52 protein-coding genes, 1 rRNA gene and 2 pseudogenes (1 of these 55 running past the window's edge) are annotated in these 57,671 nt (G+C 40.7%); 20 read left to right on the top strand and 35 right to left on the bottom strand.

Translation table 11 applies throughout. The features are described from left to right. A protein-coding gene (locus OC23_RS05690) for an ammonium transporter (RefSeq protein ID WP_038343454.1) crosses the window boundary here: on the bottom strand, nucleotides 1-678 show its 5' end (the start). It extends 726 nt beyond the left edge of the window; 678 of the gene's 1,404 nt are visible here — the first part of the coding sequence; it begins with the start codon at nucleotides 676-678; its stop codon lies beyond the left edge, outside the window. 69 nt (nucleotides 679-747) lie between these two features. After that, nucleotides 748-1,086 (bottom strand): P-II family nitrogen regulator, encoded by a 339-nt coding sequence (gene glnK / locus OC23_RS05685; protein ID WP_004656379.1) that lies wholly within the window; start codon nucleotides 1,084-1,086, stop codon nucleotides 748-750. 271 nt (nucleotides 1,087-1,357) lie between these two features. Here glnK and OC23_RS05680 point away from each other — a divergent pair, with 271 nt between their 5' ends. Then, nucleotides 1,358-1,585 (top strand): accessory factor UbiK family protein, encoded by a 228-nt coding sequence (locus OC23_RS05680; protein WP_038343453.1) that lies wholly within the window; start codon nucleotides 1,358-1,360, stop codon nucleotides 1,583-1,585. A gap of 69 nt (nucleotides 1,586-1,654) precedes the next feature. Further along, nucleotides 1,655-2,500 (top strand): annotated as a pseudogene (locus OC23_RS05675) (YifB family Mg chelatase-like AAA ATPase); the annotation flags it as partial. Nucleotides 2,501-2,612: 112 nt separating this feature from the next. Here the strand turns inward: OC23_RS05675 and OC23_RS05670 are convergent. Beyond that, nucleotides 2,613-3,320, bottom strand: a complete 708-nt coding sequence (locus OC23_RS05670; RefSeq protein WP_038343452.1) for a hypothetical protein — start codon at nucleotides 3,318-3,320, stop codon at nucleotides 2,613-2,615. A gap of 429 nt (nucleotides 3,321-3,749) precedes the next feature. Here OC23_RS05670 and OC23_RS05665 point away from each other — a divergent pair, with 429 nt between their 5' ends. The 7 genes from OC23_RS05665 to OC23_RS05640 all read left to right on the top strand — a co-directional run bounded on the left by OC23_RS05665 (nucleotide 3,750) and on the right by OC23_RS05640 (nucleotide 11,828). Further along, nucleotides 3,750-4,832, top strand: a complete 1,083-nt coding sequence (locus OC23_RS05665; RefSeq protein ID WP_038343451.1) for a helix-turn-helix domain-containing protein — start codon at nucleotides 3,750-3,752, stop codon at nucleotides 4,830-4,832. A 205-nt stretch (nucleotides 4,833-5,037) separates the two neighbouring features. Beyond that, nucleotides 5,038-5,217, top strand: coding sequence for a hypothetical protein (locus OC23_RS18715; RefSeq protein WP_001141890.1), 180 nt, complete (start codon nucleotides 5,038-5,040; stop codon nucleotides 5,215-5,217). Between the two features lie 114 nt (nucleotides 5,218-5,331). Beyond that, nucleotides 5,332-6,345: an SMODS domain-containing nucleotidyltransferase gene (locus OC23_RS05660; protein ID WP_038343449.1), complete on the top strand. Its 1,014-nt coding sequence runs from the start codon at nucleotides 5,332-5,334 to the stop codon at nucleotides 6,343-6,345. After that, complete coding sequence (locus tag OC23_RS05655; protein ID WP_038343448.1) at nucleotides 6,345-8,057, top strand: ThiF family adenylyltransferase; 1,713 nt, start codon at nucleotides 6,345-6,347, stop codon at nucleotides 8,055-8,057. The genes OC23_RS05660 and OC23_RS05655 overlap by 1 nt, the downstream gene beginning before the upstream one ends. A gap of 5 nt (nucleotides 8,058-8,062) precedes the next feature. Next, nucleotides 8,063-8,524 carry a Mov34/MPN/PAD-1 family protein gene (locus OC23_RS05650; protein WP_038343446.1) on the top strand — a complete coding sequence of 154 codons (462 nt, stop codon included), beginning with the start codon at nucleotides 8,063-8,065 and terminating at the stop codon, nucleotides 8,522-8,524. A 2-nt stretch (nucleotides 8,525-8,526) separates the two neighbouring features. Then, complete coding sequence (locus tag OC23_RS05645) at nucleotides 8,527-9,921, top strand: dsDNA nuclease domain-containing protein (protein WP_038343445.1); 1,395 nt, start codon at nucleotides 8,527-8,529, stop codon at nucleotides 9,919-9,921. A 44-nt stretch (nucleotides 9,922-9,965) separates the two neighbouring features. After that, nucleotides 9,966-11,828, top strand: coding sequence for a hypothetical protein (locus tag OC23_RS05640; protein ID WP_038343442.1), 1,863 nt, complete (start codon nucleotides 9,966-9,968; stop codon nucleotides 11,826-11,828). A gap of 559 nt (nucleotides 11,829-12,387) precedes the next feature. Here the strand turns inward: OC23_RS05640 and OC23_RS05635 are convergent. The 17 genes from OC23_RS05635 to OC23_RS05545 form a co-directional block, all read right to left on the bottom strand. Then, a complete protein-coding gene (locus tag OC23_RS05635; protein WP_038343441.1) occupies nucleotides 12,388-13,542 on the bottom strand; it encodes an MFS transporter in 1,155 nt (384 codons plus the stop codon). Between the two features lie 3 nt (nucleotides 13,543-13,545). Beyond that, nucleotides 13,546-14,271 (bottom strand): hypothetical protein, encoded by a 726-nt coding sequence (locus OC23_RS05630; protein ID WP_038343439.1) that lies wholly within the window; start codon nucleotides 14,269-14,271, stop codon nucleotides 13,546-13,548. Continuing rightward, on the bottom strand, nucleotides 14,271-15,296 hold the full coding sequence (locus tag OC23_RS05625) for an aldo/keto reductase (protein WP_038343437.1): 1,026 nt from the start codon (nucleotides 15,294-15,296) through the stop codon (nucleotides 14,271-14,273). The genes OC23_RS05630 and OC23_RS05625 overlap by 1 nt, the downstream gene beginning before the upstream one ends. Beyond that, on the bottom strand, nucleotides 15,297-15,977 hold the full coding sequence (locus OC23_RS05620; RefSeq protein ID WP_038343435.1) for a thioesterase II family protein: 681 nt from the start codon (nucleotides 15,975-15,977) through the stop codon (nucleotides 15,297-15,299). 10 nt (nucleotides 15,978-15,987) lie between these two features. Further along, nucleotides 15,988-17,349: an AMP-binding protein gene (locus OC23_RS05615; RefSeq protein WP_038343433.1), complete on the bottom strand. Its 1,362-nt coding sequence runs from the start codon at nucleotides 17,347-17,349 to the stop codon at nucleotides 15,988-15,990. Further along, nucleotides 17,339-17,851, bottom strand: a complete 513-nt coding sequence (locus tag OC23_RS05610; RefSeq protein ID WP_052209145.1) for a hypothetical protein — start codon at nucleotides 17,849-17,851, stop codon at nucleotides 17,339-17,341. Before OC23_RS05610 ends, OC23_RS05615 begins: the two co-directional genes overlap by 11 nt. Continuing rightward, nucleotides 17,844-18,959, bottom strand: a complete 1,116-nt coding sequence (locus OC23_RS05605; RefSeq protein WP_052209144.1) for a beta-ketoacyl synthase N-terminal-like domain-containing protein — start codon at nucleotides 18,957-18,959, stop codon at nucleotides 17,844-17,846. The genes OC23_RS05610 and OC23_RS05605 overlap by 8 nt, the downstream gene beginning before the upstream one ends. Nucleotides 18,960-18,961: 2 nt before the next feature. Beyond that, nucleotides 18,962-19,219, bottom strand: coding sequence for an acyl carrier protein (locus OC23_RS05600; protein WP_038343431.1), 258 nt, complete (start codon nucleotides 19,217-19,219; stop codon nucleotides 18,962-18,964). 1,331 nt (nucleotides 19,220-20,550) lie between these two features. Then, nucleotides 20,551-20,823, bottom strand: a complete 273-nt coding sequence (locus OC23_RS05595) for an antitoxin Xre/MbcA/ParS toxin-binding domain-containing protein (protein ID WP_413772399.1) — start codon at nucleotides 20,821-20,823, stop codon at nucleotides 20,551-20,553. A 251-nt stretch (nucleotides 20,824-21,074) separates the two neighbouring features. Next, complete coding sequence (locus OC23_RS19415) at nucleotides 21,075-21,494, bottom strand: hypothetical protein (protein WP_038343430.1); 420 nt, start codon at nucleotides 21,492-21,494, stop codon at nucleotides 21,075-21,077. Between the two features lie 28 nt (nucleotides 21,495-21,522). Continuing rightward, the gene (locus OC23_RS19410) at nucleotides 21,523-22,038 is read right to left on the bottom strand and encodes a tetratricopeptide repeat protein (RefSeq protein ID WP_038343428.1); all 516 of its coding nucleotides are present in this window, start codon (nucleotides 22,036-22,038) and stop codon (nucleotides 21,523-21,525) included. Nucleotides 22,039-22,341: 303 nt separating this feature from the next. Then, entirely contained in the window at nucleotides 22,342-22,950 is a 609-nt protein-coding gene (locus tag OC23_RS05575) for a hypothetical protein (protein WP_038343424.1), read from the bottom strand. A 624-nt stretch (nucleotides 22,951-23,574) separates the two neighbouring features. Then, a complete protein-coding gene (locus OC23_RS05565) occupies nucleotides 23,575-24,993 on the bottom strand; it encodes a hypothetical protein (protein WP_038343422.1) in 1,419 nt (472 codons plus the stop codon). Nucleotides 24,994-25,011: 18 nt separating this feature from the next. Continuing rightward, nucleotides 25,012-26,103: a TniQ family protein gene (locus tag OC23_RS05560; protein ID WP_038343421.1), complete on the bottom strand. Its 1,092-nt coding sequence runs from the start codon at nucleotides 26,101-26,103 to the stop codon at nucleotides 25,012-25,014. 19 nt (nucleotides 26,104-26,122) lie between these two features. Continuing rightward, complete coding sequence (locus OC23_RS05555; protein ID WP_038343419.1) at nucleotides 26,123-26,974, bottom strand: TniB family NTP-binding protein; 852 nt, start codon at nucleotides 26,972-26,974, stop codon at nucleotides 26,123-26,125. Next, the gene (locus tag OC23_RS05550) at nucleotides 26,971-28,860 is read right to left on the bottom strand and encodes a Mu transposase C-terminal domain-containing protein (RefSeq protein ID WP_038343418.1); all 1,890 of its coding nucleotides are present in this window, start codon (nucleotides 28,858-28,860) and stop codon (nucleotides 26,971-26,973) included. Before OC23_RS05550 ends, OC23_RS05555 begins: the two co-directional genes overlap by 4 nt. Next, nucleotides 28,857-29,552, bottom strand: coding sequence for a heteromeric transposase endonuclease subunit TnsA (locus tag OC23_RS05545; protein WP_038343417.1), 696 nt, complete (start codon nucleotides 29,550-29,552; stop codon nucleotides 28,857-28,859). Before OC23_RS05545 ends, OC23_RS05550 begins: the two co-directional genes overlap by 4 nt. Nucleotides 29,553-29,666: 114 nt before the next feature. On the opposite strand from OC23_RS05545, the pseudogene OC23_RS05540 reads away from it, so the two are divergent. Beyond that, nucleotides 29,667-30,317, top strand: a pseudogene (locus OC23_RS05540) (ATP-binding protein); the annotation flags it as partial. Between the two features lie 64 nt (nucleotides 30,318-30,381). Here the strand turns inward: OC23_RS05540 and OC23_RS05535 are convergent. After that, nucleotides 30,382-31,152, bottom strand: a complete 771-nt coding sequence (locus tag OC23_RS05535) for a TorF family putative porin (protein WP_038343416.1) — start codon at nucleotides 31,150-31,152, stop codon at nucleotides 30,382-30,384. Nucleotides 31,153-31,891: 739 nt separating this feature from the next. On the opposite strand from OC23_RS05535, the gene OC23_RS05530 reads away from it, so the two are divergent. Then, nucleotides 31,892-33,166 carry an OprD family outer membrane porin gene (locus OC23_RS05530; RefSeq protein WP_038343415.1) on the top strand — a complete coding sequence of 425 codons (1,275 nt, stop codon included), beginning with the start codon at nucleotides 31,892-31,894 and terminating at the stop codon, nucleotides 33,164-33,166. Between the two features lie 98 nt (nucleotides 33,167-33,264). Here the strand turns inward: OC23_RS05530 and ppa are convergent, their stop codons facing one another. Continuing rightward, on the bottom strand, nucleotides 33,265-33,792 hold the full coding sequence (gene ppa / locus OC23_RS05525; RefSeq protein WP_038343414.1) for an inorganic diphosphatase: 528 nt from the start codon (nucleotides 33,790-33,792) through the stop codon (nucleotides 33,265-33,267). A gap of 115 nt (nucleotides 33,793-33,907) precedes the next feature. Next, a complete protein-coding gene (locus OC23_RS05520) occupies nucleotides 33,908-34,306 on the bottom strand; it encodes an MAPEG family protein (protein WP_038343413.1) in 399 nt (132 codons plus the stop codon). Nucleotides 34,307-34,456: 150 nt separating this feature from the next. On the opposite strand from OC23_RS05520, the gene OC23_RS05515 reads away from it, so the two are divergent. Beyond that, complete coding sequence (locus OC23_RS05515; protein WP_038343412.1) at nucleotides 34,457-34,846, top strand: hypothetical protein; 390 nt, start codon at nucleotides 34,457-34,459, stop codon at nucleotides 34,844-34,846. A gap of 405 nt (nucleotides 34,847-35,251) precedes the next feature. Here OC23_RS05515 and OC23_RS05510 read toward each other — a convergent pair whose 3' ends face one another. The 5 genes from OC23_RS05510 to OC23_RS05490 all read right to left on the bottom strand — a co-directional run bounded on the left by OC23_RS05510 (nucleotide 35,252) and on the right by OC23_RS05490 (nucleotide 42,467). After that, nucleotides 35,252-36,931 carry a long-chain-fatty-acid--CoA ligase gene (locus OC23_RS05510; RefSeq protein ID WP_038343411.1) on the bottom strand — a complete coding sequence of 560 codons (1,680 nt, stop codon included), beginning with the start codon at nucleotides 36,929-36,931 and terminating at the stop codon, nucleotides 35,252-35,254. A 157-nt stretch (nucleotides 36,932-37,088) separates the two neighbouring features. Then, the gene (parC, locus tag OC23_RS05505) at nucleotides 37,089-39,308 is read right to left on the bottom strand and encodes a DNA topoisomerase IV subunit A (protein WP_038343410.1); all 2,220 of its coding nucleotides are present in this window, start codon (nucleotides 39,306-39,308) and stop codon (nucleotides 37,089-37,091) included. A 242-nt stretch (nucleotides 39,309-39,550) separates the two neighbouring features. Continuing rightward, the gene (locus tag OC23_RS05500; RefSeq protein ID WP_038343408.1) at nucleotides 39,551-40,195 is read right to left on the bottom strand and encodes a trimeric intracellular cation channel family protein; all 645 of its coding nucleotides are present in this window, start codon (nucleotides 40,193-40,195) and stop codon (nucleotides 39,551-39,553) included. 52 nt (nucleotides 40,196-40,247) lie between these two features. Next, nucleotides 40,248-40,718 carry a YchJ family protein gene (locus OC23_RS05495; protein ID WP_038343406.1) on the bottom strand — a complete coding sequence of 157 codons (471 nt, stop codon included), beginning with the start codon at nucleotides 40,716-40,718 and terminating at the stop codon, nucleotides 40,248-40,250. A gap of 165 nt (nucleotides 40,719-40,883) precedes the next feature. After that, on the bottom strand, nucleotides 40,884-42,467 hold the full coding sequence (locus tag OC23_RS05490) for a TerC family protein (protein WP_038343404.1): 1,584 nt from the start codon (nucleotides 42,465-42,467) through the stop codon (nucleotides 40,884-40,886). Between the two features lie 324 nt (nucleotides 42,468-42,791). On the opposite strand from OC23_RS05490, the gene OC23_RS05485 reads away from it, so the two are divergent. The 6 genes from OC23_RS05485 (at nucleotide 42,792) to OC23_RS05460 (ending at nucleotide 47,743) form a co-directional block, all read left to right on the top strand. After that, nucleotides 42,792-43,418, top strand: coding sequence for a TIGR00730 family Rossman fold protein (locus tag OC23_RS05485; protein WP_038343402.1), 627 nt, complete (start codon nucleotides 42,792-42,794; stop codon nucleotides 43,416-43,418). A 188-nt stretch (nucleotides 43,419-43,606) separates the two neighbouring features. Then, complete coding sequence (mdtD, locus tag OC23_RS05480) at nucleotides 43,607-44,995, top strand: multidrug transporter subunit MdtD (protein WP_038343401.1); 1,389 nt, start codon at nucleotides 43,607-43,609, stop codon at nucleotides 44,993-44,995. Between the two features lie 204 nt (nucleotides 44,996-45,199). Further along, entirely contained in the window at nucleotides 45,200-45,961 is a 762-nt protein-coding gene (locus OC23_RS05475; RefSeq protein ID WP_038343400.1) for a GH25 family lysozyme, read from the top strand. After that, nucleotides 45,951-47,021 (top strand): DNA polymerase IV, encoded by a 1,071-nt coding sequence (gene dinB / locus OC23_RS05470; protein ID WP_038343398.1) that lies wholly within the window; start codon nucleotides 45,951-45,953, stop codon nucleotides 47,019-47,021. Before OC23_RS05475 ends, dinB begins: the two co-directional genes overlap by 11 nt. Beyond that, nucleotides 47,012-47,317, top strand: coding sequence for a hypothetical protein (locus tag OC23_RS05465; protein ID WP_038343397.1), 306 nt, complete (start codon nucleotides 47,012-47,014; stop codon nucleotides 47,315-47,317). Before dinB ends, OC23_RS05465 begins: the two co-directional genes overlap by 10 nt. Before the next feature lie 69 nt (nucleotides 47,318-47,386). Beyond that, complete coding sequence (locus OC23_RS05460; protein ID WP_038343394.1) at nucleotides 47,387-47,743, top strand: RidA family protein; 357 nt, start codon at nucleotides 47,387-47,389, stop codon at nucleotides 47,741-47,743. Here the strand turns inward: OC23_RS05460 and OC23_RS05455 are convergent. The 4 genes from OC23_RS05455 to OC23_RS05440 all read right to left on the bottom strand — a co-directional run bounded on the left by OC23_RS05455 (nucleotide 47,740) and on the right by OC23_RS05440 (nucleotide 53,656). Continuing rightward, nucleotides 47,740-48,276: a DUF2726 domain-containing protein gene (locus OC23_RS05455; RefSeq protein ID WP_038343392.1), complete on the bottom strand. Its 537-nt coding sequence runs from the start codon at nucleotides 48,274-48,276 to the stop codon at nucleotides 47,740-47,742. The genes OC23_RS05460 and OC23_RS05455 overlap by 4 nt on opposite strands. Before the next feature lie 300 nt (nucleotides 48,277-48,576). Then, nucleotides 48,577-50,958 (bottom strand): YgiQ family radical SAM protein, encoded by a 2,382-nt coding sequence (locus OC23_RS05450; RefSeq protein WP_038343390.1) that lies wholly within the window; start codon nucleotides 50,956-50,958, stop codon nucleotides 48,577-48,579. A gap of 157 nt (nucleotides 50,959-51,115) precedes the next feature. Beyond that, nucleotides 51,116-52,324 carry an MFS transporter gene (locus tag OC23_RS05445; RefSeq protein WP_038343389.1) on the bottom strand — a complete coding sequence of 403 codons (1,209 nt, stop codon included), beginning with the start codon at nucleotides 52,322-52,324 and terminating at the stop codon, nucleotides 51,116-51,118. A gap of 78 nt (nucleotides 52,325-52,402) precedes the next feature. Continuing rightward, entirely contained in the window at nucleotides 52,403-53,656 is a 1,254-nt protein-coding gene (locus OC23_RS05440) for an esterase-like activity of phytase family protein (protein WP_038343387.1), read from the bottom strand. Between the two features lie 446 nt (nucleotides 53,657-54,102). On the opposite strand from OC23_RS05440, the gene OC23_RS05435 reads away from it, so the two are divergent. Together OC23_RS05435 and OC23_RS05430 are read left to right on the top strand one after the other, a co-directional pair. Beyond that, nucleotides 54,103-54,666: a lytic transglycosylase domain-containing protein gene (locus tag OC23_RS05435; protein WP_038343385.1), complete on the top strand. Its 564-nt coding sequence runs from the start codon at nucleotides 54,103-54,105 to the stop codon at nucleotides 54,664-54,666. Between the two features lie 337 nt (nucleotides 54,667-55,003). After that, a complete protein-coding gene (locus OC23_RS05430) occupies nucleotides 55,004-55,489 on the top strand; it encodes a transglycosylase SLT domain-containing protein (RefSeq protein WP_081407298.1) in 486 nt (161 codons plus the stop codon). A 66-nt stretch (nucleotides 55,490-55,555) separates the two neighbouring features. Here the strand turns inward: OC23_RS05430 and cysK are convergent, their stop codons facing one another. The 3 genes from cysK to rrf form a co-directional block, all read right to left on the bottom strand. Further along, nucleotides 55,556-56,557 (bottom strand): cysteine synthase A, encoded by a 1,002-nt coding sequence (gene cysK / locus OC23_RS05425; RefSeq protein WP_038343382.1) that lies wholly within the window; start codon nucleotides 56,555-56,557, stop codon nucleotides 55,556-55,558. 124 nt (nucleotides 56,558-56,681) lie between these two features. Continuing rightward, nucleotides 56,682-57,407, bottom strand: coding sequence for an AAA family ATPase (locus OC23_RS05420; protein WP_038343380.1), 726 nt, complete (start codon nucleotides 57,405-57,407; stop codon nucleotides 56,682-56,684). A 161-nt stretch (nucleotides 57,408-57,568) separates the two neighbouring features. Next, nucleotides 57,569-57,671, bottom strand: a 5S ribosomal RNA gene (gene rrf / locus OC23_RS05415); the annotation flags it as partial.

Here is a 57,671-nt window from a genome sequence, read left to right as displayed (position 1 = left end):
ACCACCGGCAAAATCCAGAGCACCAGCCTTGAATAACCAGCCATCTGCTGCCCAGACCCAGTGCGTAATCGGTGCGTAGACCAGTACCACCCACACTGCAATAAAGGCCATGAATGCAGAATACTTCATCCGGTCTGCGATTGAACCACTGATAATGGCAACCGTAATGATGGCAAAGGTCATTTGGAAAATAACAAACAGGCTTTCAGGAATGGTGCCCGTCAAGGCATCAAAGGCAACACCATTCAGCATGGCTTTAGCGAGATCACCGACATAAGCCCCCGAACCAGAGAATGCCAGTGAATAACCGACCGTAACCCAGATCAGACTGACAAGAATGGCTGCAGAAAGGCTAAACATCATGGTACTGAGTACGTTTTTCTTACGTACCATACCGCCATAGAATAGCGCCAGCCCGGGAATGGTCATCAACAGTACCAACGCCGTTGAAACCAGCACCCATGCCGTATCTCCGGTATCAACTTTTGCCTCGGCAGCAGGTGCCGGAGCGGCCTCCACAGGAGCAGGTGCGGCCGTAATTTCGGTCGATGCAGTTGCTGTATCGACTGCGATAGCATGTTCAGTAACAGGTGTTGAAGCAGCATCTTCTGCCCAAACCACCGCTGAGCCACCCAAGAGTGCGCCAGATAGACTGAGCGCCATAAGCATTTTTTTCATTCGTGTCCCCCAACCTGATTTTGCGAGCTATTGCTATACCTTTAATAGCTCAGCAAAGTTTGTGCCAACTTAGACCGCATCTGGCCCAGTCTCGCCCGTACGGATACGGATCACCTGCTCTAAATTGGTTACAAAGATTTTGCCATCACCAATTTTGCCTGTGCTGGCCACACGCGTAATCGACTCGATCACGGCATCAACCATTTCATCGCTAATTGCAATTTCAATCTTTACTTTCGGTAAGAAATCAACCACATACTCTGCACCACGATACAGTTCTGTATGACCTTTTTGACGTCCGAAACCTTTGACTTCAGTTACGGTAATCCCTTGAACACCAATCTCAGAAAGTGCTTCGCGCACATCATCCAGTTTGAATGGTTTTACAATTGCAGTTACAAGCTTCATGTTTGTTTTCCTTCGGCTTATTTTCACCAGTAAGGTTTTATGTTCAATTTTCATGCCAATATTTAACGGTTGGGGGGTGTTAAATACCGGGCACAAGCTTTCTTTATAACCTATTTAGCCATGAAGATGTAGATAGTCCATCGAAAATAAGTATCATTTGCCCCTGTTCCGGTTGATCAACCGGGCCTGCTTCTGGCCTGAACTGTGCTAGAGGATTCAGGCCAGCAGTGATACACTGAACAGCAAATATACATAACCTATTGAGTACCTTATGATTGAAACCCTTCTACAGGCCATTTTGCAGCAAGTTGACCAACCCAGAAAAGACCTGGAAAAAAATCTGCGTGCCTTGCTAAACGAAAGCATTGAAAAACTGGATTTAGTTTCAAAACAGGAACTTGATCGTCAAAGAACTGCGCTTGACCTTGCCAACCAGCGGCTGACCGAACTCCAGCAACAAATGAAAGCACTGGAAGAGGTGATCCAGAACAAAAAATAAGCACACAATCGGTGCATGTCGCACCTCGGAATAATGAAAAATAATGCACCATAATGGAACAATAATAAGATGTCTTTTGCCAAGATCTATACACGAGGGCTTTTGGGGCTACATGCCCCGCAAATTGAAGTAGAAGTACATATTAGCTCGGGCCTTCCTTCTTTAACGATTGTGGGTTTACCTGAAGCCGCTGTACGTGAAAGTAAAGATCGGGTTCGTTCTGCCATCATCAATAGCGGTTTTCAGTTTCCCACCAAGCGCCTGACCATCAATCTGGCCCCCGCCGATTTGCCCAAGGATGGCTCCCGGCTGGACTTGCCGATTGCTTTGGGTATCCTGATCGCTTCCGGACAATTACCGGAGCATAGTACCGAAGGCTTTGAATTTATAGGGGAACTGGCGCTTGACGGGCATTTACGCGGAATATCAGGGGCATTAACAATCGCTATGGCATGCCAGCAGGCCCGGCATCGGCTGTTACTCCCGCAGGCAAATCTGGATGAGGCAAGCCAGCTCCCCGATTTTGAAGTCTATGCCGCACAACACTTACAGCAAGTCTGTGCACATTTTTTGGGTAACCCCAAGCTTGAGGCAACACCGCAACGCCCCAGTTCAGCATCATCGGCCTATCAACTTGATCTTGCCGATGTAAAAGGCCAGTTACGCCCCCGCCGTGCACTGGAAATTGCTGCTGCAGGTGGACATTCTTTATTGTTTAAAGGCCCTCCGGGTACCGGAAAAACCTTGCTGGCTTCGCGTCTACCTTCAATTTTACCGCCCCTTAATGCCCAGGAAAATCTGGAAGTTGCCAGCATCTATTCGGTGGCCAATGCACCTCATCCATTTGGCCAGCGCCCATTTCGGGCACCTCACCATACCGCTTCAGCAATTGCACTGGTTGGTGGTGGCTGTCATTTACAAACAACTATGCGACATTCCAAACAACTATGCGACTTAGAAAATGGAAGCGATAGTATATTGAGAGAAAAACAGTTTTGCACTGTTGTTCTCTCATTTCCTATTTAGTTCACCAAGAGGTTAAATTAGAATAATAGTCTGGTTGGCCTATACCATGATTAAGAAAAGTTTCTTCAGTTTTAAGCATTCTATCAAGCAATCTTTTTTTCAATGCCTCATTAGCATTCATATGTAGAAATTGCATTGCAAACACCTGTAACATGCCATTAAGGGTCAGCAATATACTTTCAATATCCTCATAGGCACAGACAGGTTGTTTACCTTTAAATAGTACATTCAGTAGCTCACCACGACCATGTGTGAAAGTTGAATACTTTTCGTACAAAGCTTTACCTTGCTTTGTGAATTGCTTGAAGTGTTTATGAAAATCTCCATTGTCTGGGTCTTCAAAATTATCTAAAGCTGTACTTATCTGAAAAAAACTAGCAAAGTCTTTTGGTTGAGTAATTAACGTTTCAACATCTGTCCCTTTAGGCTGTTCTATAAACTCTAAATAAAAACACCTAACATATATTTCTAGCATCGTACGAGCTACGACAACAGCGGAGGAAAAATGATCTTCTTTCATAAGTAATTTAAAGGAAAGATAATGTGTTTGGAACAACTGAAAATATGCTCTATTAATACGCTGATATTGATCATCCTCGTCTATCTGAACTGAAGCTGAAATTTTATTTACTTCATTCTGAGTCTTATCAAGCTCTCTGATTATAAAGTGAATACGTTTTTTTCCATTCTTATTCAAGTTCATCTTCATTTTAAATCCTTTATTTAATTACACTCTGGGAGAAAAGGAAACAATCGTCCTTAAACCTAATTTTAGCAAGAAAAAATCACTTTAGAATTCCCTCCAAATGGTCAAATATTTAATAAAAATACATTTTCTAAATAATCGAAAGTCAAACTGCCCCTTATAAGAACACTGATCATCCTCTATCTTTACCCAAATATTTTAATGCTCAAATTTTGACATAAAATTCTATAGCGAAATTAAAATCTTTCAAATAGAATGTAAAATCAAAAACACTATATGTTGTGCTAAAAACCAAAATTACCACTACATAAAGCAATGCAAGATAAAAAAGAAACAATTTAGGAATAATTTGAAGAAAAATTTGCATAAGCTTTTTTGTTCAGTTATCATTCGATCAACTTGATCTGTAAGTCAATGATCTTGGAGGTGAATATGACTCATTTCAATCCTGACATGCTTAGTATTGCACGAAACTTTCGTGGTCTTAGTCAAACTGAACTAATTGCTGAAATGGGACAGTCTATTACCCAGGCTTCATTATCTAAAATTGAAAGTGGGGACTTAAAACCCTCCGATGAAGTTATCCATAATCTATCCAATGCCCTACATTTCCCTATACGATTTTTCGAACATATTGAAAAGCTAAATGCACTGCCAATTAGTTTGCATGCATACAGAAAAAAAAGCTCTACCACAGCTAAAGCATTGAGCCGCATGAATGCTGAAATGATGTTAAAAATGAGCCATGTACAAACATTAGAATTATTCACAAATGTACCAAAAAGAAAAAATTCCTTACCAACTTTTAAAATTGGCCTAGATATAAACACTCCTCAAGAAGCTGCTAAAAAACTTAGATCATTGTGGGCGTTAGGGAATGAACCTCTTGAAAACCTAACTGCCACTGTAGAAGATGCAGGGGTTTTAGTCTTTTTATGCGACTTTAAAGATAACAATGTTGATGGCGTATCCTTAAAAATGCATGGTGTGTCTCCATGCGTATTTCTAAATGCAAACCAGCCAAATGACAGAATACGCTTCACATTAGCACATGAACTTGGGCATTTGGTCCTCCATGAAGAGCCATCTGAGTTCATGGAAAAAGAAGCAAATGACTTTGCTGCCGAATTCTTAATGCCAGAAGAAAAAATTATTGATCAATTAGGTTCAACTAATTTAGCTCATTATCTAAGACTTAAAAAGGAATGGAAAACCTCAATGGCGGCCTTAATCTATAGGGCGTCAGAGTTAGGAACTATAACTTCAAGTCAAAGTGCCAATTTATGGCGGCAGATGGCTATGCGTGGTTATCGTAAAGTTGAACCAAATGAATTGGATCGAGAACCGACATATAGAGTAGCTTCAATGCTCTTTGACTACGCAATAGATGCAAAAAAAACATCAACATCTGTCATTAGTGAGTTATCTCAATTATTTGACTTATATGAAGATGACTTTAAAAAACTATATTATTTTGACCTAGATTCAATGGAGACTATTGAGATGGTTTCATAAATTAAAAAGCCGACTCTATTGGGTAGAGTCGGCTTGATAGATTTTCCCACAGGAAAGGCATATGGCTCTAAGCCCTACGCATACCTCATGTTAGATCTGGCTGTCAGAACCCCATTCTAACATTTAGGCCCGTAAATCTCAAGATTTACCCGCTTATTTTGGTATGCGCCCTGAAAAACGAGCCGCCAAAATAGGAGGGCTAACAATGCCTACCGAAAATCAAGACTTCGTGTTTTGTAAATCTTATCGCCATAAATCTGGAAAAATTATTGTCCATCCAACTGGATATTTTAAATTTCCCAGAACTCGGCCATTGAAAGAAGAAAAGGATGCTATCCGTAATAAAAAATCGGATGATCCTGATAACTCAAACTCAATATCGTAAACAAGGTTAAATAACCTACTGCTATGCAACAAAGTTCACAGCAGTAGGTTACTTAATTTTTCTGATCGCACTTAATTTTATGCCCCATTTTAGTACATGGGCTCAGAGAGAATTATGACAACTCAACAGCAGTTTCTTGACCTACTTTCCGATATTGAACCATCTACAACAACGGTTAATGATTGTTCAAGCGCACATAATACGCTTCGTGATGCTTTAAAAGTGCATAATGAATTCAGCAAAGTACATGTGCATACATTCTTATCAGGTTCTTATAAAAGAAATACGGCAGTACGTCCAACTACCATAGGCGGAATCACACAAAGGCCAGATGTAGATATTATTGCCCTTACAAATCACACAATTAATGATGATCCTCAAATTGTCCTTGATACAGTACATACGGCATTAAAGGATATTGGATATACCGATCTTACCGTTAACCGTCGTTCAGTAAATGTTAAGTTGAAAAAAGTTGATATGGATGTTGTCCCTATCATTTCAGATGGATATGGCGGCTATCTGATTCCAGACATTCATCTTGAAGAATGGCTAGTTACCAACCCTCCAGCCCATACCGAGTGGACTGTTGAGGTGAATAAAAATGCAAATGGTCGATTTAAGCCTCTTGTGAAGCTATTTAAATGGTGGCGTCGTGAGAACTTGTCTGATTTAAAAAGACCAAAAGGATTCATTTTAGAATGCCTGGTTGCCAAGCATATGAATTACTACGAATCCAACTATGAAAAGTTGTTTGTTTATCTTTTAGAAACGATCAGGGATTCTTATGGGATTTATGCGTCACTAGGCATAATTCCACATTTAGAAGATCCTGGTGTTGCAGGCAATAATGTTTTTTCTGCGGTTACAGCAGATGAGTTCAAAACTTTTTATGAAAAGGTAAAAGAACAAGCTGCTATTGCACGAAACGCCTTAAATGAAACAGATGATGATAAAGCATTAGCCCTATGGCGGCAGGTTCTGGGTAATCGTTTTCCACGTTCGGCATCATACAAAAGTGCAAACTCTGCTGATATAGCCAGCTCTTTAATCCGTTCTGCTCTAGGTGCGGGATTAACATTTCCATCAACCCCTGTTTATCCAAATAAACCAGGAGGCTTTGCGTAATGGAGCTGCTAAAAACACCATTAGAACGCCTAGCTCAAGAACGGCAGTTATTGACTGATCTTGAGAAAGAGAAAAATAGTTTTAAGATTCAGGAGTGGAACTCAACAGACACAAATGAACTGCATTTGAACTTCTCTCTAAAGATAGGAACTATAGATTTTAATGGTGTTTTAGTATATCCAGAGCTTTTCCCAGAGCTACCAGCATATATACGCCCACAAAAATCTGGTGAAAGATGGAGTATCTTGCACCAGTATGGTGGTTCAGGAGTGCTGTGTCTAGAATATGGCCCAGATAATTGGAATACCAACATCAGTGGAGTGGATCTAGTTAGAAGTGCCCAGCTTCTTTTATTAACAGATGCAATGACTGTATTGGAGATGAATGTAGAACCTGTACCCTCTAGGCATTCTGAAACAATAGGTCAAAAATTAAGAGGTGTTTCAGAAAGGTTCATTGAAACACCTATGTTATGTCAAATACTCTTGGGTAGTGACTCTGAAAAAATGGACTTTAAGGTTGCCATCTCAAGCTTTCGAGACAAAACCGTTATTGTTCCCACAAATATTCAGAACAAACCTCTACCTGACATCGTACCATCATTTTCTAATGAAAGAATTGAATTGTCTGGATGGGCAATACGAATTGATTCTGTTCCTCAGTTAAAGGAATCCATAAATGACCGAGCTTCATTAGAATCCTTTTTAGGCAATTTATGGCCTGCTCAGGAGGAATTCACAAGTTCCATACAGCCTATATTGTTATATGACATAAAGGGGAACTTGGAACTATTCTTGGTTAATAATACAGCACCACTTTTCGTAAGTTATCCTGCTATTAATCTACATGATGATCAGAGCCAAAGATTGCCAGCACAATTTAGCCATCTCAATGATACAAGGGTAGCAATAGTAGGTCTTGGATCGTTAGGAAGTAAAATTGCAATTTCACTGGCACGGTCGGGTTGTAAAAATTTTCTACTTATTGATGATGATATTCTGCTCCCCCACAATCTTGTCCGTAATGAACTCAACTGGTTAGATGTTGGCTTTGCTAAAACCTATGCTGTTGAAAGAGCATTAAAACGAACAGCATTAGACATACAAGTTGAAACGTATGAAATGCAAATTGGTGGACAGGAAAATCCTCATTTAAATTCCAATATCGCTAATGCCATTGCCACATGTAATCTGATTATTGATGCGACAGCAAATACTCATACGTTCTTAACATTAGCTGCAATTGCTAAAAGAAAACACATTCCCATGGTATGGGGTGAAATTTTTGGTGGCGGTGGTGGAGCAATGATGGCCCGTAGTCGTCCAACGTTAGATGCCTCCCCCTTAGAACTTCGCAATCATATTTATGGTGTCTTACAAACGTTGGAACCAATTCCAGAGGGCAAAGTTAATAATTACGGCTTTCAAACACAAAACCAAACATATATAGCATCAGATGCAGATGTAACAGCTCTTGCAGCATCTATGACGCAGTTCACATTAGATACTTTATGTACAATTGATGAGCAATCCTCTTATCCATATTCAGCATATTTAATAGGGTTCCGTAGATATTGGATCTTTCAATGTCCTTTTGATACTCATCCTATCGATTGTTCAGGTGCGTTAGTAACAGAATCTCCTACAGATAAACAGATATCTGAAAGTGAGAATGGCAATTCTATTGAAGAGCCTGAACCGATAAAAGGTTAATACTAATGCTGAAAATATCCATTCCTACTGATATACAAAATTTACTGATAAAGGCCCTGTTGAAGTCTGGAACTCACGAATGTGGCGGTGTTTTAATGGGTGAGCATATAGGTACAAACCATTTTAGAGTTAGCTCATTAACTGTTCAAAAGAGTGGAACGATAGCATCCTTTGTACGTGGAATTACGGATGCTATTAAAGCAATCCGCCTTTTTCATAAATCAACAAACAATAATTATCAAAAATTTAACTATTTAGGTGAATGGCATAGCCATCCTCTCTTTAGTGTACAACCCAGCAGTAAAGACCATCACACCATGAGGGAATTGGTGTCCGATCCAAAAGTGGGTGCAAATTTTGTAGTCTTACTAATTTTCCATTTAAAAAACAATCATCTTGAGGGCAGCGCCCACACCTACCTACCAGATGGTTCCTATTACCGATCCACCCTGGATTTAGAGAGATAATAATGAGTGCAAGTCTGTTAGAAAAACAATCAACTGGTGGTGCAATTGCACGAGTAGGGTTTGAATATCAGGATGCTTTTGTATTAAAGAACTTGCCACTATGGCTATCTGAAAGTGCTTTTAGTCACATTGTGAGTGAATCAATAGGTGATGTTGAGGTTCGCTACTTCTCTTCAGAGAAAGATTTCCAGCGTGTCATGTATGAAGCTAAAAATCATTCGCTGACTTCTACAGACTTCTGGAAAGAAATTAAGCGCTTCAAGGAGGCATTTGATATTCCATCAAGTGAATTTACTCGCTTTGGTTTAGTATGCCCACTCTATACCTCTACACTTCACCCATTTCTTGCCCAGATTGAAAGAATTAGAGGCGTTGGCTCTTCATACAGTGCAGATTCTGTGATTTTACAAAAAAGTCGTCAGGATATTATTCAGTGGTGTAGTGATAAGGGATTCGAAACCTCACTTGCTGAGTTTGCACTTGATCATGTTGATTTCCTGTCTTTCAATGCGGAAGATAGCGACTCTGTATTTATAGGCGAAATAGAAGAGAAATTATCCAATATCGAACTCACTACACGTAAAGCTAAACAGTTAAGAGATCAGTTTAAAAACCTGATTTCTCGTTCTTCTTTTGGCCCAATACATCGCAAAGACTTTGAAAATTTTATTTGCCATGCTCTTGAAGAAGATAGAACTCAGTGGCTATCAGATCCTATTAAAATTAATCTTTCAGCATCATCCAGTCAGCACCAAGACTTAAACTTAGATATTAGTGATTTCAATGGTCCTGATCGTGCTCAAAAAACCTCCAGCGACTGGAACAGACTAATCAAAAAAGCAGTATCGATTGGGGATTTCATTCATAACAGTGGTGACCGTAGAACCCTCCTTATAGATGGCAAACAAAGAATGTCCACTGCATGTATGCTTGGCTATGTTTTTAGTGCCACACGTAATTTCCTGCTCGAAATAGAACATAATGGCCTCATTTATCGCACTGATGACCATAAACAGAAAGAGGGACAATTTTTTACTAAAATCGACTCTGTTGAGCTACAGAGTGAAACTGAAGCCATAGTCACTATTGGATTTCCTACAGCTATAGGTAAAGACATTGACTCTACGATTAATGAAGTAAAGAGCTTACCTAGACTGAATTTAGAAAGCTCTCATGCCATTGATAAAATGGAAACTCTAAATCTTGCTGTCAGAGAGGCAAAATCTGCTTTAGTTTCATTTAAATCCGAAAATAAGTTATCTAAATTACACCTCTTTATTAAAGCACCCTCAGTTTTTGCAATGGTCTTGGGACATCGCTTGAATGGCGTTTGCGATATCCAACTTTACGATTGGGTAGATGGGCAATATATCCCTACAGCCGAACTGAACTTATAAGAAGAATTGACTAGTCGATAATATTACCAATAGAGAGGTTGATCATGAACAATCATTCTAATGAAGAAAATACTGATAACTCTTCAGATAAAAAAAAATCACCCGCATTCAAAGTTCTTGAATCCAATGCTGAAAAGTTCTTAATGGTGTGGTGGTATGGGGCATTAGCAAAAGCTGAACGTAGAAATACCCATCCTAAAGTTCATGTTGCTTTTAGGGAACTTTTGGAAGATTACACACCCACAGATAATTTTATTTTTATTGATGCCAATATAACAGATTTGGTATCTTGGCCTATTGGTACAGTTTGGCATCATGAACGATTTGTTAAGTATTTTCCCTTAGAAATACGGGAGTTTGATATTGACCATACGGATTTTACACATACCTATGTTCAAGCATATAAGCGAGACGAAAAGACAGGGAAAATAGATCATTTCTTCTCAGATAGGAATAAATTTTATATTAACCCAGGCCAACGTGAGAATTGTATTTCTTTTTATTTAAAGGATCAGGAATATAAGGAGCTTCTCGTACCTTGTTTTGAATTTCTGGTGAGAGGATATGGTCTCTCTACAGAACTTCCTAGAATTCTGACAACATATGATGAGGCCGAACGACATGAACGGCTATATACTCCTCATCCAGGAGAAGAAGGCACATGGACTGTTCTTATAGGTGATGGGCTTACATTAAGTGACCATGTATTTATTGCCTATTATCAATACAATGAATATACCCAAAATGCCGTAAGGATATTATTTAGCAGTATTGCAAAACATGATGATTTTGATAAAAAAGCTCATATATACCCTAAAGTAATGCCATGGCATGAGGAAACGAGAAAGATTCGAGTTTCAGGTTTCAATATTTCTGGTACCAATGCTTTTTTAGGTTTAAGAATTCTTGGAATAGATTTACCAGATCAAACCCTCATCAGAATTGTCACAAAGAAAGTTCACCAAGTTAAGAAACCTATAGACCCAAACGCACCTAAACCTCCTGAACTACACCTAGGCTCTGGTCAAATTAATGTATCTGAAGATCAAGGTGGGCGTAGTCCATTGTCACAAACGGTTATTTTAGATCATGAATTTGAATGGTTAGGTTCAGGACCCATCGCGGAAAAAAGTAAAACAAAATATGAAAGAACCATTACTCGTTCACAAAGGAAGAAAAATATAAAAGAAATCAATACAGTTGGTACAGGGGAACCTGATAGTTCCAAGAATGTTCTTAATGCCACAATTAATCCGACCACTAATAAAGATAATGTCACAGAATTTAAAGCTCCAGAACAAGGAAGAATTATGGATCTATGGAATGCTTGCGTAAAAGCACGCTCGTTAAATCCCAGTATTGTCAATGCAGTACATTATTATACTTTTGAAGAAGAATTTAATTATAACGATAAACCCACTCTCATAGCCTTTTCTGTCAATTCAGAAACTTTAGAAAATGAAGATATTTCAAATGAAGAAAAACAAGCTTATATAAAATGGTGTTATGCAAATTCAAATAAAAAAGCAACCCGCGGCGCATTAGTCATTCGGCTATCTCTTACAAATTACCCTCCAGTTTATATTTTCGATATACAACCTACGATTTATGTTTCAAATGTAGAAGGCAAGAGCATCCTCAAGGAACGTGGGCATTCTGGACTAATATTTAGGTCAAAGTCTCTAGAACAATTTGAACAGTATATTTCAGATCTGATGAAAAGCTTGCCTTTGTCAGAGGGTTCTTATACGAAAACTCTTCAGAGCTCCAATCTTGTTACCCAATTATTTGTTTTTAGGCGCTCAAAATCTGCTGGTTTTTCAGATGGTGAATCAACTTTATTGAATGCTCTAAGAAAAATTGGAATTACAAATATTAATTTAAAGGAAGAAAAAAAAGAAGGTTAAACCCCAATTTGACAAATATAATCATTTTCTTATCAGTGATGATCACTAAATCTACATAACCTGAAACCCAATTATGCAAGAGCTATATATTTTCAGCATCATATTGAAATTTTTTGGTTATTTTGCTATTAGCCTTGGTTATGAACTCATAAAGCCATGACAAAAATTTCAAATATTTATATTTAGGATTTTTTTAATTATCAATTTGAATAAGTATGGAGAATGCTCTTATACATGATTCTTCATATAAACTGTAAGAAAGACATAACTTCGTTATTAAAGAAATCTATCAGCTTATTTTTTACAGTATTCTGCATCACATATCAAATTATTTAAGCTCTTTTACTCAACAATGACTCATCATTAAATACCAACCTCAAGTTGGCACAACCCAACTCCAAAAATCGAGCAAACAAATATAAATTAATTACAATATATATATTTAGTATCTAAAAAAACACGAACACTTTAACCATCTATTTGCAAATCAATTATAAATATAAAATATTACATAGCGCCTAATAGTTAAAAATACATTTCCACACACAACAATTAATTCCTAACTAATATGTTTCCTTATTTTTATAAGACAAAAAAGAAAAGAAATAGACATATAGAATGAAAAAAATATAATAGCTATATTTATTTCATAAAACTTGGTTAATACACCCATTAACAATGCAGGAACTCCAACCCCCAAATAAATAGCAATATTGTATGCAGTAATTATTTGCCCCTTATATAAACTATTATTAATACAACCATTTAATAGCCTTGTTATACCAAGAAAGGATAGACCATGTCCTACACCAGCAAGAATAGAACATAATAATAGCAGGTAATACAAACCTAGCAATTGTGAAAAGCATAAGAGAATAGAAGAAACAAGCATTATTAACATACCTAAAATAATATTTAATTTTATTGAAAATCTGACAGAAAATACTTGAGTAACACCAGAAAAAAGTAAAATTAAACTAGCTGTTAAGGCAAGAGATAAAAACTTGTTTTGTTCCAATAAAAAGCTAAAAGAAACAGGGATTAGAGATAAAAACATTGCAGTTACGGACCAGCATAAAAAAGCTGCAAAAGAACATATGTAAAAAACATGTTTATATTCTGATGGTATCTTTGGTAATGAAAATTTTGTATTATTCTTCAAATTCTTAATAAAGTATAGAAAGGGACTTAATAGCAAAAGAAAAATAGATATTATTACATAAGGTGCTAATAATGAACTATTATAATTTATTGAAATAAAGGCACTAGATATAGGCCCACACCCTCCACCAATAGTCATAGCAAAGCCCGTAGCCAAAGAAGCTCTATGATAGTTTTTATTCGGTTCAAAAGCTATTAAACTAAATGCCAGATTACTAGCCGAAATGCCAATAGAAACACCTTGCAATACTCTTCCTATAAAAATTGAAATAAAACTCTCACCGCACCCCATTAATAACAAACCTAAAACATTAATAACAATACTAGTAAACAATAAATTCCTAAGGCCAATCTTATTTAAAACCCACTGTGAAACAAATAAAGAAGGTACTAGGCCAGCAATGTAGGCTGAAAATACAATAGTAATTTGAAATGATGTCAGGATATTAAGGTTTTTATATATAGGGTATAAGGAAGATGCTAGATTAGTAGCTAGCATCAAAAAACTTAATAGTAAAAAACAAGTTAAAAAACTAAATTTCTCAGAAAACATTTACTATTCAACCAAGACTGAAGCAGCAACTATATTATTTTGCCAACATAATACCTCTTCATCCCCCCTATGTTTAAGTAGAACATTATATCTAGGATCTATATAATTATTAAAATTAGCCTTGATTAAGCTGATAGATTCATCCTTTTTATTCAAAAAATTAACTATAATTTCAATTAAACTTAAGGCGGGTATATGATCAACACGCTTTTCATCTACCAACCTATCTTTTTCTCCAGGAATATATGTATAGCTATCTTCATAATAACCTTTATAATTTAAAATTTCTTCATTTAAATAGTTACCATAATTCCTACCAGCTCTAAGAAAATTAGCTAAAACTTGTGTTATCAAAACAAAAGAAAAAGTTATTTCAATAAGTTTTAATTGATCATAAAAAGAAATAGTTACAGAAATCTCATTAATTTTATTTTTTCTACTCTTTATAACTTCATGAAAAACTTTAATCATGCGATCACTTGAGTTAGAATCATAAACTCTCATCATTATAGATTTTACTGATACTACAGTATTATCATCAGTTATTTTATTGCTTCTTAACCAGTATAAAGCGGTATCTCTACAAAATTTTATTTTATCAAGTACCCCTTCAATATTTTTTTTATTGATAGGACTATTTAAAAAAACCTCAATACCATTATTGATATTGTTTATACTGCTAATCTGCTCATCTCGTACTATATTTTCACTAAAAAAGTTCTCTTTCATTATCTTCTTCTCAAACTTGGGTTAAGAATTGCTGGGGAAATATATCCCTTATCATCCTCACTTACAGTAATACCTGCCTCAACAACAGTATCAATCATGTCCAGAATTTCAACACTAAGATTTAGATTCACTGCATCCACCAGAGTATCGAGATGATCAAGAGTGCGTGGACCAATAATAGCTGAAGTAACTGCAGGATGATTTAAAGTAAATGCAATTGCTAAATGATTAAGGCTAATATTAAACTCTTCACAGATTTTATTAAGTCTAAGAACAATTTCTAATTTCTTTTGATTCTTAGCTTGACTCATATCATATCTATTACCCCAATATTTGGTTCTATCCGTTATAACATCAGCAGCATTTTTAATTTTTCCAGACAGCCAGCCGCCAGCTAAAGGACTCCAAACTGCAACACCAATCTTATATTTACTACATATAGGTAATACTTCATTCTCAATTTCACGTGCTAAAATTGAATAAGGTGGTTGCTCAATAGAAGGACTTATTACATTAAAATCCTTAGTTATATGCTGGGCTTCTACCAAGCTCGATACAGGGAAAGTAGAGGTACCAAAATATCTAATTTTACCTTGTTTTACCAAGTCATTTAACACAGATAGTGTTTCTTCAATATCAGTAAATGGATCTGGTCTATGTAATTGGTATATATCTATCCAATCAGTTTGTAAACGCTTTAAACTATCCTCAACAGCTTTCGTTATCCATCGTCTAGAACTTCCACGAGAATTTGGGTCTGCTCCCATAGGTGTGTTAACCTTAGTTGCAATAATAACATTATCTCTTTTTTTGAGTTTTTTTAAACTTTCTCCTAATATCTTTTCACTTTCACCATTTGAATACGAATCTGCTGTATCAAAATAATTTATTCCTTTATTCAAGGCTTTTTTAATTATTAGCTCTGAACTCTCATAATTATTTTTACCCCAAGAACCTAACATTAAAGTCCCCAAGCACAATTCACTAACTTTTAAACCGGTTCTGCCAAGATATCTATATTTCATTTATACAAGCTCCAACTTTGAAATTTCTTCAGCAAACTCAAAAGGTTGATTGTAAATAAAATAATGTTCTCCACTCATAACACCAAAATTAACAGTATTAGTAGTATATTCTTTCCATTCTAATAGAGAAGATTCATTTGTCATAAAATCATTATCCCCAGACAAAACTAATATAGGTATAGAAATTTTTCTATCATCTGGTTTATATGCGTGTACAATTCTTTGATCATTGCGTATTATTTCTAAAAACTGTTGTGCCATTGAAAAGCTCAATCCTTTTGGTATTCCACCAACGGTTTTTAATTCAGCATATAGCTCTTTATCTTCAAGATTTGCAACCTTTTTCCCCCAATCAGTTTGGTATTTAGGTGCATTACGACCAGAAATAATTAATAATTTAGGGAGTTTTTTATTATTTAAAGTTAGATATTTTACAGTTTCAAAAGCCAGTAGCGCTCCCATACAATGCCCATGTAAAATAAATTCTTCATGTACTGGAAGTTGACTAATACTTTTAGAAATACAATCTGTAATGTCTATAGAGAACTGCTCTTTACTACGCTTACCTCTTCCGGGTATTTCAATTGGTACAATTTCGCCAATATTTAAAGGGAAATTATTTTTAAAATAAGTATAACTAGCTGCACTACCGCCTGCATGTGGATAAGAATATATCTTCATTCTCATTTACTCACTTTTTAAAATCAAAACTTTCTTTTACTGTTACAAATTTAGGAACTTCAAATGACTGTAAATTCCTCTTTATATAAGTTCGTAAATTAGATAATGAGAAGTCTACTGCTTTATCTCTTAAGCAAACCTCTAATTCTAATTCATCCTTTTCCTTATTTAATATAGTGTTAGCATAACTAATATTCGGAAATTGCTGAACAACTTGGTTAATATTAGTTAAATTAACTTTTTCCCCCTTATAGATCACAAAGTTTCTAATCCGTCCTTTATATTTTAACAACCCGTTTGAAGCTAATTCAAAACAATCCCCCGTATGTAAATATCCCTCACTATCAACCGGTTGAACTACATTTTCTCCTATTTTTCTCAACAGTAAAGTGGGAGATTTAATTAGCAATTCGCCTACAGTATCTTCTTCAGATTTATTAATTTTGTATTTAATCTCACTGAAAGGTAATCCAACACAATCATAATAATCATAAGATACTTCGTGTACAGCTAGAGTAGAGACCCTAGGTCCAGCTTCAGTTAATCCATAAGTCAGATATAACTCTTCAGAAATGTTTTTTGCATAAATTCTTTTAACGTCCTCTGGAATTAACTGATCGCCGCCAATGCTTAATACCCTAATTTTCTCTATTTGGGTTTTAGAGTTTATAATATTTCTAGCAATGGTTGGTGTAATAGCGGCGACAGTAATTTTTCTATCTTTAATTTTTTTATTAAAGTTATCAATTGTAAAGGGAGGGCCATCAATTACAAATGAACACCCACTTATTAGTGATCCTATAAACTGTGCTACTAATGCAAATGAATAATATAATGGAAGAAAAATTAATTGACGATCTTTGTCGACAATACCGAGTGCCTTATTATGCATTTCAGCATTTCTTATAAGAGAACTTACAGAATGCACACATGCTGTATTATTTCCAGATGTACCTGAAGTAAGAATAACCACTTCACCTGGACTGGTTAAAACCTCATTCTGCTTAAAATAAGCAATTGAGTATGAACCTATTAGAGAATAATTAATAGTAATATCCTTCAATAGATCCTTATTCATTTTTACTGAAGCCAATGCCCCAATTTTAAAGGTTTCTATTAATCCTTTAACTTTGTTAAATTTAGTGGAAGGTGAAATTGCTATAGGAACATAGCCACTATAAATTATAGAAATCCAATGCTGTAAAAATTCAAAATTATTAATAGCCATTATGAGAACTGGTGTTCCTAATGGAAGACTCATTTGTTTATACTTTTCGACATAGTCAACTGTTTTTAAATCATTAGCAGATATGTGATCTTTTTCAATCTCACAAATTTTTTGAAAAAGGAAATTTATATCTTTATTTTCCACTTTCAATCTCCATTAAATCAACCAGAATATTATCTAAATTCAATAGACGTTTAATGTCTAAATAAGTACCTCTAAAATAATCACCCTCAGTACATTTATCATGAAGAATAATAAAAATAGATGATACTTGATCATTCTTAAATAGAAACTTAACTAGAGAATATATAGCTTTATATGAAAATTTAGGACTCATAGACAATGTCATTGAGGCTCCTCTTAATCCGTAAATAATAGCAGGCAAGCCAGCCATTACTCCAGGGTTTGCTCCAGCAAACTTTAATGGTGAAATATATCCTTTTTTAATACCGGGATATAAATTTTTCATTGTTAGCTGTGTACAATAATCACTTACTACTATAATTCCTGTATTATCATTATTTTTTTCAACTATTCCCGCAAAGTTTACACTTAAAAAATCTACAACAGCCCAGCCTAGTGGGTCAGCATAGAGAGAGGGTCTATTAGATGATTTAATCTCATTATATATTTGTTCTTTAATCATTAACTTCCCCAGACTCCACTATTATTGCTGTATTAAATCCTCCAAAACCTAATGTTACAGTCAAACCAATATTATTTTTTAGTCTATTATCATTAACTAAGTCGAATCTATCGGATACTATATCAATCGGTTTCTCTAATCCAACAGTTGGAACTAACTTCTTATTTTTAAGAATTTCTATAAGAAGAATTAATTCTATTAATCCACACGCTCCTAACGAGTGACCTATTGCACCTTTAGTTCCTACAATTTTTAAATCCTTATTGCTATTAAAAAGCTTATTAATAACTAAAGATTCTGTCTGATCATTGAATTTTGTACCTGTTCCATGGGCATAATATATTGCAATATCATCAAGTTGTACGGCAGCTGATTTAATTGCTCTATTTATCGCCATTTCTACTGATTTACCTGTAATATCAGGTGTAGTTAAACCAGTTGCATCGTTTGATGCTCCATATCCTATAATTCTTGCTCTAGATTTAAGTTTCTCATTCTTACTTAATAATAATGCTGCTGCACCATCTCCTATTAACATTCCACTTCTATCAATATCAAATGGTTTTAATATATCTGTACTCATTGTACCTAGAGCTGAATGCGCTAGACGTTTAGCATCAGTAACTATATCAACAGCAATAATGATAATTGCTTCATAAAGATCTTCCTCTAACATGCTACAAGCGATACCCACGGCATCAGATCCTGCGGAACAAGCTGTACTCACAACAACTGGTTCCTCCTCAAAGCCTAGTGCTTTTGTGCATCTCCGAGCCCATTCAGACATACCTTCTGAAGGTTCGTTATCTAAGAGATGCCCATAACTTGTAGCAAAAACCAATCCAATATTTCTTTCATTCAATATATTATTATCAATTGAATCAAGAATAGTTGTACCAACTTTATAAGCTAGTTTATTTAGCTTGGATGAATAGTTGTCACTATCACAGATATCACTTTTAATTAATGCAATTTTCGAATTTTTAATATTTAAACCTTTATCATATGATTTAAATGCATTTATATTATTCGTTATTGCATTTAATGTTTCTGTAGCATCACCTAGAGGCGTTATCAATGATGAAGCAATTACATTAATGCCTTCCATAATTATTCCTTAAGACGCCAAACTAAATTTGCTAAATTCTCTATAGTTCCAAAATTATGGGGATTAAAATCATCCTCACTAATTTTAATCTCATAATCAACTTCCAGCTGTGCTTGCAATTCAACAAATCCCATTGAATCAACACCAAAGATATCTCTTAAAGAATCATTATCATTCATATCTGCAATTGGAACCTCGACATAAATCTCACTAATAAGAATTTCTTTAATTCTATCTTTAATATCTTCTAACTTTAACATATTTAATCCTCTGAAATTTTATATAATAGACACAGCGTTCTACTTTTTATACTTTAAACATAAACAGACTTGTTTGTATACCCAATATGGTTCACTTTTTAATCTAACGGGTTTTCTTACACTATTATTTATTTAATTTATAAACTTATTTTTAAATAAAATGCATATTATCTGGTAATTTATTTTTTATAATATAAGTTCTATATTTCATATTATTTGCATGTTTAATTAACTTTTTAAAAACCCTCAATCCATTGAGATTATTGAATTTTTTCCTATAAAAATAACACACTATTTTACTTGGTTTAAGTTAGCCTTATTTGTTTAAATAAGGTTGTAGTTAAATATATTTTAGAAAATTGATATACTACTTTAGGAGGGTGTTAAAAATTATACAATCTACTTGCAGATACAAAAATATGTAATATAGTTAAAGTTCAACAGAGGCTTATGCTCAAAAATATGATGTTATTCAGCTGAACGGAGGATTTTATTTAATAAGTATCTTGTGGATGACCTGTTTGAATATTTTTTATCTTAAAGTTAATTATAAATCTCTACCATATTATTCTATCTAAAATTCATGACTATATTTTAATACTATAAAATCAAACTCTATATTACATGAAGCATATTTACATCTAGAAAATTACAATATCAGCTTACTAACAAGCTGTATTATTTTTACTCTTAAATATATATATTTAAAATACTTTAAAGCTATTAAATTGACCTTATTAATAACAACCTCATATAGAAAATAACCCTGTTTTTTAAAAAATATATTGATATAAAAATATTTCTTCTAGGAAATTTATTAGCTATAGGTAGTAAATTATTTTTTATTAGTAGTATTTTACTTATATAAAGTTTAATCTTAGTATTTTACTACACTATAGAACAATAGTTTAATTTATAAAATAATGACACTTAATTTAAATTAACTTCTATTAAAAACTATAGCAGGGCCCATGAAACAAAATATAGTTTTTCTTCTTATCTTTATTAAAGAACATTTAAATTAAAAAAATAAAGTAGATACATATTACCTAGTATGAAGGAATTTTAAAGATATAATATAACAGTACTTCATAAAATTATTTTCAAGCCACTTTTTAGTTATAGGGTGGGGTAAAAGTTGTACTATTATAGGGGATTTTGTATTAGATACCTATCAGTTCATAGTAGTCTTAATTGTTTTTAAGTATTCCATACTATTTCATTTTGTTCTAATACAAGTCATTAAGACTAATCTTATTTTTTCTCTTGTAACATATTAATCAAGTGGTTTTAAGACTCCGAATTAAATCATGCTCTTATATATAAATTCTTTAAGCAGGGTATTTCTCTCCAATTTGCGTTAAAAAATGTAGCACTTTAACTAAGCCATTGATGCTTTGAATCAGCTCAATCGGAACACCTTTGGTTGCCTCATTAAAGGAGTTCATGAAGTAATTAATCCATTCTGGATCTCCACCACTGAGTGCATATACAGCAAGGTAAATGTCAATGAGCAATAAGGCCAGTTTCCCTTGCTTAGATGCAGGATCAAGTACAGGTTTAGCTTTTAAGCCACTGATCGAGCTACGATGCACTCCAATCACAGATGCAACCTATGCCTGTTTCAGACCAAGCTGATCAGCTGTGCTAAGGAATGCTTTTGCCAATACCGCTTTAGGGTCTACATTTAATTGGGTAATATTCATCTTCATAAGCTTTAATAAGAGAGACTAAAATTTTCATTTCTAATCGGTATAATATTCACAGTTATTTCTTCTTTCTCATAATACCCTCCAATTCCTAGTCTCCAGAAACAGGAGGATAGTCATCATTAGAGCTGCATACTTCAAGATGGCTATTTCTGTTTGGTATAATAATCCTCACCATGCGGAGTATAATCATAACGTGAAGTTCGATTGACCTTGATAATCCGGTTATTATCTTTCATATCCGTTCCTTGATAATGAGCTTCAATGGAATAGAATGGTTTCACATTTTTGATTACTTTAATGGTAGAAGAAAAACTATATTCCGGCTCATCCGTACTTCCAATGCCTTCGGGGATGTAATCTTGAACAATATAGTCATCTTCGTTCAGTAGAAGAATAACCCAGAATGATTCACTAAAACCATTTCCATAACGACCATCTGTAGTATAGCTCCCCATGACATTCTTCCCCCTAGGTTGCAGGTTCTTCTTCAGCTCTTTGTCATTCCACCACGTTTTGCCATATCCATAAAGACCATCTATTCCATTGCCTTCAGTTTTATACACTAATTGAAATTGACCATTCTCAAGTCTTTTAAAAAGATATAGGTCTAGATAGCCAACACTGGCATGATGTGTCCGCACCATTGCCAAATACTTTTGCTCGCTCGACACCAACTAAATAGCGATCTTCTTTTTCCAAGTTCTGATAGCTCAATATTGGTGTTATGCTGATTACAGCCTTAAAATCAGACCCATTCAGCTCTGGAAAATTAACAAAATAGTATTTCCCATCTACCCAATCATCAGTTGGCATTTTATCTCTAGATGATGTCACCTTGTAAAAACTTTTGGCGATGGTATCAGCACTCAAGTTAGGGAGTAGCACTTGTTTAAAGTTCTTAAGCTCAAGCTTCGATGTATCATAGTATTTAATAGCTGTTGTCGTTGTCTGGGCTGATACCGTTTGAGTCGTATTAAGTTGCTGTAATCTGGCTTGTAGTGAGTTATACATCTTGACTGCATCAGGTTGTCCTTGCCGTGCTGCAATTTGCAATAAGGCAACGCCTCTTTCTGCATCCTGTACTACGCCATCCCCATTGAGATACATGACAGATAAAGCATATTGTGATCGACCATAATCATTGGCTGCTGCCTTGGAAAACCATTCAGCCGCTTTTTTATGATCGATAGGAATACCTTTCTTACCTAAGTAGTAAAGCCCCCCATATTGTGGTTACTTTGGTTATTATCGCCTTTGGTGGCCACTTGAGACAGAACATAGTTCAGTCCTGCTGACAGATTCACTTTCTTAGTTTCAGCGCATACCGTTGAACTAGTTACGACCATACTAGTGATTACAACCAAATTGAGTATTAATTTCTTCATCTAATTCTTATCCTATTTATTGTTGTTATTGATAATGCTCGGCCGAGAGTAACTGGCGGATTTCGCTTGCCATTTTTGGACTACGCCAAGGAAATAGCACCTTAAGGCTATAGTTAGGTTTAAATTGATCCCTTGTTCCAATATTGACTTGGAACTCACGCTTCATTGGTGTTCGATGTTCATGCTGATTAACATGAGTTCCCATCATAGGATTACTGATCACGGTAGTCATGGTTCTGAAGCGATCTTCAACCAAGTTGTAATGGCCTACAGAGGTAATATAATCAAAAGGATATTTGACTAAGCGTTGATCTGGCTGATCAAACAGGATAATGGTTTTATCCTGGCTGTTAATCCAAACACCACGATTCTGATAATTAAAGCTTTCACCCTGACGTTTAAGTTGTTCAGTCATACCATCAAAGAAAGTATTTCCGTATTGATACAGATAGTAGATAATCACAAACCAAAACAGGTCAAAGCCAAAGAAAAGGTAGCCAAACCATCCAAAGGAAAAGATTTTGGCGACAATAAGAAAGGTTACAATTGGCAGCACCACACATTTTAAAAATAATTTGGATTTTTTGGGGTAGTTTTCGATTGGAATGATTTTTGGTTTCGTTAATTCAGTCATAGTTATTCCCACACATGTTCAATGCAAAAGCTCACAATCACAAGGGGATAAAAAGATGCTTTTTTTATAGGCGTGACTTAGCCATCCACCTTATGAATTGTTCTATTTAAAAATGTTGTTTTTAATACAACGAATTAAGAATTAGCTCTGTATTCCTCATTGACTGAAACAACGGGATTGAACATATGACGGGGCAAAACAAGAAAAGATAAATGAGACATGATAAATTCCTATATGCGAATAAAGATTCTACCAAATCACTGCTAAATGATGGTGGTAGAACAAAGAGGGGGTTAGCAGACTGGGCATATAGAACCAGCACGCACGAAGCGTCCCCCTCCCGTTCTACCGCAAAGGGGGAACAAGAAGGTTTCGCACATAATCCATACTTGGAAAAGTATGAATCTGGTACGCTATACGCCACGGTCTGCTAAAACCGACTGACAATTTAGGCCAGCAACGGAATAATAGTTTTAAGCGGGCGTCCAGTCAATGTATGTTTTGGAGGAAAGAGAAGTCATAAAACGAAAGTAATACTGTAAGGATGTATTAAATCAAGTTAATTTATATTACATAGGCAGAAATCATATGAGGAAGATGACTTCTTCTAGATTAGAATCTTATTCAGCAAAACCCTATATTCGGTATCCAATACTGTTGATTATTAATCAAGACGCTAAAGCCATCTTTCTCAACTTTAATATCAACATTATCTATATGATTACAAATATTTTTATCCAATCCATGAAAATATCCCAAACTCAGTCTCACCCAGGCTAACTCATCAAAATTTTCTGTTGGATTTTTCATCATTGTTAGTAAATCTTTTTCTAACTTCTTCAAATTACTTTTATTTTTCGATTCTTTATCCAACATTCTTGTTGAGTTCAACTGAGTATCATAATTTTTATTTAGAAAGTTAAGAAAGCCCGTTAATGCCGCTGCTTGTCCTGGTGATTGATATAAGTAATGTTTCACATGCCACATCGTAGGTAAGTCTAATCGAGACTGATTAACCAATTGCATTAATGCGGAGGCTGGTTTCATGGCTAAACGGGTCGAGCGAAGAGTGGTGTTACCCAGTTTCATTTTATTTTTTAAATATTGATCATATTCCTGAAGCACTTGGGCAGACAAAGTTAATTCTGGGGATGACTTTATCAACCTCTCCAATTGATCCAATTCTGAACACTGATCTTTTAATTCTGTATTGATTTCTAGTTTATACATTGAAACTAACCATCGCATTGGTAGCTCATATTTGCGTAGACCGCCTGCTCTTAGTCTGTGTAATAAAGGGGCATAATCTGGGATCTGATCTCTCCAAAGATTATTGGTCTTTTCAAAGAACTGAATGTGTTTATGAATTAGCAATACAGCCTTATGTGGTCCTACCTCATGATCAAGCCAATTCATATATTCTTCAAAGTAACCTTTAACACTTGGATTCACTAATGTATTAACTAGTTCTTTAATCCTATTGCCCAATATTCTTCGCCATGAACATGATTCACAATATTTTCCACATCCAGCAGGAATTTGTTGCTGACAGGTTAAACATTGAAGTGGTGGATAGCTTGAACATTTTTTACAAAGCATTTCGCCTGACACAGCATCCTGCTCAACCGACCTATATCTTCTACAACTTTGGCATGTCTGGTAATCACGGGTTGCACACTTTGTGCAAACTCTTAAATTATCATCAAAACGGCTGATACGAGACAAACTTTGTGATGCCACGCCACATCGTTCACAAGCTTGAAACTTTCTAAAATAAACTGAGCAGCTATTACAAACAGGTCCTTGTTCCGTTATTTTGCCTACAGAGTAATCCATACGTTGACATCGAATACAGGGGCGATTAGTTTCACATTTTTGGCAAACAGCCAATTGATCAGTTTTGTGCAATCTTGAGCTTTTACTACATGATGGGCAATCTCTTTTTTTAAAAACTCGCACATAGCATTTATGGCAATAGTTACGCTGTTTATAGCGTCGGTGTATCTTTTCAACTGCATTACCACATTCATCACACTGAGACATAGCGTTTCCCTCCAAACACTATCCTAATTTTCTTTTTAATCTCAAAAACTTTCGTATTACAGCCTCCTTACTTTTAGGTTTGCGGGTATCAACTAATGCTCTTTTTGGAGGGTAGTTCCTATAAACCGAGCCCAACTGTTCTTCAATAGGTCTTAATATGGCTGGCACCTGGTTTCTCTTATCCCAAAATGAAGATCTGTTCATATTTAAAGATTGTGCTGTTTCAATAAATTTTTCTAGGGGAATGATGAGTAATTGATAAATACAGGAAAATAGCCGTTCCCTCTCGATAACTTGAAGTTGGCTAATAACCAATCCATTCGAGATAAGCTCAGAATGGGGTACCTGTATCTTAAGTTGTTCAAGAAAAGCCCATCCTTTTCCATTTGATGAACTAGCTAGAACTTTTCTAATAAATTGTGAAAATAACTTAATCACCGTTAACCAATCATTTAGTGAAATCAAATTATCCTGATAGGTTGCACGGCCTTGTTCCAAGAATTGATCAAAGATTTTTTGGAATGCCAAGGCATGACAATCCATAAAACGTTCATTAACCTCCAATAAGCTTTTTTTACATATTGAACAGCAAGTCATAACCTGATCAGGGGCTTCAAGTCGCCTAGGTTGAATGGCATTATGGCAGTGTGGACATTGATCATGTAAACGCTGATTATGTTTCATACAGCCTGTATGCCAGGCAAAGCGCCAGGGCAAACGGAAATAGGCAACATCATCCTCAGACAAACACTTAGGACAATATTGCCAACCACCTCGATGCTTGCGGTTTCTTGTACCTAATACCAGATACCATGGATCAAGGGTTCTATTATCCAAGTTATATTTAAATAAGAAATTGCTAAGCGTAGCCGAATCAAATTGGCTTTCATCAATTTTTGTTGTATTGACCAAGGCCCGTAAATGCTCTGAGCTTAAACCTCGATCTACATCTACTGACCAAATTCGCCATTTAGGCCAGAGTACCCCAGTTAGACTTAATGGGTCACAACCACTATCGAGTGCAGCACGTATCAACCATGAAGACAATGCCTCATCTTTCTGTAAAGCCGTGGGGATAAACCATGAATGGACTTCTGTTGTACCTATCATACCTAGTCCTCCACATGGCTTATTTCACACTTTCTAGTAAGCTACGGTCGATAAACTCCTGACCAGAAATAATAGCTTTCTTTGCAGCTTCCCGTAAAATCGTTCGCAGATTACCTAAATTTCCATCGGTAATATCATGTAGATATTTTACTGTTGCTGGCTCAGCCAGTTTGGAAGCCTGTTTGAGTGGAAGAACTTTTTCAAACTTATTTACCATGGCCTGAAAGTCCTTATCTAGTTTCCATAAGGGCAAATTAACCACACGAAAACGACTTACATGCTGTGGATCAGTACGCAGGACACTAATAGCTTCTTCTGTACCAAACCCAACAATGGGTATCTGTGTTTCATTACACAAATACTTAATTGCATTCATTACTGTTCTTTGCTTAATCGGGCTGCCACATAATAAAGAATTCATTTCATCGATAATGAGGAGTTTTACCTCGTAAAGTTTAAGGCAATGAACCACTTGGTAACGTAGCTTCGCAACAGGGTCTCTTTCTCGAAAGGGAATCCAGAACTTATCAAGAATAGCCATATACAAAGCTTTCTCATCAGGTGAAACAGGTGCCTGCACAACAATTACAGGTTTTACTGCATTATTTTCTGCATTGACATAACCCTCCCCATACAGCTTAAAGAACTGATTAATAATTGAAGTCTTACCATTATTTGGCTTACTCAATACCAGTAAGTTGGGCATACGGCTCCGCTTAGGAAGTGTCAGGAATCCTTTCAATTGGTCTAGCAAGTCATTGGCTGCTGGATACCCAATCCATCGGTCCTCTTCTAGGAAGTAGAGTCTGTCCTCATTAGGCTGTTCCACAATAGGGCGAAACTCTTGAAAAACATGTGAATAGTTACTCATGAAATATCCTCATCATTTTCCAGCTCGTCGAGAGGCAATAAACCATATACGCTTTCAAGCTGTTGCTCCAAAATCGTACTTTCCTGTTGATGTTTTTTGCCCTGAATTGATGCAGGATTAACACTCGTTTGGTGTTGGGTACTGCGCTGACGTGATCTGCGAGCCCGTCGAGTTTTAGTGCTTGCTTCCTGAACACGTTCCCTAAGTTTAGCTAGAGCCTGTCCAAGTTCATGATCTTTTAGATATTCGCCAGTTTCCTTTTTTAGTTCCTGAATCTTTTTGTGTTCCCAAATACTAAATGGCGGAATACTTTGATCCGCTAAAGGTACCTTAAAATAATTTTTGATTTCGGGATCAAAGAACCATATCTCACTAATATTTCTTGGATCACGCCTAAAGATAAATTTACGTTTTTCCTTTTGATTGTAGGGGTCTACAGCATTAATCCAACCTCTTAATACATCAGCATAATAAGCAAGGCCATCAATTGTTACACCTGTTGTTTGAATCGTCCTTTCAAAACTTGGTAGAAAATCAAGAAAGAAATTATGATCATTTGCAGGCAATCTGGCAGCTCCAGAACCTAACGTGTTTTTATCGCCAAAGATACCCAACTCAAAAGCATGTAGTGGAGAAGTACCTAAAGCAGAGTGTTTTCTTTTGTGGTAAACATTACAGATAAAATCAATTAGCCAGTCCTCAAATTCGGAAAATGTGAAAACTGCTTCCGTATCTGAGTTATAGCCTTTTCTTTCAAAAATATTTGAAAAAGTTGTTCCTGGAACTGCGTGAATATCCGTTGCAAATGTTCCCATCAATCGTTCAATGTGCCCACCAAAACGTGGTTTTTTAACTGGTCGGTATTCCAGACGAATATCATGTGCCATACAGGCATTTCTGAAAGTTTCTGAGTGAAACTCCGGTCCATTATCGACATGAATGGTGTTCATAATTCCCCAGACAGGCCATTCAGCTTGAATCTTGCGCGAAGCTAGCCATTTCTCTTTGGGCAGTACAGCTTGAGAAACGCTCATTGCAATAGACATAACAGAGGGAGCATCTAATGATAAGTAATATCCCACAACTACCCTTGTACGCACATCAATTGCCAATGTAAGAAAAGGTCGTCCTATAGGGCACCTGCTAAAATCATCAACCAGAATAAGATCAACGGGTGTATGGTCAATCTGTACAACGGCAAGTGGATAATCAGCATGAGGGAATTTCCCTGCGGCAGGTGTAAATTTGTTATCGGCCTTTTCCTTATGCCCCCTCTTACGAAGTGAGTCTCTCTGGCTAATCGCTGCAATACGATTTCTTACTGTATTGGCATGAGGCACCTCTAGGATATGGTATTCATGACATAAGCGTTTCACTTCAAGTACAACTTTTTGAACACTTATTCTTTGATTAGTTAGATATAAATCGTTGATGGCTTTTTCAATGATTGCTTCAGCATGTTTATTAATTATCTTCTTGCCTTGTGGCAATCCCTCTTTTCTAGGTCGCAATCCATCAATAGTTCCATATGCTTTATAAACTTTTAACCATCTATATATGGTGGCTGGATTTATATCATATTCCTGAGCACGTAATTCTACTTCCTTACGACCACTCACACCTCCCTCAATGAAAGGACGGATGATGTTGAAACGCCTTTCAGCCTCAACCCAGTCTTTATCAGCGATGAGCTCTAGATCTTCAAGTTGTTCCACAGCTATTGACGGCCTTAATTCACTGATAGCCGCAATATTTTTCCTACCTGTATTATTGTTTTCAACAAAAACTGATTTCAGGTCAATGACTTCAATAATCGTATGGGGAATCCCTTTTATCTGAACAGGCTCCCCAGCAGCTATTTTGATATTCACACGTCTATCATTCATGACAAACTCCCACTTACCCAAAGTTCAGTAGATGGCTGTAAAGGTGCGCTTAAATCGCAAACCAGATAACCATGAGCAACTAAATACCAGATTTGACTAATTCCATTTGCTCTGTCCCATTTGCCAAGAAAATGTCTGGCTAATAGAGTCTCAAAAGTTACGGCTCCTCGATCTCTCACGTAAGCCAATAGGTGCATTGAATCGGCAGGAGGAAATTCCATCTTTCGGTACTTTTGTAGAAACATGGCATTCGACCATAACTGATCCCTAATCCGACCCTCATGTGCAATATGAAATTTCCAACCCTCTTCTTTGCATACCCTCATAGCAGCACGATATCTAGCTTTCCATAAATGTAAATTAACTTGCAATTCATCTATAGGTTTTACTTCAACCAGTTTAGGTGCAATAAATGGAAGAAAATCATCATGCTTATAAGTTACGAGAAAGTCAGGGGTATAAACTCGTTTCTGTCCATTATCAAAATACTCAATGGTAAAGGGTTGAGACTCAACAGCAAGAACATTGGGGTCAATCTCTAATCGAATAAGGAAATCTCGTTCAAGAGTTGATTCAAAAGCAACTGCGGAATCTTTTTTAAAGGGATACAATCCAGATACACTGATACGTGTATTACCAATTTTTCTTCGAGCTGGTACGATGTTAACGGTGTCGCATGATTGATTGTTCATTCTGAGGTCCGTTGCATAGTTCTTTATAAAATTTGTCGCATAATTCTTTGTAAAAGGCAGTCTAAGTCATTGACCCTAGATCATATTGTCGCATAGTTCTTTGGAAATGACAGTGGCTCGCAGCCCAAACCGGGGGAAATTACTTTGGCACATTTAGGGGTGCTGTTTCTGGATGAATTACCGGAATTTGACCGCAAGGTACTAGAAGTATTACGTCAACCGTTAGAGTCCAAGGAGATCGTGATTTCTCGTGCGGCACGGCAAATGACCTTTCCTGCGAATTTCCAGTTTATTGCTGCGATGAATCCGTGCCCGTGTGGCTATGCCTTTAATCAGGATAGTCGCTGTCAATGCTCCCCGGAAAGTATTCAACGCTACCAGAACCGTATTTCCGGACCATTGCTAGATCGTATTGATTTACATATTGATGTTCCGCCTTTACAGGCCCAGGAACTTCAAGACCGCACGCCAACAGAAAGTTCAGCCAGTGTCAGGCAACGTGTCATCACCGCCTATGAAAGGCAGGTTCAGAGACAGCAGTGTTTAAATCAGGCTTTATCCCCCAAGTTACTGGAACAGCATGCCCTGTTAGATGACAGTTCGACAAAAATCATCGAAATGGCACAACAACGGCTCAACCTGTCTGCCCGTGCCTATCATCGGGTATTGCGCGTTGCTCGCACCATTGCCGATCTGGCAGAAAGTGAAAGGATCAATAGCAGTCATTTAACCGAAGCACTGTCCTATCGGGGCAATCAGGCTTAAGCCTTTTTAAAGTAAAGATAAAAAAGCCAGCAATAGAGCTGGCTTTTTGTTTATCCAAGCAAACTTAGAATGCCTTGGTCAAGGTAAAGACGGCACCGGTCTCGGTACCACGCTTATACGGCTGGAAATCTGCGTCAATATTGGTGCCGACTGCAGCCAGTTCAGCAGTCAGGCCAGATACCGATTTGACACTATAGGTCACACCAACTTTCCAGTCGACATAGTTATCGTCTTCACCACCGGTATCACTGAAGTCATAATTATCGACCTTGGTGTATCCTACACTTGCCACACCACCAAAGCCGGTATCGGCAAACGGAATGTTATAGGTGGCATTGACATACCAGCCATTCTCATCTGTGCCGGCAAAATCGTTGGTATAGTTCAAACTGCCCAACAGGCTATCCCCGGCTGTCAGTACATTTTTAAAGCCCAGTTTTGCATAGAGTTCCAACCAGTTGATATCTGAGGCGCTCGGATAACCGTAATACCATAATCCCACATCCAGGGTCGGCTTGCCGGCAAATGGCAGTTCTGTCGCATAACCGATATAAGGGTCAAGTTCCAGATGAGGGTCCGCTCCGCCAAAATTGACATTTGAGCCCCACACCCCGGCATAAACACCAGATGAATGCGTTAATGCAAAGCCACCTTGTACCGCCGGATCGGATTGGGTTTGTGTGATACCACGATAACGATAATCGGTCGTTAACGCAGCCGTTCCCGAAAAGCTCAGGCCGTATTGAGATAAGGTATTGGGTTGGTCTGCCATCGCAAAAGTCGATGTCACTGCACAAATACTCAACGCGATTGCTTTACATGCAAATTTCATCATCTTGATCTCCCCCATGATGGATATTCGACTGATTTAAATTTTTAAATTGCATCGCCTAGTCAGTAGCAATTGCTGTGCCAACTTCAATCAAACCCCAATTCAACCTGGTTTTAATCAATAACGACGCTCTAATTGCAGTTTTACGACCTCCAAGTTGCCCCCTTGTCAAACTCCTTTGGATTTTTGATCTGTTTAGACGCGCTAACGCATTCAAGACTATTTTTCGCACAAAAAAGAGGCATTTCCTGAATCATAAAACTGCCCAAATTGCTTAAAATATCGGCATATCGTTATAAAAACAGGATGTGTTCCATAAAAGTGCGTAAGTAAAAACTTAAATCTGCCTGAATATGGGTAAGGTTTAGAATGGACAGTCATTACCATTCGTCGGGATGTCATTTTTTGCAGATCAATATGAATATTTTTTAAACAAAGAAAAAATAAATATTTAAAATAAAAGAAAAATTACTTCAATAAATCACACAGTTTCATACGAACCAGACAAAAAATAACCAGCTTGTTTTATGCCCAGAATAAATAATAATATAATTTAAAATCATATATTTAATTTTAAAATGCATGTTTTTTAAACAGGAAATAAATCATAAAATTTTATAAGTATTTTATTTAAAAATAATTAAAATTTTTTAATAAAAATCTATCTTTTTTATGCATAACTTATACAATTGATCAAAATTTCGGTTTTATCCCAAATTTATTATTTCTAATGAGGCGAGCTATGCCAAAGGCAAAGAAACTTACTTTAGCGGTTTTGATTAATGCCGCGTTAATTACCTCAACATATGCAAGCGAACAAAGCGAAGCAAAAGGACTTGTTGAAGACGCCAAAGGGGATATTTTATTCCGTACTGGTTATTTAAATCGTGACAAAAAGAATGGTGTCGAAGACACTAGCTCATATGCTCAGACGGCAATGGTGAAACTTGAAACAGGTTTTACTCAAGGTTTAGTTGGCTTTGGCGCTGGTGTGATCGGCGATGGCTCTTTTAAATTAGGCTCAAATAACAATGCTGGCAACGGCATGATCCCGAAACACCCAGATGGTTCTGCTTATGATCATTGGGCACGTGGCGGCGGTTTTGTAAAAGCACGTATCTCGAATACTACGGTAACTTATGGTACACAGGTTCTCGATATTCCTGTCTTAGCAAGTAATACAGCCCGTTTGGTACCGGAATACTTTGAAGGTGTCTTGGCTACTAGCCGTGAGATTGACGGTTTAGAACTTACTGCAGGTAAATTCACTAAAGATCAGTATTCGGACCAGATCAATACCGACGGCCGTAAGCTAGATAGTGCTGTGGTTTGGGGCGCAAAATACAAATTCGATGACAATTTAAGTACTTCTTATTTTGGCATGGATAGCAAAAACAAACTTAAACGTCATTATGTCAATGCAAACTATAAGCAGCCATTAGACAAAGACAGTGGCCTTACTTATGATTTAAGTGCCTACCATACCAAATGGGATGAAGAAGCGAGCACTTATTCAAGTACGACAGATGATTTGTCTAACCGTAAAAATACCATTTGGGCGCTTTCTACGACCTATAACACAGGTCCACATAGCGTAATGCTGGCGTATCAACAAAACAACGGCAATACCGGTTATGATTACGGCGAGAACGCTGATGGCGCTCAAAGTATCTATTTGCCAAACTCTTACCTGTCTGACTTTATTGGTAACAGCGAAAAATCTGCGCAATTACAATATAACGTCGACTTTGGTGGTTATGGCGTACCTGGCTTAAGCTGGACAACAGCTTATGTCTATGGCTGGGATATCAAAGTCAAGAATTTGACTGATAATGCACATGAACGTGAATTCTTTAACCAGGTAAAATATACCGTTCAATCTGGTTTTGCCAAAGATGCAAGCTTACGTTTACGTCACTCCTATTACCGTGCAAGTGATGAATATCAAACGAATGCCTACATTGGTGATACCAACGAATGGCGTATCTGGCTTGATATTCCTGTGAAATTATTCTAATTCACAGCCCGTCAGGCAATAAAAAACTCCATTCACATGAATGGAGTTTTTTTATAACCAGATTTTAAAATTTTAAACTCTGGTCAAGCAATTCAAAATTACTTTTTAGCCGCTTCGATTGCTTTAAGTACTTCAGCTTTGGCAACGTCAGCACCTTCCCAGCCACTGATTTTGACCCATTTACCCGGCTCTAAATCTTTATAGTGAGCAAAGAAATGCTCAACCTGGCTGATCAATAATGGCGGAAGATCGGTATATTCCTGTACATCTTTATACAGTGGAGATAATTTTTCGTGTGGAACCGCGATCAGTTTCGCATCGATACCACCGTCATCTTCCATGTTTAATTTGCCTACCGGACGGCAGCGAATTACTGAACCGGCAGCAACAGGGTGTGGAGTTACAACAAGTACGTCTAATGGATCACCATCTTCAGACAAGGTATTTGGTACATAACCATAGTTTGCCGGGTAGAACATTGCTGTACCCATGAAACGGTCTACAAATAACGCATCTGAATCTTTGTCGATTTCGTATTTGATCGGTGCTGCATTTGCAGGAATTTCAATAATGACATAGATGTCGTTTGGCGCGTCTTTACCCGCAGGAATATTGCTATAACTCATATCAACACTCGTTTATATTGTGAAGTTAGATGTAAAATCAGACCGATTATACCGTGAATACAGGGAAAATGATGCTAGATATGTAGCGAGCTGGCGAATTTTATAGCCAGCTGGTTCAAGTCATTTTAATGGTAATCACAAGCAGTAGAATCGGGCAAAGCAGGGAGAAAAACCAGATAATCGAACGTAATGTGGCCAGATTGGCCAAATAACAGAGTCCGTAAATGACACGGAATACGATGTACGCCCAGCCAAAGGTCAGAATAAAGCGTTCAGGCACCACCATATATTCTGCCATTAAAATGGCCGCAATAAACAAGGGCAAACTTTCAAAGCTATTTTGTTGCACTGCATTGGCACGGGCAGACAGTCCCGTCGTTTTCGCCAGAAAGTCGCGAGGATTCTGATTGTCCTTTGCTTGAAAACCACCTTTTGATTTTGCAATCAAGGTAAATACATACGGCAACAAACACGCGACGATAATAATCAATATAATGCCGCTAATACCTTGCATGCTGACATCCATCATTTGAAGTTCTTCTGATCATGCTATCATAACTTATGTTTTATTGAACATTCATGTGTACTTGTTCAGCAAGCGTTTCTTTTAGCGCTCTTATTTGTGTAAAAGTTGTGTTTTTTCATACTGTTTTAAGGTCAAGCTATGCCCCAACCCGATCAAAAACAAATGTTTGATGTACTCGCACAGCAACGGCAGCATCAGCTTTTAGTCGATCGTGTACTGAAAGTCGTGCTACCGGTGGTTGCATTCCTGCTTAGTGTGATCTGTGCAAACCTGAACTGGCAATCAACACTCGGTACTTTTGTGATTCTGACCGTCGCTTTTTATGCTGTGGGTATTTATCGCCTGACTCTCTGGCACTGGCTGACGGTCATTGTGCTGTATGCAGTTGCCGACAACTATTTCAGTTTTCATGGCATTGATCCGACCCGGTTACGTTTCCAGCTGGCAACGATGGTGGTCTTTGTGGGAATTGTAGGAATTGGTCGACCTTATATTGATCGCTGGTTGATGAAATCTAATAATAAATAAGCTGAGTTAAGCTGCAAGATTTCTCTAACTTATTGTAAAAATTATATTGGTGGAATCTTGCAGCGTACTCATCCAATTTCAGGATCAGCCTGCGACTGGCCCTACTTTTCTTTCGGGATAAGGCGCATACTCCGCAAGGACAACCATCTTACACAGCGTCGGTGCTGTTTATCTGCAAAACTCGTTGTCTACCATCAACCAGTTTAATCCATCGAAGAAACAACACATTATTAATGAAGTCCTATCTCGAACAGTTGCAGATGACGTTTCCGAGTATCATATTTCATTTAGAATTTTACCTCGAACTCTCAATAAAAAAACGCCGCAATTGCGGCGCCTTTCCAGTATCTCCATCTCCCTTTTTAAAGGGTGAGCTACGGTTATAGTAACGTAAAGGTGAGATTCTTAAGCAGGTTTACGTAAATCCTTACGCAAGATCTTACCCACGTTTGATTTCGGTAATTCTTCCATAAACTCAACATAACGAGGGCATTTATAACCGGTCAGGTTTTGTTTTGCATAAGCAATGACTTCTTCTGTGGTTAAAGAAGGATCTTTTTTCACGATAAATAACTTCGGTACTTCACCTGATTTTTCATCCGGCACACCGATCGCCGCCACTTCCAGTACTTTTGGATGCTTGGCAATCACTTCTTCAATTTCACTTGGATAGACGTTAAAACCAGATACCAGAATCATGTCTTTCTTACGGTCAACAATCTTCACATAACCACGTGAATCCATCACCCCGATGTCACCGGTACGGAAGAAGTTGTCAGCCGTCATCACTTTGGCCGTTTCATCTGGACGGTTCCAGTATCCCTTCATGACCTGAGGGCCACGAATCGAGATTTCACCCTGCTCACCCAGCGCAACTTCATTACCGTCATCATCCAGGATTGCCACTTCGGTTAATGGCAATGGAATACCAATCGTGCCACTGAATTCTGTGGTCGCAGGTGGGTTTGCAGTTGCAACCGGTGAAGTTTCAGATAAGCCATAACCTTCGATAATGGTGGTTCCTGTGATCTTTTTCCATGCTGCTGCTGTGGAAGGCAAGACCGCCATACCACCACCCATCGCCATCTTCAGGTTGCTATGGTCAAGTTGCTTGAATTCTTCATTATTTACCAAGGCATTAAACAAGGTATTTACTGCCGGGAAGAAAGAAGGCTGGTATTTACGTAATTCACCGACCACTGCAGGTAGGTCACGTGGATTTGGAATCAGGATGTTGGCCTGACCTTTATACATACCGTAAAGCGCGCAGACCATGAATGCAAAGATATGATATAGCGGCAGCGCGCAGACAATACGGTCGCCTTTTGCACTGTCAGAAGCGCCAAACTTACTTGAGAAGATCGCTTCACACTGCAGCAGGTTGGCTACAAGGTTGCGATGTGTCAATTCGGCTCCCTTAGAAACACCTGTGGTACCACCGGTGTACTGGAGTACTGCCGTATCGCTCAAGGTCAGGCTTGGACGCTTATAATTGCTTGGATTGGCTTTATTTAATGCAGTATTAAATTTCGTATGGCCAGGAATATTCCATGCAGGAATCTGCTTACGGACTTTGCGTAAAACGAAGTTTACAATAGTTCCCTTGAGCGTACCGAGCATGTCACCCACAGAAGCCACCACCACATGCTTCACAGGTGTTTTACCCAGAATACTTTGATAAACGCTGGCAAAGTTTTCAATGATCACCAATGCTTCTGCACCCGAGTCATTCAACTGATGCTCAAGCTCACGCGCCGTATATAACGGATTGACATTCACCAGAACCAGACCTGCACGGAACACCCCCAATGCCACGACAGGATACTGGAATACGTTCGGCATCATCACCGCAACACGCGATCCTTTTGCCAGGCCTAAAGTTTGCAAATAGGTAGCGAACTTGCGGCTAGCGACTTCTAATTCATTAAACGTTAAAACTTTATCCATGAAGATAAAGGCATCACGTGAACCAAATTTTTGGAAATTGCGTTCAAAAATATCAACAAGTGAGGTGTTTTCAGCAGGCAGTTCAACTGTTTCTGGAATTCCTGTCTTTTGGTATTCAGCAAACCAAATCTTTTCCATAATGCCCTTATCTCCGAGTGGTAATCCTTAAAAATGTAACAACGTTACTTTCCATGGCAAAACATTTTTTTTAACTTTGTGATTTGCCCTGTCAACCTATCCAAACAATATGAATACATTGTCATATATAACGTATTTGTATCACAGAATACTAGCCTTATCTCTGAATGAAGAGTCTATTTGCTTTTTGATATCCACGTGGTAAAAGTTGCCCCTTTGTTGCTCTTTTTCCTAGATATTTTTGAAGATCATCCCCTTTCAGCTTGAGGTGCTGCTGTCCTGCATCGATCTGGATTATTTCATCTAATGTCAGGGTTGTCATGGATAAAATTTGCTCTTTTTCATCAAGTTGTATCAACTTGTTACCCTTGCCTTTGTTCAGAACCGGCAGTTCACTCAAGTCAATAATCAGTAAACGCCCTGATGAACTGAGGATGGCAACATGAGTGGCCTGTTGAATCGGCAATAGCGGTAAGGCTGTTGCATTTTCAGCCACAGTCAAAAAGGCTTTTCCGGCCTTGGCATTAGTGTCCAGCTGGGCAGCCTGACTTTTGAAGCCATAACCGTTGGAACTGGTCGCAAGCAGTTCACTGCCCTCCTCATCAATAAAGACCTGGATAAATGAAACACCACTGGCCGGTGAAAGTTTTGAGCTCAGCGGTTCACCCAGTCCCCGTGCCGAAGGCAGGCTGCTGATCGGCAAGGCATAACTGCGCCCGGTTTCATCCAGGAAATAGACACGCTGATTGGTTTTACCCACTGCATGACTCAGGTACTGGTCACCGGCACGATAATTCAGGTTGGCAGCATCAACATCTGCCCCTTTGGCCGCACGGACCCAGCCGGCTTCCGACAATACAACGGTCACAGGCTCAGCAGGCATTAAATCCTGTTCTTTAATCTGTACCGCATCTGCACGCGCCACAATCGGTGAACGGCGATCATCACCAAACTTTTTCGCGTCTTCTTTCAATTCATTGATAATCAGGTTTTTCAGTGATTCCGGATTGGCCAGTTGCTCACGGATGATGGCCGCTTTGGCTTCCAGTTCTTCCTGCTCCCGGCGAATTTCCATCTCTTCAAGCTTGGCCAAATGGCGCAGTTTGAGCTCCAGAATCGCTTCGGCCTGAATCTCGTCAATACCAAAATGCTGCATTAATACCGGTTTTGGCTGGTCTTCTTCGCGAATAATCCGGATGACCGTATCAATATCCAGATAGGCAATTAACAGCCCCGCCAGAATATGCAGGCGTTTTTCAATTTTATTTAAATGATATTGCAAACGGCGGGTCACGGTTTGCTTACGAATCTCGATCCATTCGAGCAGGATACGGCGAACAGATTTGACTTGCGGACGACCATCAGCCCCGATCATGTTCAGGTTAACACGATAGCTGGACTCCAGATCGGTGGTTGCAAATAGGTGGCTCATCACCGTTTCGGCATCGACACGGTTAGAACGTAATACAATCACGATACGGGTCGGATTCTGATGATCCGACTCATCACGGACATCGCTGACCAGCGGTAACTTTTTGGCAATCATCTGGTCCGCAATCTGGGTAATCACCTTGGAACCAGACACCTGATAAGGTAATTCGCTTATCACGATTTCATTTTTGTCGACCGTATATACGGCACGCATACGGTAACTGCCACGGCCTGTGGTCTGAATTTTGAGTAATTCTTCAGGCGGGGTAATGATTTCCGCTTTGGTCGGCAAGTCTGGCGCAGGAATATACTCGGCCAGTTTGTTATCGGAAATTTCAGGGTTACGAATTAGCGCAATGGTGCCCTTAACCACTTCACGCAAGTTGTGTGGGGGAATATCGGTGGCCATCCCTACCGCAATACCGGTTGTTCCATTTAGCAAAATATTGGGAACACGCGCAGGCAAGGTAATCGGTTCTTTCAACGAGCCATCAAAGTTGTCTTGCCACTCACTGGTGCCCTGGCCCAGTTCGCTGAGTAACAATTCACTATAGGCAGACAGCTTGGCTTCGGTATAACGCATTGCGGCAAATGATTTCGGATCGTCCGGAGAACCCCAGTTGCCCTGACCTTCTACCAGTGGATAACGGTAACTAAAAGGCTGTGCCATCAGGACCATGGCCTCGTAACACGCCGAGTCACCATGCGGATGATATTTACCCAGTACATCCCCCACGGTACGGGCCGATTTTTTCGGCTTGCCGGTCGACTTTAGTCCCAGCTCGCTCATTGCATAAACAATACGGCGTTGTACAGGCTTTAAACCATCACTGATATGCGGCAATGCACGATCCATAATCACGTACATGGCATAGTTCAGGTAAGCCTGCTCGGTGAATTCGGCTACGGAACGGTTTTCTGTTGCATGATGTGCAAGGCTGGTCATTTCAGCAAGTCATCCAAAATCATTGTGATCGTCAATGTTTTGTATGCTATGTGGATGCAGGCGTTGTGACAAGCCCTTGTTGTTGTTTAAACGTCAAATGGTGTCTCAGGAAGATTACAAGACCTCAAAACTTAAACATTCATCATGCTGAGGCGGACGATAAGTGATAAAGCCGCCATTCAAGATCATTTTTTATTATTATTGATTTCTTATTACCTAGCTTAGGTTTTGCCGGAGGCAGATCAATGCTCATCTGTAGAGGAGGCCGATTCTGCATCATCCTCTTTATAGATAAATTTCGGCATTTCCAGACCAAAATAAATCGCAATCAGTCGTAAGGTAAAGCCAAACACCAGCGTAAAAATGACGGTCAGATCGTGTGGTAACCCCACTTGCAGACAAACCCAGTAACAGATAACTGCAACAAAGGAAATACTGGCATACAGTTCACGCCGGAACACTAAGGGCACGTCATTACACAGGATATCACGCAAGATCCCGCCCGATACTCCGGTTAATACCCCTGCCACCGCAGACACCACAAAACCATGTCCCATCGACAAGGCAATCTGGCAGCCAATAATGGTAAAGCCAATCAGGCCTAAAGCATCCAGCACCAAAAAGATGTTGCGCAAATGACGCATCCACTTGGCAATGATAATAGTGACAAAGGCGGCAGCGCAGGTAAGCACCAGATATTCAGGATGTTTCACCCAGGTCAGGGGATAATGCCCGAGCAGCACATCACGTACCGAACCGCCCCCCAAGGCCGTGACACAGGCAATCAGCACCACACCAAACCAGTCCATACTGCGTCGTCCCGCTGACAATGCACCGGTCATGGCTTCCGCAGTAATGGCAATAATATAAATTACGGTGAGTAACATCTGCCTACATCCCTAAATCAGGCATAAAAGTGTGCGCTATTTTAAGTCAAACTTAGATGAATTGTGCACAACATTGCTTAAATTTTTTCCCCGAGCCACAAATACAGGGTTGTTTCATGGTGATTTGCATATCCAGCGTCGGATCAAGAAAATACCACTGCTGTTGATGCAGCACAAAATGTGAAATCTCATGATGAACATGGGCTTGTTTACCATCATGATAATGTGCCTTGAACTCAACCAGCGCATGGGTTTTATCCAGTTTAGGCTGATGCCGGATTACGTCCAGTTGCAGCCATTGATTGGACTGGCTCCAGTCCGCAATTGCGGCACGGTCTAAAGCAGGTTGCTGCCCCAGAGCAGTCGTCTCCAAGATATAGTCAACCTGCTGCAAGGCAAAGGCACTATAACGCGAACGCATCAGTTGCTCGGCATGTTCAGCCTGTCGCTGTTTTAAGTGCAACGGCTGGCAGCACACGGCATATTGCCCCTGACCACAAGGACATGGTTGTAACGACATCATTTTTCCTCTCTGATAAAAATAGCCCCGAGATCAGTCATTGCAATGCAACAACCATCTCAGGGCTATCCGGATAATAGCGCTTTATTTTTCAGGCCACAGCCGGCGAGGCATGGCGTATGCAACCTCTTAGGCGCCGGGCCTTATAAAACCGGTACCAGGCCGGGTTTACCCGCGCTCAGGTTTCTCTTTGGCAATAATGCGCACTTTCTCGATCTTGTGCCCATCCATGGTGACCACTTCAAAGCGGTAACCATCGGCTTCAATCATGTCTCCATTTTCAGGCAAGCGGCCGAGATGGAACAGGATATAGCCCGACAATGTCGAGTATTCTTCGCTCTCATCGACTAAATCTTTACCCAGTAACAAGGAGACATGGCGAATGTCCGTTGAGCCTTCCAGCAACATGGAACCGTCATCTAGGCTTTCTGCGGTTGCTTCCAGCTCATCTTCATCAGGGAATTCACCTGCAATTGCCTCTAAGACATCAATCGGCGTTGCAATCCCTTCAATTGAACCGTATTCGTTCAGTACAATCGCCATTTGCAGTGGCGCCTGACGTAACTGCTCCATGACCATCAGCACTTGCGCATTTTCATGCACGATCACCGGTTCACGCAAATGTTTGCTGAAATCGATGGTGCCTGTTTCGATGTATTCATTCAGGACTTTATGGGTTAAAACAATGCCTTCAATATTGTCCAGCTCACCACGTGCAATGATCAGACGTGAATGGGTCATGGCCATCAGGCGTTCTTTCAGTTCGGCCGGATCATCCTCAAGGTCTAGCCATTCCAGCTCCGGGCGTGGTGTCATCACCGACTTGACCGGACGCTCGGACAAGCCCAGTACCCCCTGCACCAGAACGCTGTGATACACCCCGGTGTCTTCATCAAAGACTTCATTGGCATAGGCCTGGGTGGCCAGTACATCTTCAGCTTCATTGTTCTGGCTTTCATTGCCATTGCCTTTATTGCCGAGCATACGCAATACCGCAGAAGCAGTGCGATAACGCAAGTCTGTGGTCGTGACCAGTTTTTCCTGATTACGGCGCATGGTCTGGTTGACCATTTCCACCAGTACCGAGAAACCGATTGCTGCGTACAGGTAACCTTTAGGTATATGGAAGCCAAAGCCTTCAACCACCAGTGAGAAACCGATCATCATCAGGAAGCCCAGACACAGGATCACCACGGTCGGATGCTTGTTGACAAAGTCCATCAACGGGCGTGAAGCCAGCAACATGATACCGATTGCAATGGTCACCGCAATCATCATGATGGAAAGCTCTTTCACCATACCGACAGCCGTAATCACACTGTCTAGCGAGAACACCGCATCAAGCACCACAATCTGGACAACCACCATCCAGAAGACGGCATGTACCGGATTTTCTTCCTTGAGTGCCTGTTTGCCTTCAATGCGTTCGTGTAGTTCCATGGTGCCCTTAAACAGCAGGAACACACCACCAAACAGTAAAATCAGGTCACGGCCAGAGAACGGATGGTCGAAAATATGGAACAATGGTTCGGTTAAGGTCACCACCCATGCAATCGAGGCCAGCAGCACCAGTCGCATTAACAGGGCAAGTATCAGACCGAGTCTACGAGCAGCGTTGCGTTGTTCAGGTGGTAGTTTTTCTGCCAGAATTGCAATAAAAACAAGGTTATCAATACCGAGTACAATTTCAAGCACCACCAATGTTGCCAAACCAACCCATGCAGCGGGGTCAGACATCCATTCCAGAATCATTGATGTGACTCCTCTGCAAAATCAGCAATATTGTTATGAAGTTGGATTTTTAAAAGATTGGCATGACCAGCCAAAACATTTTTTTTAGGGAATAAGAACAATGCGGAGCGACAACAACCACTACTCATAGAGGTACATAGATTAATAAAAGGATTTTCAGTATAGGCAAGATTTCGCTGAAATTCATCCTTTTTATGTTGAGGTTGTTTGCAAATTCTTTCCAGACGTTACAAAAAGCTTTGTATGTAAAATGTGCATAAAACTGTCATAAACCTCAATTAGCCTAGACAAGCACAACGAAAATGATAAGGTGAAAATAAACGAATGAATAGTGTACTAATAATGACTGAAAACAAAACCATTAGCCCGACTCCCATCAAAACCACCCAATCCCTTATTGCACTGTATTGTGGCTCCCGTACCGGCAACCGGCCGATTTATCGGGACAAGGCCATCGAACTGGCCCAGCATATTGCCAGTCAGGGTTTTGGTATCGTCTATGGCGGAGCCAGCATCGGATTAATGGGTCAGGTCGCAGATACCGTACTGGAACATGGCGGTGAAGTGGTCGGCGTGATTCCCGAATTTATGCTGGATTATGAAATTGCCCATCATCGCCTGACCGAACTGCACATTGTACAGACCATGCATGAACGTAAAGCCCTGATGGCAGATCGTGCCAGCGCCTTTATTGCCTTGCCCGGCGGTTTGGGTACCTTTGAGGAAATTCTGGAAATTGCAACCTGGGGGCAGCTCAACCAGCACCAGAAACCGATGATTATCTATAACGTGAACCGTTTTTATGATGCACTGATTGCCCAGCTGGATCATGCCGTTGAAGAAGGGTTCTTGCCCCCCCAGCATCGTGCCAAGGTCATTATTTGCGATAATCTTGAGCAGATTTCCAACGTCATTCGCAACCTGAATGCCCCGACCCATATCGAAGTTTAATTGCCCAGATCAAAACGGCGGATCACCACGACCCGCTGTTTATAGGCATCGCTGTTCGGGATGACCCCGATATCTCGTCGCAAGGCCTACTTTTCCTCACCCCGGCATGATCCGGCCTTGACAATTTTTATCTTTATTTGGTGCGCAGTTGCATTAAACTAAAGCTGACTTTTTAATCGTCAAGGCTCATGACAACGACAACCCATCAAGCTGTCCAACCCGAATTTCGCTTACTGGTGCTGCTGGTCTCCATTGGCTTTTTTATGCAGGCACTGGACACCACTATTGTAAACACTGCAATTCCGGCCATGGCCGTACAACTCAATGAAAATCCCCTGCAAATGCATGGTGTCATTGTGGCCTATGTGTTGTCTGTCGCAGCCTGTATTCCCCTGAGTGGCTGGCTGGCAGACCGCTTCGGTATCCGTAACATTTACCTGAGCTCCATGGTCATTTTCAGTCTGGCCTCACTGGGTTGTGGCTTGTCCCAGAATCTGGAACAACTGCTGTTTTTCCGGGTTATTCAGGGCATCGGAGGTGCCTTACTGATGCCAGTAGGACGTCTGGCCCTGTTAAAAATCATTCCTCGCTCGCAGTTTCTTTCTGCCATGAGCCTGATGAGCCTTGCCGGACTGGTTGGCCCACTCATGGGGCCTACCCTGGGCGGCTGGCTGGTAGAAGTCACGACCTGGCACTGGATTTTCCTGATCAATATTCCGATGGGCATTCTCGGCATGATCATGACCCTCAAGGTTATGCCTAACCGGAAGGAACCCACTGTAAAGTCGTTTGATCTGGGAGGATTTATCCTGTTAATGGTGGCAATGGTCGGTCTGTCTTTGGGGATTGAAAATATTGCGGCACCACAATATTCACGTCTGGTCAGCTTAAGCCTGTTGGGAGGTGGCCTGATCGCGGCGGTGGCTTATGCCTACCACGCCCATAACCATCAGAATGCCCTGTTCCATGGACGGCTGTTTCGCTACAAGATTTTCTCGATCGGGATTCTGGGCAATTTTTTCGCCCGTCTAGGCAGTAATGCCATTCCGTTTATTTTACCGTTAATGTTACAGGTCGCATTTGGCTTGGAGCCGTTTATGACCGGTTTAATGATGATCCCAATGGTATTGGGTTCATTATTTTCCAAGCCCATTGTTCGCCCATTGATCCAGCGCGTGGGGTATCGCCGTTTCCTGTTAAGCAATACCTTCCTGGTCGGGTTGTGTATTGCCAGTTTTTCCCTGATGACCGCAGCGACCCCGCTGTGGCTGAAAATCCTGCATCTATTTATTTTCGGTACGCTTAACTCCCTCCAGTTTGTCGGCATGAATACCCTGACCCTGAAGGACTTGCCACAACAGGATGCCAGCAGCGGCAATAGTTTCCTGTCGATGATCATGATGTTATCCATGAGTATCGGGGTTGCACTGGCAGGGACACTGATCAATGTTTTTGGTCAATATTTTGCAACCGCATCACTTGCGACAGCATTCCATGCCACCCTGATTGCGATGGGATGTATCAATATCCTGACCGCACTGGTATTTTGGCAAATCCCTAAAGAAACAACAGAGTAGATCAATCAGCCACGGTATAGACAGCAGTGGCAGGCCAAGCCAAAAGAGGGTTCCCAAGCCTGCTGCTGAAACTGCGGGGGACTATCGGTTTGTACAACAATCTGCTCCTCAGGTGGTCAATACCCGGGCGAAACGGGTACAATTGCGCTATGAGCAAACCTGTAAATCTGGCGCTTCGCTAAACCCTGCATATACACGGACAATATGGCAAAGACATCTGCGGCATCCTCATTCACCCGACATTATCCGACCTGTGCCAGTATCGGTTTAGCCGTCATGCTGGGCGTGGTCAGTTACTTCGGGCTGTTCTATCAAAAACGCGCAGTTGCACAGGATTATTCCATTCGCGGCTTTGATGTTTCACATCATCAGGGGGAGATTAACTGGCAGAAAATCTCTCCCCTGCACTACCAGTTTGTGTATCTTAAAGCGACGGAAGGCGGTGATTTCCGTGATCCGGCTTTTCAGCAAAACTGGCTCAAGGCACGCGAACGGGGTCTACATGTCGGCGCCTATCATTTCTACCGTTTATGCCGTGATGGTAAAATACAGGCTGAAAATTTTATTGCCACCGTACCCAACAAGGCCGATGCCCTGCCGCCTGCAATTGACCTCGAATATGACAGCAACTGTATCAATACCTATACCAAAGAGCAGTTACTGAAGGAAATTCAGGTCATACATGATCAACTGCATCAGCATTATGGCAAGCAGCCGATCTTTTATATATCCAAAAGCTTTTATCATATTGTCTTGATGGGAAATTTCACTGAAACCCCGCTCTGGGTCAGAGATTATGAGGGCAAGCCGGAACTGAAAGATGGACGTCCGTGGATGTTCTGGCAACATAGCAGTCAGGGCAAGATTACCGGTATCCCCAAAGCGGTTGACCTCAATGTCTATACAGGATCGCCAAAACAGTGGCGGATTTTCCTGAAACAGCAAGACATTCAAGATGCCAAATGAACTACGGAAGATTATCCATATCGACATGGATGCCTTTTATGCATCCGTCGAGCTCAGGGAACGGCCGGAGCTGAAAGATCAACCGGTGGTGGTCTCTTCCCATCACCCCCGTGCCGTAATCGCCGCGGCCTCCTATCCCGCCCGTGTTTATGGTCTCCGTTCTGCCATGTCGATGGGACAAGCCAAAAAGCTCTGTCCACACGTGGTCGTGATCGAACCCAACTTTGAAAAATACCGTGCCGTATCAGCCCAGATTCATCAGATTTTTCAGCAGTATACTGCCCTGATCGAACCTTTATCCCTAGATGAAGCCTATCTGGATGTGACAGAAAACTTAAAGAATATTCCGAGTGCAACCGAAGTGGCGGCGCACATCCGTGCCGATATTCTGGCAGCCACCGGCCTTACGGCGTCTGCGGGTGTTGCCCCCAATAAGTTTCTGGCCAAAATCGCGTCGGACTGGAACAAGCCCGATGGGTTATTTGTCATCAAGCCCCATCAGGTGCTGCAGTTTATTCAGGATTTAGCCTTAAGCAAGATTCCCGGTGTCGGCAAGGTGACTCAGCAACGGCTGCATCAGCTCAACCTGCATAGTCTGGGTGATCTGCAAAAAATTGACGAAAACATCCTGATCCATCATTTTGGTAAATATGGCAAACAGCTGTACTTATATGCGCAAGGTATCGATCACCGCCCGGTCAAGGCCGAACGGGAACGCCAGCAGATTTCCAAAGAGATTACCTTTGATGATGACTATACCCTTTCCCAATGCAGCCAGACATGGCAGCCTCTGACCGAACAGGTATGGCGGAGCCTGAATAAGAAACAGCTGAGTGCACGCGGGGTGACCGTCAAGCTCAAGCTTAAAAATTTTCAGGTACTGCAACACAGCAAAAGCTTTAAACAGCCTCTGCAATCGCAACACGACCTGATGCAGGTGGTGCTGCAGCTACTGGATGAGATGTATATCGCCCCAGAGCTGGAATTCCGTCTGGCTGGGGTCGGTGTCTATCAGTTGCAGCCCATACAGGCAGAATCACAGCTGTCTTTATGGCGCTGACAGGTCTTTACACAAAAATACCTGCCCTGCTGAAAATTATGTTTGCTTTTTATCCAGTTTTCAGTACTCTAGGCAACGCAGTAACATTATCCTTGTTATTTGCCTTGCTAAAGAAAACCTTGCTTTTAGCAACTGCTCCTGTGATTGGTGTGACGATCAAATCCCAAGATTACAGGGCACTTCCGATGTTCTTTAGTGTTTTTTCCTGCCCCGATGTCACGCCCTCGCCACCGACCATGTACCCTGCTCGGGCAACAATCGCCTGCTCACAGCAACTTTTTTCGCCTGATTCATAGAAAATTACATTGCAGCTGAACGGCATCAAGTACAATGACTGCTCTACATTTTTTGATTAGGAAATCACTATGTCGGTGCAACGACTTCATGTCACATCACGTTTTTGCGAAGTCGCAATTTCAGGGAATCTTGTTCATCTGGCAGGCCAGCTGGCTGATGATACCAGCGTTGATGTCGCAGCACAGACCCAGCAGACCCTAGACAATATTGACCGTTTACTGGCAGAAGCCGGCACAGATAAAACCCATATTCTATCTGTACTGATCTTTTTAAAAGACATTGAAAAAGATTATGCGGCCATGAATGCAGTATGGGATGCATGGATTGCAGAAGGCCATCCCCCGGCACGGACCTGTGTAGAATCTAAACTCTATGCACCTGACGTGTTGGTAGAAATGACCGTTACTGCGGTACGCCCAGATTAATACGACTTTACAGCAAACTCGTTATATTTCATCATCCGGTCGATTCTAGGGATTGAGGCCGAGGTGACCGTGGTTGGAATGGCCATCGATTCAAATAGATCCGGCACCAGATCTTCCCTCAATTCCTGCTCGGTCGGAATGCTGCTGTAGCGCAGTACCCGATATCCGGCCAGCTCAAGCAGGCTGTCCTGATAATGTTTTTGATGCAGACGGTTAACATAAGATTCGTCTGCAATCTCGATCACGGCAAGTACTTGATATTGCTGGTCTAACACCACAAAATCGGCAACCAGACCTTGATATTTGCGACGTGTATGAGCAAATTTGGTGGTGAGCAAGGCATCAAAGGAAACATGTGCCAATACGGTATGGCGTGGCAATACCGCCTGTAAACGCATCAGCGTAATCTGTTCTGCGATATTGAGAATACCACGACGCTTTAATGGACTGTCCTGACGCCTGTTCTGTTGTAAGCGGCGCAGCGCAAGTGCTGAGATCAACAGCAACCCAACTATTGTTATAAAATAATACATTTCTAACCAATCCCTTTAGATTTTTTATAATCATGTTGGCTTTAAGCCAATTTTTTTAATCAAAAACAGTGATAGCAAGTCATTTTGCAGTGCAAACTTAAGTTTTTTAATCGTGTTTTCCTAGACGACCAAAGTCGTAACCACCCTCTGCTCTTTATTTATAATCATTCATTTGCCAAGATTCAAGTCGTTATTGTCAGTTTATGTTTCCTGATCCGGCGTTTTAGCCCGAATTTGCGACCGTCTGTCATTTAAATCAAAAAAGGCATGTCAGATCAACATGCCTTGCCTGATATGGTTTTAACGATGCGCCTTGTTTTTTGGCTTGGCCTTGCCTGAAAACGGACGTTTCTCGCCGGTTTCACGCGGTGGCAAACCATTGTGCTGGGTTAATACCTGACCTTTTTGCGGACGTTTCGGAGCAGAAGATGTACGTGCCTGCCCATGACCACGTTTTGCAGAATCACCCGCCACAGACGAGTTCTTCTTACGTGCCGACTTATATTCACCTTCAGCAGTCCCTTGTGGCTGGTAGGTTGGGATCAGATGCTGTTTGGAGTTTCCGATCAGGTCTGAGCGCCCCATTTCCTTCAAGGCTTCACGCAATAACGGCCAGTTATTTGGATCATGGTAACGCAAGAAGGCCTTATGCAGGCGACGGCGCTTTTCTCCTTTGACAATGTCTACATTTTCGGTATAGCGTGCCACTTTAGACAGCGGGTTCTTGCCTGAATAATACATCGTGGTCGCAGTTGCCATAGGCGATGGATAGAAGGTCTGCACCTGATCGGCACGGAAACCGTTCTTCTTCAACCAGATTGCCAGATTCATCATGTCATAATCGGTCGTGCCTGGATGTGCAGCAATGAAGTAAGGAATAAGATACTGTTCCTTGCCGGCTTCCTTACTGAAACGCTCAAACATCTGTTTAAAGCGGTCATAAGTCCCGATTCCCGGTTTCATCATCTTGGATAATGGCCCCTGTTCGGTATGCTCAGGCGCAATTTTCAGATAACCACCGACGTGATGCTGTACCAGTTCCTTGACATACTCAGGATTCAGTACAGCCAGGTCATAGCGTAGGCCCGAACCAATCAGGATTTTCTTGATACCCTTGATCTCGCGTGCCTTGCGATAGAGCTGGACCAGCGGTGCATGATCGGTATGCAGGTTTTGACATACCCCCGGATATACACATGATGGTTTACGGCAGTTCTTTTCAATCTCGGGGTCATTACAGTGCAAACGGTACATGTTTGCCGTTGGCCCGCCCAAATCGGAAATAATGCCGGTAAAGTTCGGTGCGGTATCACGGATTTTTTCAATCTCGCGCAAGATCGAGTCTTCAGAACGGTTCTGGATAATACGGCCTTCATGCTCGGTAATCGAGCAGAAAGTACAGCCACCAAAACAGCCACGCATGATATTGACCGAAAACTTGATCATGTCAAAGGCAGGGAAACGCGCATTGCCATAGGCCGGATGCGGCAAGCGTGCATAAGGCAAGTCAAAGACATAGTCCATTTCCTCGGTATTAAGAGGAATAGGGGGTGGATTGATCCAGACATCACGTTCACCATGACGCTGTACCAGAGCACGTGCATTGCCCGGGTTGGTTTCCAGATGCAAAATACGGTTGGCGTGGGCATAGAGGACCTGATCATTGGCCACTTCTTCAAAAGAAGGCAACCGGATCACGGCCAGCTCGCGTGGCGGTAGTTTATGCTTAATCGCCTTTGATGGTGCAGGTTTTAACTGCACGATCTGGGTATCCGGATCAAGTTTGTCACCTTCCCGTACAATCGGGTTGGCTACGATTTCTTTCTGGAAATTCTGATATTGTGCCAGCGAGTTACCTTTTTCTTTTTCAACTTCACAGCCATCAATATCTTCAGTCATGACGTAAGGATTGATGATCGGATCAACACGTCCGATGGTATCGACATCGTTACTGGCAATTTCAACAAATTTGGCTTTAGCTGCCTTGTTATGTTTATTAATAATAAATGCCGTACCACGAACATCAGTAATTTCATGGATTTTCTCGCCCTTGGCCAGACGGTGCATCACATCGATAATGGCACGCTCGCCATTTCCGTACATCAGCAAATCTGCTTTAGAGTCCATCAAAATCGAACGGCGGACTTTATCTGACCAGTAATCATAATGTGCAATACGGCGCAAGCTGCCTTCAATCCCGCCCAGCAGCACAGGCACATCAGGAAAAGCCTCGCGACAACGCTGGCAATATACGGTAGCTGCACGGTCAGGACGCTTGTTCGGCTCATTATTTGGAGAATAGGCATCATCAGAACGGATTTTGCGATCTGCCGTATAACGGTTAATCATCGAATCCATATTTCCGGCGGTGACGCCCCAGGCGATAGCCGGTTTCCCCAGTACACGGAAACTTTCAACATTGGTCCAGTCTGGCTGGGCAATAATCCCGACCCGGAAACCTTGTGCTTCAAGCACACGCCCGATCACACCGGAAACGAAGGAAGGATGGTCAATATAGGCATCCCCACACACCAAGATAAAGTCACAAGCGTCCCAGCCAAGCAGATCCATTTCTTCTCGTGACATCGGCAAAAAGGGTGCAGGTTCAAAACACGACGCCCAATATTTGTCGTAATCAAACAGCGCTTTAGGCGCGGTCTGCATGGTGTAGGCAGTAGACATGGCTTGCGAATCTCGGCTAGCAGATGGAGGAGAGACATCTAAAGATGAAAGCCGATCATTTTAACATGAATTTCATTCATTTTCCCTGTTTATAAAACATTCAAGAACAAGGGGATAAAAAATTATTTGTATAAAGTTTAAACAAAGCCGCTCTGACTTAATTTATTTGCGGGACTTTACGCAATTGCAATGCTAAAAGCAGACCCAGCATTAACACCACCGCGACCATGCAAGTAATTCCCGTCCAGCCAAAGTTTTCCCAGACCAGACCACTACTACTGCCCAGCAAGCTTGACCCGATGTAATAGCAGAATAAATACAGGGATGAAGCCACCGCACGGTATTGCACGGCCTGTACCGAAACCCAGCTACTGGCAGTTGAATGGGCCGCAAAAAAACAAAAGGTAAAAATAATCAGCCCGAGCAGAATCGTCCATAAAGATGGAATCAACGTTATCAATAACCCCAGCATCATACTCAGTAACAGCACGGGCAACAGCTTGTCACGTCCATATTTAAAGCCCCATTGGGCCGCTTTGGGTGAACTGTAAATCCCTGCCAGATAGGCAATCGAGATCAGGCCGATCCAGGTTTGTGACAAATGAAAGGGCGCTTCCAGCAAGTGATAACTGATATAGTTAAACACGGTGACCAGACAGCCCATCAAGATAAAACCTTGGGCAAACAGGAGCCGTAATTTCGGGTCTTTTAGGTTTTGCTCAAACGCCGCCTTAAAACGGGAAAAACGAAATGGATACGGTTTGAAATGCTGTGATTTTGGCAGTAAAAAATAAAATAGACAGGCAATCACCAGATTAATCAAACCAATGACATAGGTGGCTGCCTGCCATGAAACAAAATCAACCAGCACGCCTGCAATCAGGCGCCCGCCCATGCCGCCAATCGCTGTACCTGAAATATAGAGCCCCATCGCAAAACCAATATCTTTTTGCGCAATTTCTTCGCCGATATAGGTCATGGCAACCGCAGCCACGCCGCTCACCGCCAAACCGATAAAAACGCGGGTGGTCAGGAAGATTTCCCAAACCGGAAAAGAAGCACTCAGCAACAATAAAATCGAGACCAGAAATAAGGCAAACACCATAATCGGCTTACGGCCAAAACGATCAGAAATAAAACCGGTGAATAGCAAACCGATCGCAAGTGCAATGGTTGAAAAAGACAGCGGAAAACTGCTGTGGGTCGGCGTCACCTGAAAGAAGCGTGCGAAAATCGGCATCATCGGCTGGATACAATACAACGATGAAAATGATGCAAAACCGGCAAAGAACAATGACCATAAAATCGCAGTAAACGATTTTGACCCATACTCGATATGGGTTGGGCGCAACACTGATTCAGACATGAGGACTCCTTATGCCCAATCAGTATACGCCTTCAGCCGAAATGCGGAATGATCATTCCGGCGATTTTGACCAGATGTTTAAAATAATGCTTTAGGCAGGCGAATCTGAATGATTTCGTTATCATCGGCCAGTTTGGCATTGCGTCCGGATGAGCCCGGGAAGTTATTGTCATTCAATACCGTTAAGGTGGTGCCATTTTCAATGATGACATCTTCAATGGTTTCAAACGGGAAAGCGAAAAACTTACCTGTTCCGATATCCCCTGCCCGCACGGTGCCATATAAGGCATCCGGATTGGCAATCTTCATCAAGTCGACCAGATCTTCACGCGCGACTAGCTGTTTAGGCTCATTGAACTTGATCCGGATCAGTTTTTTATATCCGCCTAGATTATTCTGGCTCACATCCCGCTCGATAATGATGCCTTCCTTATCATTAAACAATTGGAAATCGCCAATATTGGTGGCTTTGCTGTTCAGCTCAAACCAGTAATACACGCCGGTATAGGCTTTTTTCTGCAGATCAAACTGGGAAATCAGTAATCGGCCCGTTGCATCATTCAGTAAAGGTTTTTCCAGCAAAGGATATAAATACCTGCCATCTGGTGAAATTGCCATGCCTTCAAAACCACTACTGCGCCCCACCAATGGCTCAACATAATTGATATTGGCTTTATTGAGCTGGTTTTGTGGCGAACGTAATTCTTGTGCCGGATTGAATGGATTCGGTAATCCAATCGGCGCATCAAGTAACACTCCGTCTGCCGAGAAGTGCAGCAGATAAGGACCAAACTCGTCGCCAATCCAGTAGCTTCCATCTGCAGCACGTTGCATCGATTCAGGATCAAAATCCGCCCCGGTCAATAAACGCTCTGCGGTATTGCCATTCACGATCTCAAAAGGAATCAGTTTATTGGGATCACGTAGCTGGATAAAACTGTGTACCGCCACTTGTCCTGTGCCTTTAGCCTTGGTTTTAAAATCGGCTTTGATTTTATAAATACGTAACAGGAAATCGGCAGAATTGTCCTGTGTACCAAAACCGTTATCGGCCATCGCCATATAACTGCCATCCGCATTTTTCAAAGCGGCAGAAAAGCCTTGTACCGGTTGCCCTTTAAAGGGTGGATAAATCCCATTGGCACCGCTCACGGCCTGACCCGAGTCTGGGCCGGCCGCATAAGTCGCCACCGGAAGTTTGGCAAAAGAGACTAACGTAGGCTCGGTAACTTTCTCTGTGGGTGTGGTCTGATCTTGTTTATTCTCATCGTTACAGGCACTGAGTCCTAAAGCGGTACCGCACAATACGGCCAATAAAGTTTTCTTGTTCATGGTTTTATACGCTTGGTCAAAAATTACGCCAATTTAAGCAAGCTTTGATGACGCTTTCAGGTCAGTAAAATGAAATGTTTATGGCGAAAACATGACAAGGCACTGGCACGATCACTGAGTTAAATGTTGTAGGTTAAAACGTACACAGCTTGTGGTGATTGGCGAATATACAGCAACGACCGTATTGGCTAAGATTTAAACCATACAGAGACAGGATGTCTCATTCAGAATAACAAGAACACAGGATGTGGTCGTTGACAGGAGTTGACGGCAAGAAACCAAATATGAGAAAGCCTCGACAGGATGTCGGGGCTTTTTTATAGCCCAGCTTTCTCCAGCCCGATATATAAAAGTAAACGATTTACCCAACCATTGTGCATTGACTGTTATGCACTGGCTACCTACTATCCGCATGTTTTTATAGATGATGGCCATCCTGTTTCAAGATGATAATTTACAACAATTTCCGCTTTGCGCATTTGCAACGCTCTGTCGCCAAATGGAGTGTCATTGTTTTAACTGCGTGTTTAACCGCAGCCTGTAGCAGTACCCAAAGTCCTTCTATCAGCCGTTCCCAGCAGTTCGCAACCGGGATTCAGAATGCCTATTCCATCCCTTCCACAACGGCAAATCGGGTTGCCCCGATTATTTTAAAGACCGCAGAACGCCATAATATCTCCCCTCATTTACTGGCTGCGCTGATTCGGCAGGAATCCAGCTATCGAACATTTGCCCGCTCTTCAGCAGATGCTGTAGGCTTGACCCAGGTCCGTCCAAAGTTCTGGCAACAGTTTTGCCCGGGCGACCTGTATGATGAACATGTCAACATTAATTGTGGCGCCTATATTCTCGCCAATTATTATCAATCTACCGGAGACTGGGCCAAAGCCTTGGGATATTACAATGTCGGGCCGACAGGCTATCGAAGAAGTCCTTATATGCGTCAGCAAGCTGAGCGCTATGCCAGCTCGGTCAAACGGCATGAACAGAGCTTGAAAGAAGCCTTATAAAATCTGGAGGTGGATGCATCCCCAGACTTTAGGGTGACTGCCATGCTTGAGCAATGACATCATCCCAGAAAGCCAAGAAATCTTATTGCGAAATAACACAGGCCATGACCATTGGCCGGAACTGGCCCTACAACAGCCATAACAGCAAGTCCTGATCTCTGATCAGGGCTGTAAAATAACTGCTATTGACTCCCCTAAACCGGGTGCATACCATCCTTATAATTTTGTTTGGTATCGGGTTCTGGTTTTGCGCATCACATCAATGTCATCTGATCAATATACAGTTTTTAAAACGTCCCGCTCAGCTTTTTTAAAGATCAGCCTTGTTGTGCTTGCCATGAGTCTATCTGCATGTAGCGGTTTAAGTGGATCATTTGCCAATCGCTCAAATCAGCTTGCAGCAGGCTTACAAAATGCCTATTCCGTTTCTCCTGCTACAGCCAGCCGCTTATCACCGATGATTATCCAGAGTGCCGAGCGTTACGATGTATCACCAACGCTACTGGCTGCCCTGATTCGTCAGGAATCTAATTACAATAGCGCTGCCCGCTCACCTACAGGTGCGATCGGACTTACCCAGATTATCTCCAGCCATTGGCGCCAGGCCTGCCCGGGCAATCTCTATGATGAGAATGTCAATATCAACTGTGGCGCCCATGTCCTCTCAACCTACTATCAATCGGCTGGTAGCTGGTCTAAGGCTGTAGCCTATTATAATGTGGGCCCAACCGGTTATCAGCGTAGTTTCTGGACACGGCATAAGGGCAAAAAGTACGCCCGCTCGGTTAAACGCCATGAAAAAACCTTGAAAAAAGCGCTTTAAAAACAATTGAAAATAAAAAAAACCATGCCCGAACAGCATGGTTTTTTTATGGCCTGAACAATAAATTTAGGCTTCGTCAAATAGTCCTTCAAATAAGACCGAAGATAAGTAACGCTCACCACTATCCGGTAAGATCACTACAATGGTTTTACCTGCATTTTCAGGACGTTCAGCAATCTGGGCCGCTGCAGCCAATGCTGCACCACTGGAAATCCCGACCAAGATACCTTCTTGGGTTGCACACTTTCTGGCCCACTCAATTGCATCAGCACTATTGACAGGTACCACTTCATCAACCAGATCTAGATCTAAGTTCTTCGGAATAAAGTTGGCGCCAATTCCCTGAATTTTATGCGGTGCCGGAGTAATGCTTTCGCCATTTTTAGTTTGGGTAATGATTGGAGATTCAGCCGGTTCAACTGCAACTGAATAAATTGGCTTCTTCTGAACCTGCTCAAAATAACGAGAAATTCCGGTAATGGTTCCGCCTGTGCCGACACTAGCCACGAGAATATCAACTTGTCCATGAGTTGCCTGCCAGATTTCCGGGCCTGTAGTATCGACATGAATTTGAGGATTGGCCGGGTTTTCAAACTGTTGCGGCAAGAAATACTGTTCAGGATTTTCAGTGGCCAAACGAACAGCCTCATCTACGGCACCTTTCATGCCTTTAGCCGGATCAGTTAAAACCAGATTGGCACCTAAAGCTTTTAAAACCTTTCGGCGCTCCAGACTCATACTGGCAGGCATGGTCAAGGTGATCGGATACCCTTTTGCTGCAGCAACAAAGGCTAAGGCAATCCCGGTATTACCACTGGTCGGTTCAACAATATGCATGCCAGCCTTCAGCACACCACGTTTTTCCGCATCGGCAATCAAAGCTGCACCAATACGGCACTTCACTGAAAATGCAGGATTGCGGCTTTCGACTTTGGCTAAAACCGTTGCACCGGTTTTAATCAGGCGGTTGATGCGTACCAAAGGAGTATTACCAATCGCTTCGGCATTATTGGAATAAACCGCGATACCAAGGTTGGCAGGTGCTGGAAATTGCTGATCAGTTGACATGTTATTTCCTTATTCGATTTGGAATGATGCTCAATCATTATAGGCTTGTGAATTGAGGAGAACAGCAGAAAAGTTAAAAATTATAAAAACTTATATTTTTCAAAAATATAAATAACATAAAATTTCACTCCTGCTCCAGAATTTGCGCTACTCTTTTTTGGTAATTGTTAAGAAAATCTCTGGTGACCCGAAAATGTTCGGTTTCCTCGTAGCAGATCTCCCGGATGCCCGTTTCCGAAAAATGATAAATTTTTGCACTGGGATAAGCCAACAGAATTGGGGAATGTGTTGCAATAATAAACTGGGACTGGGCCTGACATAAACGGGATAATACCGATAACGTTGTCATCAACATGGTAGGAGATAACGCAGCTTCCGGCTCATCTAATAGATATAAACCATTGCCTTTCAACTTCATTGTCAAGAGTTTTAAAAAGGCCTCGCCATGAGAGCGGCCATGGATATCCCCTCCATAGCCAGCCAGATAATCGACTTCTTTCATATAAGTTGCCACGTTATAAAAGCTTTCGGCACGTAAGAAGTAGTAATCCTGAGGCTTTTTATAGCTTTTTATTGTACGTAGCGACTGATATAAACGGGAACTGGTCGTTGCCGTATTGAGCTGGACATTACGTGTTCCACCTTCTTCCGAAAAACCCAACGCCAGTGCGAGCGCTTCAAGAATGGTGGACTTGCCTGCCCCATTTTCGCCAACAAAAAATGTAACCTCGGGGTGAAATTCTATTTTTTCCAAATCATTGACTGCTGGAATAACATAAGGATAACTGGCCCAGTCTAAACTCTCTGGAGCTTTCAGCTTTACCGCTCTGATATAAGGTCTTTCTTGCATAATGCTATTAAAAAACTATTTTCTATAGCATGCTGGATTTTGGGTCGTAATAACAGACTCATTCGGCTCTTAACGTCTTGGTATGACGCTTTTCTTGGTACTAAAACCAGAGCATAAAAAAACACCCCCAACCGTTAGGTCAGGGGTGTTTCGTATTTAAAAGCTGGCGATGACTTACTCTCACATGGCAAGTGCCACACTACCATCAGCGCTAAGAGGTTTCACTTCTGAGTTCGGGAAGGGATCAGGTGGTTCACTCTTGCT

It is taken from the genome of Acinetobacter sp. A47, from assembly GCF_000805455.1.
GTDB lineage: Bacteria > Pseudomonadota > Gammaproteobacteria > Pseudomonadales > Moraxellaceae > Acinetobacter.
Note: the sequence above shows the minus strand (reverse complement) of the source record. Positions and strands in the feature narration are given on the sequence as shown.

Excerpts from the sequence above, each read along its gene's own strand:
- OC23_RS05635 (WP_038343441.1), bottom strand. The coding sequence starts at position 13,542 with ATGTTTTCTGAGAAATTTAGTTTTTTAACTTGTTTTTTACTATTAAGT.
- OC23_RS05465 (WP_038343397.1), top strand. The coding sequence starts at position 47,012 with ATGGCGCTGACAGGTCTTTACACAAAAATACCTGCCCTGCTGAAAATT.
- OC23_RS05665 (WP_038343451.1), top strand. The coding sequence starts at position 3,750 with ATGACTCATTTCAATCCTGACATGCTTAGTATTGCACGAAACTTTCGT.
- cysK (WP_038343382.1), bottom strand. The coding sequence starts at position 56,557 with ATGTCAACTGATCAGCAATTTCCAGCACCTGCCAACCTTGGTATCGCG.
- parC (WP_038343410.1), bottom strand. The coding sequence starts at position 39,308 with ATGACCAGCCTTGCACATCATGCAACAGAAAACCGTTCCGTAGCCGAA.
- OC23_RS05640 (WP_038343442.1), top strand. The coding sequence starts at position 9,966 with ATGAACAATCATTCTAATGAAGAAAATACTGATAACTCTTCAGATAAA.
- OC23_RS05565 (WP_038343422.1), bottom strand. The coding sequence starts at position 24,993 with ATGTCTCAGTGTGATGAATGTGGTAATGCAGTTGAAAAGATACACCGA.
- OC23_RS05655 (WP_038343448.1), top strand. The coding sequence starts at position 6,345 with ATGGAGCTGCTAAAAACACCATTAGAACGCCTAGCTCAAGAACGGCAG.
- OC23_RS05610 (WP_052209145.1), bottom strand. The coding sequence starts at position 17,851 with ATGATTAAAGAACAAATATATAATGAGATTAAATCATCTAATAGACCC.
- OC23_RS05445 (WP_038343389.1), bottom strand. The coding sequence starts at position 52,324 with ATGTCTGAATCAGTGTTGCGCCCAACCCATATCGAGTATGGGTCAAAA.
- OC23_RS18715 (WP_001141890.1), top strand. The coding sequence starts at position 5,038 with ATGCCTACCGAAAATCAAGACTTCGTGTTTTGTAAATCTTATCGCCAT.
- OC23_RS05535 (WP_038343416.1), bottom strand. The coding sequence starts at position 31,152 with ATGATGAAATTTGCATGTAAAGCAATCGCGTTGAGTATTTGTGCAGTG.
- OC23_RS05670 (WP_038343452.1), bottom strand. The coding sequence starts at position 3,320 with ATGAAGATGAACTTGAATAAGAATGGAAAAAAACGTATTCACTTTATA.
- OC23_RS05495 (WP_038343406.1), bottom strand. The coding sequence starts at position 40,718 with ATGATGTCGTTACAACCATGTCCTTGTGGTCAGGGGCAATATGCCGTG.
- OC23_RS05515 (WP_038343412.1), top strand. The coding sequence starts at position 34,457 with ATGCCCCAACCCGATCAAAAACAAATGTTTGATGTACTCGCACAGCAA.
- OC23_RS05440 (WP_038343387.1), bottom strand. The coding sequence starts at position 53,656 with ATGAACAAGAAAACTTTATTGGCCGTATTGTGCGGTACCGCTTTAGGA.
- OC23_RS19410 (WP_038343428.1), bottom strand. The coding sequence starts at position 22,038 with ATGTATCTCAATGGGGATGGCGTAGTACAGGATGCAGAAAGAGGCGTT.
- OC23_RS05500 (WP_038343408.1), bottom strand. The coding sequence starts at position 40,195 with ATGTTACTCACCGTAATTTATATTATTGCCATTACTGCGGAAGCCATG.
- OC23_RS05450 (WP_038343390.1), bottom strand. The coding sequence starts at position 50,958 with ATGTCTACTGCCTACACCATGCAGACCGCGCCTAAAGCGCTGTTTGAT.
- OC23_RS05490 (WP_038343404.1), bottom strand. The coding sequence starts at position 42,467 with ATGATTCTGGAATGGATGTCTGACCCCGCTGCATGGGTTGGTTTGGCA.
- OC23_RS05530 (WP_038343415.1), top strand. The coding sequence starts at position 31,892 with ATGCCAAAGGCAAAGAAACTTACTTTAGCGGTTTTGATTAATGCCGCG.
- OC23_RS05625 (WP_038343437.1), bottom strand. The coding sequence starts at position 15,296 with ATGAAATATAGATATCTTGGCAGAACCGGTTTAAAAGTTAGTGAATTG.
- OC23_RS05475 (WP_038343400.1), top strand. The coding sequence starts at position 45,200 with ATGGCAAAGACATCTGCGGCATCCTCATTCACCCGACATTATCCGACC.
- ppa (WP_038343414.1), bottom strand. The coding sequence starts at position 33,792 with ATGAGTTATAGCAATATTCCTGCGGGTAAAGACGCGCCAAACGACATC.
- OC23_RS05460 (WP_038343394.1), top strand. The coding sequence starts at position 47,387 with ATGTCGGTGCAACGACTTCATGTCACATCACGTTTTTGCGAAGTCGCA.
- OC23_RS05680 (WP_038343453.1), top strand. The coding sequence starts at position 1,358 with ATGATTGAAACCCTTCTACAGGCCATTTTGCAGCAAGTTGACCAACCC.
- OC23_RS05630 (WP_038343439.1), bottom strand. The coding sequence starts at position 14,271 with ATGAAAGAGAACTTTTTTAGTGAAAATATAGTACGAGATGAGCAGATT.
- OC23_RS05435 (WP_038343385.1), top strand. The coding sequence starts at position 54,103 with ATGATAATTTACAACAATTTCCGCTTTGCGCATTTGCAACGCTCTGTC.
- OC23_RS05645 (WP_038343445.1), top strand. The coding sequence starts at position 8,527 with ATGAGTGCAAGTCTGTTAGAAAAACAATCAACTGGTGGTGCAATTGCA.
- mdtD (WP_038343401.1), top strand. The coding sequence starts at position 43,607 with ATGACAACGACAACCCATCAAGCTGTCCAACCCGAATTTCGCTTACTG.
- OC23_RS05550 (WP_038343418.1), bottom strand. The coding sequence starts at position 28,860 with ATGAATGATAGACGTGTGAATATCAAAATAGCTGCTGGGGAGCCTGTT.
- glnK (WP_004656379.1), bottom strand. The coding sequence starts at position 1,086 with ATGAAGCTTGTAACTGCAATTGTAAAACCATTCAAACTGGATGATGTG.
- OC23_RS05555 (WP_038343419.1), bottom strand. The coding sequence starts at position 26,974 with ATGAGTAACTATTCACATGTTTTTCAAGAGTTTCGCCCTATTGTGGAA.
- OC23_RS05600 (WP_038343431.1), bottom strand. The coding sequence starts at position 19,219 with ATGTTAAAGTTAGAAGATATTAAAGATAGAATTAAAGAAATTCTTATT.
- dinB (WP_038343398.1), top strand. The coding sequence starts at position 45,951 with ATGCCAAATGAACTACGGAAGATTATCCATATCGACATGGATGCCTTT.
- OC23_RS05560 (WP_038343421.1), bottom strand. The coding sequence starts at position 26,103 with ATGATAGGTACAACAGAAGTCCATTCATGGTTTATCCCCACGGCTTTA.
- OC23_RS05575 (WP_038343424.1), bottom strand. The coding sequence starts at position 22,950 with ATGACTGAATTAACGAAACCAAAAATCATTCCAATCGAAAACTACCCC.
- OC23_RS05510 (WP_038343411.1), bottom strand. The coding sequence starts at position 36,931 with ATGGAAAAGATTTGGTTTGCTGAATACCAAAAGACAGGAATTCCAGAA.
- OC23_RS05485 (WP_038343402.1), top strand. The coding sequence starts at position 42,792 with ATGAATAGTGTACTAATAATGACTGAAAACAAAACCATTAGCCCGACT.
- OC23_RS05545 (WP_038343417.1), bottom strand. The coding sequence starts at position 29,552 with ATGAACAATCAATCATGCGACACCGTTAACATCGTACCAGCTCGAAGA.
- OC23_RS05520 (WP_038343413.1), bottom strand. The coding sequence starts at position 34,306 with ATGCAAGGTATTAGCGGCATTATATTGATTATTATCGTCGCGTGTTTG.
- OC23_RS05430 (WP_081407298.1), top strand. The coding sequence starts at position 55,004 with ATGAGTCTATCTGCATGTAGCGGTTTAAGTGGATCATTTGCCAATCGC.
- OC23_RS05605 (WP_052209144.1), bottom strand. The coding sequence starts at position 18,959 with ATGGAAGGCATTAATGTAATTGCTTCATCATTGATAACGCCTCTAGGT.
- OC23_RS05420 (WP_038343380.1), bottom strand. The coding sequence starts at position 57,407 with ATGCAAGAAAGACCTTATATCAGAGCGGTAAAGCTGAAAGCTCCAGAG.
- OC23_RS05455 (WP_038343392.1), bottom strand. The coding sequence starts at position 48,276 with ATGTATTATTTTATAACAATAGTTGGGTTGCTGTTGATCTCAGCACTT.
- OC23_RS05650 (WP_038343446.1), top strand. The coding sequence starts at position 8,063 with ATGCTGAAAATATCCATTCCTACTGATATACAAAATTTACTGATAAAG.
- OC23_RS05660 (WP_038343449.1), top strand. The coding sequence starts at position 5,332 with ATGACAACTCAACAGCAGTTTCTTGACCTACTTTCCGATATTGAACCA.
- OC23_RS05620 (WP_038343435.1), bottom strand. The coding sequence starts at position 15,977 with ATGAAGATATATTCTTATCCACATGCAGGCGGTAGTGCAGCTAGTTAT.